The sequence below is a fragment of the Microvirga sp. P4_A5 genome (assembly GCF_056402495.1).
Genome location: NZ_JBFUHH010000029.1, coordinates 1 through 43,966, shown reverse-complemented (window position 1 = coordinate 43,966; position 43,966 = coordinate 1). Strand labels below are relative to the sequence as shown.

Here is a 43,966-nt window from a genome sequence, read left to right as displayed (position 1 = left end):
CGGTGATCCTGCTCTGCGTCCGGTGGTATCTCGCGTATGGTCTGAGCCTGCGCAACCTCGAAGAGATGATGGCCGAGCGAGGCATCTCGGTCGACCATGCGACGGTTCACAGATGGGTTACTCGCTATTCACCCGAACTGCTTGAGCGCTTCAACCGTCGCAAGCGCGCCGTCAGCATATCATCCTATATCGGATATCCCGTGGTCTGGGACCAAAGACCCTCTTTTATTCACTTAACGAATTTTGAGGGCGTCGCGCCACCGGAAGCCCAAAATGGCTGTGTCGTCACCACGTGTTCGTTTCGAGACAGCTCGCCACCAAGGATTTCCAATGTCAGACGATCACCAACGCCTCGCCAATTGGGCGGGCTGCGAAGAGCCGCGCCGAGTCATCCTTGATGGCGACTTCGCTCGCCTCGAACCCCTTGACCCTGTTCGTCACGGCGAAGATCTATATCGTGCCGGCTCAGGCCCCGGGGCGGACAGGCTATGGCGCTATCTCGGCGACCGGCCTTTCGCCGATCGCATCTCGCTCGAGCCGTGGTTGTCTCGTTCGGCGGCCTCGGAGGACCCGCTCTTCTTCACGGTCGTGGACAAGGCGTTCCATTGCGCCGGAGGTCGGCTGGCCCTGATGCGCATCGACCCGCCGCATGGCGTCATCGAAATCGGCAATATTCTCTTCGGACCAGACATCGCGGGAACGCGGGTGGCAACGGAGGCGATCTACCTGCTAGCGCGCCATATCTTCGACGACCTCGGCTACCGGCGGCTGGAGTGGAAGTGCAACGATCTCAACGAGCCGTCGAAGAGGGCTGCCCTACGCTATGGCTTTTCTCCCGAGGGTCTGTTTCGTCAGCACATGGTCGTCAAGGGCGAGAATCGCGATACCGCTTGGTTCGCCATGCTCGATCGTGACTGGCCCGGCCGCAAAAAAGCTTTCGAGGCATGGCTCTCGCCGGAAAACTTTGACGCTCACGGACGGCAGCGGGTGTCGCTGTCGGATCTGATGAGAGAGTGGCGCTGACCAACAGGCGGGCTGGCTCCGCGCGAGCGGGTGCGGGCCCGCCCTCGCGTCAGATGTCGTTCGCTATTTCCCTGTTACGCCGCTCGCGCTGCGGGTGCGAAATTCCAACGCAGCCTCCTCCAGGGTAACGAAGTGAGCGCCACGCTCGAGCAGCGAGCAGATCAGGCGCTCGAGGAGAATCATCCGGTGGCCGCGGCCCGAAACGAACGGATGGAATGTGTAGGTCAGCACGCCCCATTCTTCCGTGCGCTTCATGTAGTCAAAATCCTCAACCCAGTTTTCCAGAACCAGACCGGCATTCTGCAGGCCGGGCAGGACGAAGTCCTTGGTCCGCATGAATTCGAAATGGGGATAGTCGTCGAGCGACCAGCTCACCGGCATCTCGATCAGGTTCGTGGTCTCGCCGAAGACGATCGGCYCATGGTCCGAGACGATGTCGTTGTGGCGGGCGAAATAGGGATGATGATCGTGACCCATCATGCTGCTCTCGTACACGAAGCCATGCTTCAAAAGCAGATCGACGGTGACCGGGCTCAGGTCGAAGGATGGAGACCGGTAGCCGCGCGGGTTTCGCCCTGCAATCTCTGCTATCGCTTCATTGGCCCGCAGCAATCCCTCCTCCTCCTGCTCTGGAGACAGACTGGCGGGAGGCACGTGGGTCCAGCCATGATTGCCGACTTCATGGCCGGCATCGACGATGCGGCGGACATGGTCCGGGTAGGTTTTGACGATCGTTCCGGGAACGAACCACGATGCTTTGAGGCGATATTTTTTGAGCAGGGCCAGGATCCGCCCCACGGCAACGGCGCCAAACTCACCCCGTGAAATCGGCGTCGGGCTCTTGAGGTCGCGGGCAATCATGACAGACATGGCGTCGAAGTCGAAGGTCAGGCAGACGGCGTGCTGTTTCATGGGTGTCCTCGTTGTTCACGTAAGTTGTGAGAAGCGGCGTCTTGAATTACGAAACCGCGGCGCCTCAAGACAGGGTCGCCATCAGGCGGATCATCAAGGCGAGGCGCTCCGGGATCGACGAGACGAGAATGTGCTCATGCTCGGCGTGGGCGCCGTCTCCGGCGCATCCGAGGCCGTCAAGCGTGGGAATTCCGAGAGCGGCTGAGAAATTGCCGTCGCTGACTCCGCCCCGGTTCGTCTCCGGCAAATCGAAGCCGAGTTCCTGCGCCATAGCCTTTGCAGTTTGATAGAGGCGGGCGATGCCGGGCGTGCGCTCGAAGGGAGGGCGGTTCAGTTCGCCTTCAACTATCACCCGTACATCCAGCCCGAGAGGCTGCCGGCCGCTGATGAGCGGCATGACGCGCTCCGCCTCGGCAAGGCTCGGAATCCTCACGTCGATTTCCGCCTCGGCCTCTGCCGGCACCACGTTCGGTCGCGTTCCGCCGCGCATCACACCGACATTCACGGTCACGCCGCGCGCATAATCGGTCAGTCCCTCAAGTGCCACGATCTGCCGCGCCAGTTCGAGAACGGCGCTGCGGCCTTCCTGATGATTTCCGCCGGCGTGGGCGGGCCGTCCCTCGACGCGCAGGCGAAAGCGCCCCCACCCTTTGCGCGATGTCACGACGGCGCGGTCCGGCCCAATGCTGGGTTCCGGCACCAGAACGTAGCGGGCACGACGCGCTTCCGTCTCGATCAGAGCGCGGGACGTGGGACTGCCGATTTCCTCGTCGGAGGTGAAGAGCAAGGTCACGGGAAGCGTTGGCTTGCTGCCCGTTCGGGCGAGATGCCGAAGCGCCGCGAGCGCTAGATATCCGCCCGCTTTCATATCGTAGATCCCTGGCCCGTAAGCACGGTCGCCCTCGATACGGAAGGGTCGCCTGGCGAGCGTGCCGACGGGCCAGACCGTATCGAGATGCGCCATCACGAGCACGCCTGGGCCGTCGCTCCGCCCGGGAACTCGCGCCAGAAGATGGTCGCCGAGGCCGTCCCGCCCGGCGATGCGCTCTGCGACCATTCCGTCACCGGCGAGGACTTGGTGAATCTTGGCGACGAGGCGGGTCACGGCGGGGCCATCGTCGGTAGGGGTCTCGAACTGGACCCACTCGCTGATCTGGGCGAGGTGTGGGACGGTGTCGATCTCCGCCGGATCGACCAAACCGGGATGCGCCACTCCGGTCATGCCACCGGCTCGGCGCCGAGATAGGCCGCGATCACGCGCGGATCGTTGACAATCACGTCGGGCGCTCCTTCGGCGATCTTCATCCCGGCATCGATGACGAAGACCCGCTCGGATATGCTCATGACCGCGCGCATGTCATGCTCAACGAGCCAGACAGTCGTGCCCTGATCGCGAACGCGACGAAGACACTCGATCATCTCGGCCGTTTCCGTTCCGTTGAGCCCCGCGCAGGGCTCGTCTGCGAGCAGCAATTCGGGCCGCGTTGCAACCGCACGCGCGACCTCTAGTTTGCGCAAGCTGCCGACGGTGAGGCTCGAGGCCTTGCGCTGGGCGAGATGCGACAGGCCCATGAGATTCATGGCGTGTTCGGCCACCGCCTTGACGTCGCGCTGTCCCTCGCGCCCGAAGAGCGCGCCGACGCGGACATTCTCGGAGACCGTCATCTCCGGGAATGGCTTGGCGATCTGGAACGCCCGTCCGACCCCGATCCGGCTGATGCGCGTCGTCGCCAAGCCGTCAATGCGAGAACCATTGAACTCGATCGTTCCGCTGGTGAGAGGATAATAGCCGGTGATGAGATTGAACAATGTCGACTTGCCGGCGCCATTCGGACCGATGAGGCCGCAAATGCTGCCCCGCGGAATGTCGAAATCGATGTCCGAAAGGGCCCGCAATCCGCGGAATTGCTTCGAGATGCCGCGCCCGCGCAGAATGGTGTCGCTGCCCATCGCCATCACTCCGCTGGCTCGTTTGTGAGACGGCGGTCGCGTTCGTGCGCCGAACTCGTCGGCTCCTCCTCCGGTGGGTCCCGCTGCCACAATCGCGCGGCGAGACCAAGCAGCCCGGTCGGGGCCAAAAGAACGATCAGGACCACGAGGGCACCGGTCATGAGGAGATGCACACTCAGAAATGAGCCGAGCACCACGTTGGTCAGAAAAACCATGATGGCGGCGCCGATGACCGGACCCGCGATGGTGCCGATGCCGCCGATCATATTGTGGACGATCATGTTAAGGCTGAAATCGACCCGGAAGAGGGAGGGCGTGCTGAAATAGCCGAGACTGTAGGCGTAGACGGCGCCGAGCGTGCCGACCAGGAATGCGCTGAGGACGAAGGCCAGAATCTTGTAGCGGTCGGTCGGCACCCCGAGCATGCGCGCGGTATCCTCGTCTTCGCGGATGCTCATGAGCCCATAGCCGAAACGGCTCATCTTGGTGGCGGCGGAGATCACCAGGATCGCCGCCATCAGCGCGAGGAAGACGTAGTAGTAGAAGACCTCGGGAGCGATATCGAGGTCCGTTCCGGCCGGCAGGGTCAGCCCCAGTCCGCCGCCGATCCAGTCGATGCTGCTCGACAGCTCGCTGAAGACCTCGCCCACGCCCAGCATCGCGATGGCGAAGTAGATTCCGCGCAAACGCAGGAGCGGATACGCGAGGACCAGGGCAAGCAAAGCCGCAACCAGCCCACCTGCGCCGACTGTCACTAACATTGCCCAGCCAGTCCCGCCCCCGTCGAGCAGATGTGAGGACACGAGAGCGGCCGTGAAGCCGCCGATCCCGATAAAGGCCGTGTGGCCGAAGCTCCAGTACCCGGCGAATCCGCCCAACAGCCCCCAGCTGAGCGCGAGGCCCGCCGAGAAGAAAAAGACCTGGAAAACGCGAATATAGAACGGCGGTAGAATCGCCGGCAGCGCCGTGAAAGTGGCCACGACCGCAACGCCCAGGATCAGCACCAGCAGCGGCTTCAGAGACAGCGGCGTCATCTGGATTCCCCGAAGGCATTGCCCATCAATCCTTGCGGGCGCACCAGGAGCATCAGGACAAGAACTAGAAACATCGTGGCGTTGGTGAAGGAGGGGCCGATATATTGCGCCGTCATCGTATTGATCACCCCCAGCAGCAGACCGCCGAGGAGTGCACCGGCCGGGCTGCCGACACCGCCAAGCACGACCACCACAAAGGCGTTCAGCGTCCAGATCGCCTCCGTCGCCGGCGAGAAAGGCGCGACAATACCGATGACCGCTCCGGAGGCGCCGGCGAACGCCGCACCCAGGGCGAATGTCAGGCCATAAACGTGGTGAACGTTGATGCCGCTGAGGCCTGCGGCGAGCGGTTGCTGCGCTGTCGCGCGGATCATCCGCCCAAAGGACGTGCGGGACAGGAACAAGGTGAGCACGGTCAGCAGCACGAGGCTTGTCGCCAATCCCGCCAAACGAACGGCGTCGATCCGAAGATCACCAAGGCTGAAGCTGACGAAGCTGTAGGACGGGCTGATGGAGCGGATGTCGGAAGAGAAAATGAGCTGCAGGATATTGCGCATCACCAGCGCCACGCCAAACGTGACGAGCAGGGACGCAACCACCGTCGCGCGCTCCGTCGCCCATTGGATGATAGTGCGCTGATAGACGTATCCGGTCGCAAAAAGCACCACCATGATGATGGGAATGCCTACCAGAGGGTCTATGCCGAGGCCGGACCATAGCAGCAGCGCGATATAGGCGCCCGCGACGACGAATATGCCGTGAGTCAGATTGACGATGCCAAGCACGCCGAAGATCAGCGAAAAGCCGACCGCCGCCAGCGAAAACACGCCTCCGAGAATCAAACCGTCGATCAGGGTTTGTAATGCAACCACCCTATTTTCCTTCTCGTCTTCCGGCTGTTGTCGTGGTCTCACTTCGGATCGAACCGAATTGTCAGGTCTTTCGCGCCGATACGCAGCGCAAGCGGCCCTCGCCGCTAGCGCTGCTATGGCGATTTTCCGAGGCTGACTCGTTCAGGCGCGGTCTTTCCAGGACGGGACCGGGTAGACGGCCTTCGCCGCCGCTGCCTCTTCGGGAAAGACCACCTCAACCTTGCCGCTCTGGTTCTGGACGATCAGCGGCCCGAGGAGTTTCGGATCGCCGTCGCCATCTTGGGTGAAGCGGATATGGCCGTAGAAGCACTTGAAATCGAGTTTTGCCAGAGCATCCCGGACATTCTGGGGATCGACCGATCCCGCATTCTTCATGGCCTCCACATAGGCCAGAATACACGCCGCTCCGCTCGCCATATGATAGGTGAGTGGGCGATCGAAATTCTTGCGGTAATAATCCGCAAAGTCCTTGGCCGTACCAAAATAGGAGCCCTTGAAGGCGGCACCTTCGGACCAATAGGCTTGCGTGACGACACCGTTGGCGTAATTGCCAAGCGCTTGACGATAAGCCTCCGTCTGCGGTCCGAGTGTCTGGTAGAGCAGATTGACGTTCGTTCCGGTCGAGACCATCTGGCGCGCAATGAGAATCGCGGCATCGTCGTGAACGCAGCAGATGAGGACGTCGGGCGGATTCGCGCGGATGGACGAAAGAACGGTCGAGACATCGCTGACCTGGGCCGGAAGCTGGATCATGTCCGCCACCGTCATGCCATTGTCTTCGAGTGCCTTCTTGCCGCCTTCGGCCTGGAATTTAGAGAAGGCATCGTTGGTGTAAATGAACGCCACGCGCTTCACGGCCGGCGTCAGGCTCTTCAGGAAATCCGCCGACGTTTCGAACTGGAGCGATGCGCGCGGAAAGACACCGAAGACGTATTTTCTTTTCTGCGTGAAGACCAGATCGGACCCCGCCCCGGCCTGAACCATCGGCCGGCGAGCGCGTTCGGTGATCGCGCAGCTGGGAAGCACGATATTGCTGCCGAAGGAGCCGAGGAAGTAGTTGATCCCCTCGTCGACCTGACGCTGAATCAGCGTCGTTGCCCGCGACGGATCGCTCGCGTCGTCGAACATCTTCACATCGAGCTTGTAGGTCTCGTTGCCGATTTTGACGCCGCCCAGATCCTCATTGATCTTCTTGATCGCGGCGCGATAGCCAAACAGAACATTCTGCCCCGTCTCTGCACTGGCTCCGCTCATCGGGATCGAGCCGCCGAAGACCAGAGTTTTGGCGCCCGCCTGGGCGAGGGCACTTCCAGCCGGGAGATACCGCGCCGCTGCCACCGCGATCAGCCCTGATCCCGTAGTCCTTAAAACTTGCCTGCGCGTGACCGCCATCGATCTCACCCTTTCAACGGAAATTCCACATGAATGACTAAAGCCCCAGGAATGCTTGCTTGACGAACGGATTCACCAGCATTTCCTGGCCTGTTCCGGCCAGCACCACCCGCCCCTTCTCGAGAACGTAGGCGCGGTCCGCAATTCGCAGAGATTGTTGCGCGTTCTGCTCGACCAGAAGAATGCTGATGCCCTGCTGGTTCAGCCTCCGGATCAGCGCGAACATGTGCTGCACAAGGAGAGGGCTCAGACCCAGCGAGGGCTCGTCGAGGATCATCAGCCGGGGCGAGCTCATCATCCCGCGCGCAATCGCCACCATCTGCTGTTCGCCGCCGCTCAATGATCCGGCATTCTGGCGTCTCCGCTCGGCGAGACGCGGAAAGACCTCGAGAACGCGCTCGAAATTGGCCGCAAATTCAGCTCTCGCACGCCGCACATGGCCGCCGACCTGGAGGTTCTCCTCGACCGTCATGTGCTGAAAGACCAGACGGCCTTCCGGCACGAGCGTGACTCCCTCCTGAACCATGGCGTAGGAGGGAAACCCTGTCACATTCTCGGCGGCCCAGGACACCGTTCCGGCGGCAGGACGTAACGCGCCCGCAATCATCTTGACCGTCGTGCTCTTGCCCGCGCCGTTCGCGCCGAGCAAGGCGACGATCTCGCCCTCGCCGACTGCAATCGAAACGTCGTGCACCGCCTGGAGGCCGCGATACGCATACCGCAATCCATCGGCTCTGAGCAGCGCTGCAAGCGGCTCCGAAGTGCGCGTCTTGATCAGAAGGTCCCCGTCGTAGTCATCGCATTGCATACCGATACGCTCTAATTGATTTTGGGATTGCGCCATCACTAGGGGGCGATGTCAAGCGCAAACCTAGCCCGGCACCGACCGGGCTCAGAACGGCATCCAAGTGATTTCGCGACCATCAGGGGGTCATCGCCGACCTTCAAGGTGCGGCTGCGCGCTAACCACGAACCCAGAGCGCGTGCCATGGGCGCCTCGAGGGCGGTCCATGGCATCAAGTACCGAAATGACTTTGTGTCAGATTCCGCTGAGGCAGACGTACTTGATTTCGAAGAAGCCCTCGATGCTGTATTTCGAGCCCTCGCGGCCCAAGCCCGATTGCTTGACGCCGCCGAACGGCGCCGCCTCGTTGGCGAGAAGGCCGGTATTGACGCCGACCATCCCGCTTTCGAGCGCCTCGGCGGCGCGCCAGACCCGCGCCATGTCGCGCGCGTAGAAATATGAGGCGAGGCCGAATTCGGTGTCATTGGCCATGGCGATCACCTCGTTCTCGTCCGTGAACGAAATGATCGGCGCCAACGACGCGAAGGTCTCTTCCTTGGCGAGTTTCATCGCCTGGCTAATGCCCGTCATCACCGTTGGCTCGAAGAATGTGCCGCCCAGGGCCGAGCGGCTGCCGCCCATGACCAACGTCCCGCCCTTCGCCAGTGCATCCGCCACATGCTCCTCCACTTGGCGACCGCGCGGTCATCGATGAGGGGACCTTGCGTGATGCCGGTCTCGGTGCCGCGCCCAAGCTTCAGGCCTCGCACCTTGCCGTGAGCTTCTCGGTGAACGCGTCGACGACGGTGTCCTGCACATAGGTGCGGTTGGCGCAGACGCAGGTCTGGCCGGCATTGCGGAACTTCGAGATCATTCGGCTTGGCCTCGCCGGTGTCACCGAAAACGCCCCCTTCGGCACACCGGCGCTCTCGGCCAGAACGGCGAGGGCGAAGGCGGAGAGCGGCGTCTGCGCCGCCGGCTTCAACACGATCGTGCAGCCGGCGGCAAGAGCCGGGCCGGCCTTGCGGGTGATCATCTCGTTGGGAAAGTTCCCGGGCGTGATGGCGGCGCAGACCCCGACCGGCTGCTTGAGCACCAGGATGCGCTGGTCGCTTCGCGCCTGCGGAATGATGTCGCCATCGATGCGCTTGGCCTCTTCCGCGAACCACTCCAGATAGGCCGCGTTGGAGACGATCTCGCCCTTGGCCTCCCACAGCGGCATGCCCTGTTCGGTGGTGAGGATGAGCGCGAGATCGTCGGCATTCTCGAGGATCAGCTCGTGCCACCGCTTCAGGACCTGGCTGCGTTCCTTCGCCGTCCGGCGGGCCCATTCCTTCTGCACCTCATGGGCCCTGTCGATCGCGCGGCGCGCGATTTCGGGGCCAAGATCCGGCACCTCCATGATGACGGCGCCGTCGAAGGGATCGGTCACCGCGATCGTCTTGCCGTCAGAAGCCGCGATCCATTCCCCCGCCACATAGGCCTTGCCGAGCGGCAACGAGGGATCCTTCAGATCCAGCACACGACGGGCGACGGGTTTCTGATGAGCAGTCATCGGTTTTCTCCACGATTCAACTGGAAAGAGAAGCTCAACATGAGCCGTGCGGTCACGCCGCGAGAGCCTGCTCGAGTACCGTCAGTCCCGTCGATGAGTTCATCGGACGCCGTCAGCGGCACGAGAATGCGAATCGTATTGGCGTTGGTTCCGCACGAGAGCTGGATCAGACCGTTCTCGTGGGCACGCCGGGTGACGGCTTTCGTCGCCTGCGCATCGGGCTGCCGCGATGCACGGTCGGTGACGATGTCGAACGCAACCATGCCGCCGGGTCCACGAATTGCCGCAATCGGCAGGAGATCATTGCGCTGCTGGAGTGCCGCGAGCTTCGCCTTCAACCGTTCCCCGATGGCGTTCGAGCGCTCGACGAGCTTCTCTACCTCGAAGATGTCGAGGACGGCCAGCGCCGCCACGCAGGACAGGGGGTTGCCCGCATAGGTGCCGCCAAGGCCACCGGGCTCGGCCGCATCCATGATGGCAGCCCGCCCGATGAGACCGGAGAGCGGAAGGCCGCCCGCCAGGCTCTTGGCCACACAGATGAGGTCCGCCTCGATATCGTAACTCCATCGCGAACATCCGGCCGGTGCGGCCGAAACCCGTCTGCACTTCGTCCGCAATGAGAACGATGCCGTGCTCGTTGCAGATGCGGCGCAAGGCGCGCATGAGTTCAGGGGGCGCCTGATGGAAGCCGCCTTCTCCCTGCACGGGCTCGATGATGATTGCGGCGTCGCGCGAGGGGTCGATATCGGCCTTGAAGATGAAGTTGAGAAACTTGAGGGAATCCTCGACCGTCACGTCGAGTTGCGGCACCGGAAACGGAACGTGCTAGATATCCGGCATTACGGGGCCGAGACCCTTCTTGTACGGTACGACCTTTCCGGTCAGGCCCGATGCGAAAGCAGTGCGTCCATGAAATGCGCCGGTGAAGGCGCGGGCGACCTTGACGGCGTTATCCACGGCTTCTGCCCCGGTCGTGAAGAAAACCGACTTGGTCGCGCCGGTGATGGGGGCAAATGCATTGAGGCGCTCAGCCAATTCGATATAGGCTCGTACATCAGCACCTGAAAGCAGGTGTGGGTGAACTTCTCCATCTTCTCCCGAACGGCGGATATGATTTTCGGGTGACAATGACCGGTGTTGAGAACCGCAATGCCACCCGCGAAATCGACATAGCGATTTCCCTTCACGTCCCAGATTTCCGCGTTCAGGGCGCGTGCGGCGGAAATTGGCGTTGAATGGCCGACGCCGCGCACAACGGCGGCATTGCGGCGTGAAAGCAGTTCGTCGTTGGTCGTCATGATGGACTCGCCTGGCAATTGCCTCCCGTCAACCTAGGGGCTATCTGCTGGTACCGACAATCAGCTTATTGGCCGTCAAATGGTGCATTGAATGCATCATTGCCGCTCTCGCTCGACAGCACGCTTTTGAGCCAGCCGCGCAGGGCGTTAATCTCTGGATCACGCTGCCGCTTCGTCGGTACCACCAGATAATAGCCGCCGAGATGACCCCGACTGGAGCCGATTTCAACCAGCCGTCCCGCCGCCAGATCTTCGTCGATGAGAAAGCTGTTCGCCAAGGCAACCCCCTGCCCCAGTCGCGCAGCCTCAATGGCAAGATGGGCATGCCAGAGACGAGGACCGCGCAATTCCGGCAGGTTTGCCACACCCATCGAACCAGCGCTCCCAATTCTCTGTCGATTCCTCGTGGAGGAACGGCGCCTTCAGGAGGTCCCTCGGAAGCAGGAGCGGAGGCAGGCGCTCTCTGAAAGCTGGGCTCACTACGGGAAAAACTCGGGTCGGTACCAACAATTCGGCACTAAGATCCGCCGCAGGGGCAAAATCGTAGAAATAGACGATCTCCGCGCCTGCCTCGCCACTGGTGAAATTGGCATGCGCCAGGGCCGGCTGCAGCAGGATGTCCCAATTTTTCCAGCTGCGCATCGAGTTCGGGAAGACGCGAAAGCAGACGGCGATTCGCCAAACCAGGCGTGCACCAGATTTCGAGACTCTGACGTTGTGCCGGGCGCGCATCTCGCGTGGCTTGTCGCAGCAAATCGAAAGCCCGCGAGACCTTCGCCTGGAAGACCTCGCCGGCGGACGTCAGCACGAGACGACGGCCGCGGGCTCGACCAACGAGGTCCCAAGATCAAGCTGCAAGTTCTGCAGATGGCGCGAGATTACGGTCGGACTGATCGCCAACTCGTCGGCAGCCGCGCACACGCTGCCGGTGCGGGCCACCGCTTCGAATGCCCTGAGGGCGACGAGCGAGGGAAGGCGAATTGTCATGGCAAACGCACGCGACGTGGCGTGCCAAAGCCTCTCGTCGCGGGCCCGCCCCCTTCATTCATTCGGGCCCTGGGAGATCCGCCGGTCACGAGCTTAACGCGCGCGCGGCCTCAATCGCCAATGGGGCGAAGCGCTTCCTGAAATCTCCCGCAGACCAGTCGCTCATCGAACCGGCGATATGAACCGCTCCGATTGGCAAACCGACGTTATTGCGGATCGATGCTGCAAGGACGATCTCACCAAGCAACGCCTCTTCGGAAGCAAAAGCATAGCCGTCGCGGCGCGCTTCCTGAATCTTCTCCCAGACGGCGTCCCTGTCGACGATGGATTTGGGCGTGATCGGTCGCAGCTCGGAACGTGCGAGAATGTCCGTCACGAGATCATCGCTCAATTGCGCAAGACATGAACGCCCACCAGTGGAGATGAAGGTCGGAAGGCGCCGTCCCGCCAGTGTGGCATAGAACGTCTCTCGCTTGCTTTGCAGGCGGATGGCGTAAACGATCGAAAGATTGTCGTGCCGCGCATCGAAAAGACTGAGATCAACGCGCTCTCCGGTGATCTTGCGCAGATCGGTCAGCACGGGCGTTGCCCGCTCGATCAGCGGGTTAGATCGCTGATAGTCGAAGAACCGATCGAGAAAGACACGACCGAGCGTGAGGCCGCCGTGATCCGCCTGCTCCAGATATCCCCGGCTCAGGAGTGTCTGCGCGATCCGCTGGGCTGCGCTCTTGTTGATGCCAGCCGCGGTGGCGATTTCACCGAGTGACTTTGCTTTTGGTTCGGCCGCATACGCTTCGAGAACATCGAGCGCGCGAGCCACGGATTGCAGGAATAGCCGCTCGTCGACGACTGGGTAGCGCTTTTTTTTGTTCATTTCCCGGACCGATGAGAGGTTGAAGCGAGGATCACGTGGCTGTTCGCTGCTGTCTCGTTGCAAGATCAAGATATTGCGCAGTAATTGCGACGGTACCGTATCGCCTGTCAATATGGGTGGTGGCGATACACACATTCACATGAGGCGGACGTCTCCGCCTTCCACGTTTGCGTTGTCGATCTAGGCGGAGACCAACAGGTCGTTTGGTGCAGCGTCTGTGGGGCGATCGAGTATTGCCTTGAGGTTGAAGTCGAAGGCTTCAAAGTCGTCGAGAGTCGGCGATTGTGGCAGCGCGAGAACGCGCCTCGCCATCATGTTGTCGCTGGGCCGGTTGATGGATTCCACTCCCAGAAAGCGGCCATTTGCGAAACAGAAGACCGAAAAGCGGCCATCCTCCACCGATCCACGGACAACGCAATGATCGTGGCCGGTGATGATACCCGCGATCTGCAGCTTGATGTCGCCCTGATCGGACCAGAACCATGGTACGGCCCGATAGGGCCGCGCCTGGCCAAGAAGACGGGCCGCAACCGCCCGCCCCTGGTCGGCGGCGTTCTGGACCGATTCGAGACGGATCGAGGCGCCCGCAAACACGTTGGGGTGGACGGCACAATCTCCGACCGCCGAGATCCTCGGATCGCTGGTTAGCAGATGATCGTCGACGAGAATGCCACCATCCGTTGCGAGACCCACCTCCGCGGCGAGTTCGCAGTTCGCTACGGCGCCGATCCCCACCACCACGAGATCGGCCCTGAGAACACGGCCATTGCCGAGGCGCACGCCGGTGACGAACCGCTCTTGGCTTTCAATCACCTCAACCGAGGTCTCGAAGCTGAATTCGACGCCCCGACTTTCGTATCGTTGCTGTACAAAAGCCGCGGATTGCGCGGTGACGGCGCGCGCCATCATCCGCGATCCAGCCTCAACGACGTGGACGTTGCGCCCCAGCTTTCTTGCCACCGCGGCAAATTCAAGCCCGATGAACCCCGCGCCAATCACCACGATGTCGATGGCACGCGCGAGCTTTTCCTTGAGTCCGAGCGCATCCTCGATGGTGCGGAGATAGACCACCTGATCAAGATCTGCGCCTTCCACGTCAAGCCGTCGCGGGCGCGACCCGGTCGCGATCACCGCGTGCTCATATGGAATAGTCTGGCCCGCACCACAAACGATTGCACGTGAGGTGCGATCGATCGTCGTCACTTTGGCGTCGGGCATGAAGTCGATGGCAAGCTTTTCGAACAGGACTTGCGGCCGGAAATGCAGGCTTGCCTCGTCAGCCAGGCCATGGAGAAACGCCTTCGAGAGTGGTGGGCGCTGATAGGGGAGCCGGCCTTCGTTGCCGATAAGCGTTACCGGCCCGCGTAAGCCACCCTCCCGAAGCGAGATCGCGGTCTGAAAACCCGCCTGTCCCGCCCCCACGATCACGATCCCGGCAGACACGTGAGATCTTCCTTCTCGGTTCGTCCCAACTCGATGTTTAGATCTGGGATTCGGGAATCCTCACCCGAATGCCATCGAGGCGATCATTCACCTCGATCTGGCAACAGAGGCGGCTATTGCTGCGACGTTCACTCGCCGTCGCGTCGAGCATCTCGTTTTCCATCGAAGAGAGCGGTTCGAGCGTGCCCAGCCATTCCTCGTCCACATAAATATGGCAGGTGGCGCAGGCCATTGATCCACCGCACTCGGCGRGAATGCCAGGCACCTGATTGGCGAGCGCCGCGTGCATGATGCTGTCGCCGATCTTCGCCGTGACTTCGACAGCCTCAGAATCGGGCCGAATGAATACGATCTTTGTCATTGAATCCTCACGCTGCGACGACGCTCAGCGGCACCGTCTTCAGGCTTCGCAGGTTATTGTTGAGCTTGCGGGTCGGCTCGCCTTCCAGCCTGAGCTCGCGGATTTGCGTGGCGACCGCCTTGAGAGCCAACTCACCCTCGAGCCGCGCGATCATCTGTCCGATGCACATATGGATGCCATTGCCGAGAGCCAGATGTCCGAACGTCGAGCGGTTCAGATCGAACTCGTCCGGTCGTTCCCAGAAGTCCGGATCTCGATTGGCGGAGGCCAACAACATCAGGACCTTGCTGTCGTTCGGGATCATCGCCCCGTCAATCTCGATGTCCCGCATCGTCTGACGGCATACGGTCTGGATCGGCGTTTCAAGCCGCATCGCTTCTTCCAACGCGGCACGCGCACGGGACGTATCCTCCCGCAGGAGTGCGAATTGAGCCGGGTCACGCGCGAGATAATAGAGCGCCGCCGATATGCTGCTCGTGGTGGTGTCGAGGCCACCGCGCAGAAACGAACGAATGAGCAGCGGTGCTATCTCCGGTTCGATGTCGCCGGCATCTGCTGCGGCGAATATCTTCTCGCCAAACCCGCTCGGCATCATCGCCTCGCGCGTCATGCTGTCGTTGTACCAGTCGATGATCAGATCGGCGCGCCTCTGCGTCTCCTCATAGCGCGCATTGCGAGGACCCTGACCGTCAAAGTTCAACTCACCGAGGAGAAAGAGATTGGCTCGCCTTTCCGGCGACCACTTCAATCCGAGGGCGTCTGGGAAGGTTTTGGAAACATAAGTCTCCGCGAGATCATCGACGGCGTCGAACGTGCCGCGTTCGACCAGCTCGGCAACAAGCCGGTTCGCCTCGCGTTCGAACTCCTCTCGCCATGCACGAATGACGGTCGGTGAGAGAACGCGCTGCACAGCCGTGCGGACTTTCGTGTGCTGCGGCGGGTCGACTTCGACGATTGGGCTTCCAGGCCGCCAGGCATCAGGCTTGCGAATATCGGCCAGCCCCGATCCACCGGTGGATGAAAACGTCTCCCAATCCTTCAAGGCCGGTTGGATGTCACGATGGCGACCTATGACGTAGACGCCGTATCTCTTGAGGAAGCCGACCGGCCCGGCCTGTCGGACCTCTTCATGCATGGCGAAAGGTTCGTTGAGAACCTYGTCCGTGTAAGGATCGATCTCCAGAACAGGGATCGACCCGCCAAGGACCTGCGATGCTGATGCGCTCATGCCCTACCCTCTCTCTGACCAAATCGCCGCACCACGGCGGGGCGCGCGACCGGCGATAACAATCAATCCCGTTCGTATTCCGCCGCCCACGCCTGTGCGACTTCCGTCCCGGTTGCGAACCAGACGCCCGGGAAGGTGCGGATATAGGCGATGAGTTGGCGCAGAAGCGCAATGCGGCTCGGCCGGCCGACAATCTGAGGATGGAAGATGATGTCGAAGAGGCCACCCCAACGATAGATCTCGCGGAATTCTTCCTTGAAGACGTTGAACATGTGTTCGTTGGTGAAGATCGGACGCGGACTTTTTACCGAAAACAGCGCGTAGGGAGCATCGTCGAGGCTCCAATGCCACGGTAATTCGATCGGCCCCTTGGTTCCGTCATCGAGCACGTGGCGATAGGGATTGATGTCGTCCATGAGCGACGAGTTGTAGAGAAAGTCATGTTTCTGCAGCAGCTTGAAGAGGCCGGGGCTGACTTCACCAGCAGGCGAGCGATAGCCTTTGGGGACGACGCCGACGGTGCGCTTCAGGGCTTCGAGGCCCCTCTCCATCTCGTCGATTTCCGCTGCCGGATCATCGCTCACCCAACGATGGGAGTAGCTGTGATGAGCGATTTCATGGCCGCCCTTGAGGATCATCTCTAGTCGGCCAGTGTGGTTTTCGGCCGTCCAGCCCGGGACGAAGAACGTTCCCTTCAAATCAGCGTCCGCGAGTGTTTCGAGAATCTTTGGCACGCCGACCTTGGCGCCGTATTTTCCCTGGCTGAGAATTCCAGGCCGGTTGACGTTTTCCGGATCCCGCGAGGTCCAAAGTGTCTCCGCGTCGAAATCGAAGGTCAGCATGACGGCGCAACGGGCACCATTCGGCCATTTAACGCTCATATCGTGCATGGAACTTTCCTCCCTCTATTCGTCGTTCGGGGTGTAGCGGGCGGCGGTGTAGCCGCCATCCACCGGAATGACGACGCCCGAAACGAAGGCCGCATCCTCGGACGCCAGAAAGGCGATCACGGAGGCCTGCTCCGACGGCGTGCCGACCCGGCCGATCGGTGTCGGTTTCACCTGAAGCTTGATGTAATAAGGATCGCGCAGGCGCTCCGCGGTCATGGGCGTCTCGACCACGCCGGGCGCGATCGCATTAACCAGAATGCCTTCCGGCGTCAGTTCCGCAGCGAGCTGGCGGGTGAATTGCGCGACGCCCGCCTTTGCGACCGCGTAGGCGGTCGTGCCGGGATAGCCGATCAAGCCGAAGATCGACGACACATTGATGATCCGTCCACCGGGGCGCGGCAGATGCGGAGCGATGGCGCGGGTGACGCGAAGCATCGCATTGAGATTGGTGTCGATGATCGTGTCCATCAAAGCATCGTCGGTATCCTTCAGGGACTTGGACCCACCGATGCCCGCGTTGTTGACGAGGATGTCGATCCTGCCGAAGGCAGCCTGTGCGGCCTCTGCGATGCGAAGGCCTGCGTCGCGGGCGGTGATATCGATAATGAAGCCGGTGCCGCCGATAGTCGCTGCAGTCTCCATGACCTCGGGAATGATATCGACCAGCAGAACGCCGGCGCCCTCTTCGGCAAAGCGCTGCGACGTTGCGGCGCCAATGCCCCGTGCCGCGCCGGTAACGATGGCGACCTTGCCGGCGAAACGCTGCGGGTTACGCAAGACGTCCTCCGTCGATCGGAAGCGCCGTGCCGGTAGTAAAGCTCGCCTCGTCGCTCAGGAAATACAAAACAGCGTTGGCGACTTCGTCCGCGGTTCCGAAGCGATTCATCGGATGTCTCGCCCTCATGACCTTCCGCCGTTCTTCCTGCGCCGTCTCGTCGCCGGCCTGCAGGAAGCTGCTTTCTGTCATCGGGCCCTCAATGGTGCCCGGACAGACGCAATTGACGCGAATTTTCTCCTGGGCGTGATTGAGCGCCAGGCTGCGCGTCAGAAGGACAACCGCACCCTTGGATGCGGAATAGGCGGAGAGAAATGGCGATCCCAAGATGCCGGCCGTAGACGAGTACAGGACGACGGAACCACGACCCGCTTCGCGCATCTGCGGGATGAAGGCACGCGCGGCGAGCCACGGTCCCTTGACGTTCACCGCAAAGAGATGATCCCAAGTCGCCTCATCGAGTTCGATGGCTGGTTTTGCCGGCCCGAGGATGCCGGCTGCGGCGGCGAGGAGTTCGAYGGGGCCCAGCTCTTTGCGCGCGACATCCGCCGCCCGCTGCACATCAGCCGCCGACGAAGCGTCGCCAACGACGGTCACAGAGCCAGGACATTGCGCGGCCGTTTCCCGCACGCCGTTTTCGTCGCGATCGAACAGGAGGATGCGCGCTCCTTCCCTTGAGAGCTTGATGGCCGTCGCCCGGCCCAGCGCACCAGCGGCGCCGGTGACCGCGGCGACCCGTCCGTGAAAGCGATCACGCATGCTCTTTTCCCCCCAGATAGAATTCCTGCAACTCGTCCATCGCGACCCCATCGCCAACCTCGCGCTCGAACGCGATGCGCCCGCCGCGAATGAGGTAGATGTAATCGGCAATATCCAGCGCCATACCGACATTCTGCTCGACGAGGAGAAGCGTCAGGCCGAGATCCCGCAGGGCAAGAATGGCATCCGCGATCTCCTCGACGACCCGCGGCGCCAGTGCGGCGGAGGGTTCATCGAGCAGCAGCATGGTAGGTCGCGCCATCAGCGAACGCCCGATCGACAACATTTGCCGCTCGCCGCCCGACAGCATGCCGGCGGCGACATTCCGACGTTCACGGAGGCGCTTGAAGCGCTGGTAAACGCCCTCGAGGTCGTCGGCGATCTCGGAGCGATGCTGGCGTCGGTGAAAGGCGCCCATGAGCAGGTTTTCCTCGACGCTCATGCCGCCAAACACTTCCTTGCCCTGCGGGACGAGCGACAGACCGAGCGCCGCGCGATCTTCGGTGGGCACATCATTGATGATCTGGCCGGCGAGCGTCACCTGACCCTCCTGGGCTTTCACCAGRCCGACGATGGTCTTCAACACTGTGGACTTGCCGGTGCCGTTGCCGCCGAGAAGAGCCACCAACCCACCCTTGGGCACGTCAAGCGTGACACCATGGAGAATGCGCGTACGGCCGTAGCCCGCAACGATATTGTCAAGCTTTAGCACGGCGTTTCCATCCAGAACCGATATATGCTTCGACCACGACAGGGTCTTTCACCACCATATCGGGAATGCCCTTGGCGACCATGACACCTGAATCCAGCACCACGACGTGGTCGCAGAGGTCGCGAACCACGCGCATGTCGTGCTCAACGAGAAGAATGCTCATGCCGAACTCGTCGCGCATGCGGTGGATCAGCGTGATAAGGCGGTCGACATTGGGGGGCGACAAGCCGGCCGCCGGTTCATCGAGCACGAAAAGCTTCGGCTCGCTGACGAGGCCGCGGGCGAGTTCAACCATGCGCTGCTGCCCAATGGAGAGCGCCGAGACGGGATTCTCTGCGAACTTCTCGAGATCGAACCATGCCAGAAGTTCCCGCGCCCGCTTGCGAACGCTGTTCTCCTCCGCGACCGCCGATTTCCTGGCGATGATCGTGTCGAACATGCTGCTCTTCATGCGGATATGGTGAGCGAGAAGCAGGTTCTCCTCCACGCTCAGCGACAGGAACAGGCGCAGCATCTGGAAGCTGCGCGCCATGCCAAGACGCGCCCGCCGGTAGGACGGCAGGCCGGTGATATCCGCCCCGTCGAATATCAGCCGCCCCCCATTTACAGGCAACTCTCCCGTGATGAGATTGACCATCGTCGACTTGCCGGAACCGTTGGGTCCGATGAGACCGACGATCTCGCTTCTGCCAACCCTCAGGCTGACGTCATTGACCGCCACCACACCGCCGAAGCGCCTAGTAAGGTTCTTGGCCTCAAGAACGGGCGCAGATGTCATGAGTATCGCTCCCGCAGACGGCGAACCCGCCCGATGAGACCCTCGGGAAGCAATGTGACGGTGATCACGAGCAGCACGCCGAAGAGGAACATCTTGTACTCGGCGAAGCCGCCGAGAAATTCGGGCATGGATGTCAGCAGCACGGCGCCGACGATCGGGCCGATGAAGGTTCCCTTGCCACCGACGATCATCATTGCGACGACCGTTGCGGATATCCAGATCGTAAAGTCGTCGGGTGTCACGCCACGCATGGCGTGCGCCGTGATCACGCCCGCCGCACCCGCGAGTGCGGCCGAGCCGACGAAGGCCGTGAGCTTCCCGCGCGTGGTGTCGAGCCCGACGGCGCTCGCCAGCGTTTCGTCGTCACGAATTGCAATCCATTCGCGACCGATTCGCGATTGAAGAAGGCGCCAGACGGCAAACAGGAGAATGACCGCGATGACCAGAGTGAACCAGAAATAAGACCGCAGGCTCGTGATCTCGAACAGCGTCGTACCGAACAGGCTGACTGATCCAATCGATGGAACCGACAATCCGGTCTGCCCGCCGGTAAAGGATGTCCATTGCGAGAGCGTGAGATAGACGATCGTCTGGAACGCGATCGTCACGATAGCAAGGAAATGCCCCTTTAGCCGCAGAGCCGGGATGCCGAGGAGAAGGCCGAACAGACCTGCTACCACGATTCCGACTGGAAAATTGAACCAGAAGCTGGTTCCAAGATCGCGCGACAGGATCGCCGTCGTATACGCGCCGATCCCGTAGAAGGCGCCCTGCGCGAATGAGAACTGCCCGCAATAACCAGCGACGAGATTGAGGCCCGTCGCCAAGATCACATAGAGCAAGGCGTTCATAAGGACGTTGGTCTCATAACCGCCCACGACGAACGGAGCGGCTGCCACAAGTGCAACGATGAGAAGGATGGCAAGCTTTTTCATGACCGCTCGAAAGCCTTTCCGAACAAGCCTTGCGGACGGAATAGCAGGACCGCGATGACGATCACGAACCCGATGATGTCGCGCAATCCGTTAGCGAGGTAGGCTGACGTCATCGACTCAGTGATACCAAGGAGAAGACCCGCAGCCGCCGCGCCGAGGATGTTGCCCATGCCTCCGAGAATGACCACGGTGAAGGCCTTGAGCACGATCATGTTTCCGATGATGGGGTGCACCATGAACACCGACGACATCAGAAAGCCTGCAACACCCGCAAGTGCCGCCCCCACCATGAAGGTGACAACGGCAACCCGCTCCACGCGCACGCCGCACAGACGGGCCACCGTGGCATGTTGCGACATGCTGCGAAGGCTGCGCCCCGTCCAGGTGTAGCGCAGAATGAGGTAGAGCGCGCCGATGAGAACCACCATCGCCACCGGGATCAGCGCACGTTGCAGAGGCATGAAGACAGGCCCGAGTTCAATGGGAATTGTGGAGAACTCCGTCTTCAGCAATCGTGGTTGTGGCCCGAGGGTCAGAAGCGCCGCATTCTGCAACGCGACTGCAAGCCCGAAGGACGAGATGATTGAACTCGTCGCGTCCCGGTTCTTCATGGGCTTGTGGAGGATCGCCTCCGCACCGAAACCGAGGAGAGCCGAGAAGACCAGCACGACTGCGAGTGCGAGTGGGAGCGGCAGACCGAACAAGGTGACGGCCGTGACACCCGCATAGGCTCCGAGCATGTAGAATTCGCCATGGGCGAAATTCACCACGCCAAGAATGCCGAAAATCAGCGTCAGGCCGACCGCCACCAACACGTAGGAACTGCCAATGACGACGCCATTGGCGAGATACTGAAGAAAAAGGTCCACGGAAGGGTCCTGAAATCAAGATTCGACGAGTGTACGCTTGCCGTTTTTGACGATTGCGATGAACATCGGGAAGTTCACGCTGCCTTTGGCGTCGAAAGCGGCCGTAGCGCCTTTCGGACCTTGAACGATGGGAAAGTCCTTCATGCCCGATTTCAGCATTTGCTGAATCGCGGCGCTATCGGGCTTGCCGACGCGACGCATGGCCTCGATGGCAATGTTCGTCGAATCAAACCCGAGCGCGTTGAGCGTGCCCGCCTCGTGCTTGTAAACGGCCTTGAAGCGTTCGCCAAAGGCGCGGCCGAACTCGTTCGGCGTGGTGCTTTCATAAAGCGTCGCCACTGCGAAACCTTCCGATGCAGGGCCGGCCAGGGTGATGAAGTCATCGCTGAGCATCGAACCGGACCCGACGAACTGAGCGCGCAGACCGACTTCCGCCCCTTGACGAACGATGGTCGCACCGTCGCCGGCCCAGCCGCCGATATACACCACGTCGGGCTTCAACGTCCGCAGCTTGGTCAGCATGGACGAGAAATCCTGCTCGCCGGTATTGTAGCTTTCCTTCGCGACGATCTCGCTGCCTTCGGCCGTCACGACTTTGGTCACCTGATCTGCGAGAGTCACGCCGTAATTGGTGGCGTCGTGCAGGATCGCCACGCGCTTCGCCTTGAACTGCCTGACGATGGCGCGAGCGGTGTCCTCCCCTTGGCCATTGCTGTCGGGCCACGCTCGGAAAAACCAGGGGTCCCCAGGTGTGTTGGCGTCGGTCGCGCCGGCGCCAGTAGAGCCGCCTGAGAGCATCGGCACTTTATATTCGGCAGCGACTTTCGAGGCGGCGATGACGACAGCTGTGGGATAGGTCCCGATGATGAATGGCACCTTCTCACGCTCAACGAGCCGGCGAACCGCTGTGACGCCTTTGGTCGAGTTGCTCTCGTCGTCTTCCATCACGAGTTCGATCTTGCGACCAAAGACTCCGCCCTTCTCGTTGGCTTCTTTCACCGCAAACTCGAGACCCTTCACAACCTGGTGGCCTTCGATGGCACCCGGCCCGGACAGAGGCAGCATGCCGCCGATTCGGATCGGCGAAGTATCCTGAGCTCTGACGATCGACGGAGCGGCGACGCTTGCTCCGAGGATGGCCAGCATCTGACGACGAGAAAACGGTGCCATTGATCCTATTCCCTGGTTGGTCCGGTATTGGTTACCGATACGACAATATCGTATATCTGCGCTTTAGCAATTCTTCTGTCAAACCCGATTTGCGGATTGAGCGCATAAATAAGCGCGGTTCGCGGCAATCCCGCCGGGAAGGTTGGTCCGTGGGGAGCAATCCAGCCGCTTGCTTTGAAGCCGAAAATACGACAATCATATCTTCCCACAAGTCGAACGTATTGATGCTCGATACGACAAATTTTGGAGCCGTTTGCCGCATGGGCATTCCGATGATCTTTTCCACATGACCAGCGCAGAGGCGCCGACCGGTGGAGCCTGCGAACTGGTTTACCGGCGCACCTACGCGATCACCCCATCTGTCGCCATCGGTTAGGTCCCTCTCCTCAACCTTTAGCAACTCACACCGGACCTCACCTCTTTCGGCACGGTAGAATCTACAATCCACGAACTCGCATCTCTGCTCGGTCGTCACTGCTAGGAATCGGCATGTCACTTGAAAAGCCCACTGCTCCTCCCGTCGAAACGCTGACGGTTGCGGGTCTCTCCGATGCGGCTGAAATTCGCCTCGATCGCTGGGGCATCCCTCACCTCAGCGCCACCAGCCCGGGCGATCTGTTCTTCCTGCAGGGCTTCAACGCAGCGCGCGACCGGCTCTGGCAGATCGACCTTTGGCGCAAGCGCGGCCTCGGCCTCCTCGCGGCCGATTTCGGTCCGGGATATCTGGCGCAAGATTGTGCCTCGCGGGCGTTTCTTTTCCGCGGCGACATGGAAGCGGAATGGACGAGCTATGCGCCCGACACGAGGGAGATCTGCCGCGCCTTCGTGAGTGGCATCAATGCGTATGTCGACCTCACCGAACGCGAGCCATCACGTCTCCCGACGGAATTCGGCATGACAGGCACACGGCCCGCAAGGTGGCAGCCGGAGGATGTGGTTCGCGTTCGCAGCCACGCCCTGACGCGCAACGCATTATCGGAAGTGATGCGCGCCTGCATTCTGGCGCGACATGACCACGCGACGGACCTGTTGCGCAAGAACCTTGAGCCGGCAGTGGTCCCACGCAATGACGGAAAAATCGATCCGGCTTCCGTGCCGCTTGCGGTGCTCGACCTGTTCAGGCTCGCGACCGCCGGCGTCAGCTTTTCGGAGGACCGCCTCAACGCGACGCTCGCCGACGCCGATCGATGGACAAAGCTGAATGACCTCGCAGAGGTCGTCAGCGAATCGACCTGGACCGGATCGAACAACTGGGCGGTCGCCGCGGATCGCACCGAGACCGGACGTCCGGTGATTGCAGGCGACCCACACCGCAATCACGCCATGCCATCCCTGCGCTATCTCGTGCAGCTCTCGTGTCCGGAATTCGATGTGATCGGCGCCGGCGAGCCGGCGGTTCCCGGCATCTCAATGGGCCACAATGGCACGATCGCTTTTACACAGACGATCTTCGGTTCAGACCAGGAAGACATCTACGTCTACGAGACGGAGCCCGGCAATCCGGACCGCTACCGCTATGGCGGCGAGTGGGTGGCGATGGAAATCGCGCATGAGCGTTTCGCGGTCAAAGGCGAAGACGACCAAATTCGTCCCTTGCGCTTTACGCACCACGGCCCGGTGCTTTACGCCGCCCCTGAAGCCCGGACTGCCTTCGCGATTCGATCCGTTTGGTTCGAGCCCGGTGCCGGCGCCTATCTTGCTGGCTTGTCTTCCATGCGCGCGAAGAATCTCGAAGAATTCAAGTCGGCCATCCAACGGTTCGCCACGCCTTCGCTGAACCATGTCTACGCCGATGTCGCCGGCACCATTGCCTGGCTGCCCTTCGGCATGACCCCCATCCGGCGCAACTGGGACGGCCTCCTGCCGGTTCCCGGCGATGGACGCTTCGAATGGGACGGCTTCGTCGGGATCGACGACATGCCGAACTTGATCAATCCCGCGAGTGGCTACGTCGCCAGCGCGAACGAAGCCAACTTGCCTGCAGACTGGGACCACGAGAGAATGCGGATCGGCTATGAATGGCTCGAGAAAAGCCGGGCGCTGCGTCTCCACGAGGTCCTCGGATCGACAACGTCGCATTCGGTTGCAGCCTCTGTGGCGCTTCAGACCGATGTCATGTCGCTTCCGGGACGCCGGTTGCAGAACCTCCTTCGCGCGATCGAACCCGGTGAAGATCAGGATTTCAACCGCGCTCGCACCATGCTCCTCGACTGGGACAACGCGCTTCACGTGAATTCGGCGCCGGGCGCTCTCTCTGAATTTTGGTTCACGAGACATCTCAAGCCTGCCCTGTTCGAGCTTTTCATCCCCGATGCAAAAGTCCGAGCGTTGCTTGCCCCCGGCGATGTCGAGGGAATTCTTCTCTCACTCGAGAATCCGGATCACCACTTCGGCGCCGATATAGCGAAGGAGCGGGATCGTCTGCTCGCAGAGACGCTCGCGGCGGCCTACAGGGCTGTAGTCGAGCGCTTTGGCGCCGACTCGTCCCAATGGCAATGGGGCGACCTTCATCACGGCTACTTCGAGCATCTCCTCAGCGGAATCGCAGGCGAGGAGAGCCGCAAGACGCTCGATGTCGGGCCGCTGCCGAAGGGCGGGAGCGCCGCCACGATCATGCACGCAGCCTATCGCCCACAGGATTTCCGCGTCACCATGGGTGCCTCCGTCCGCTTCGTCCTCGATGTCGGCAACTGGGATGCGAGCGTCTGCATGAACGCACCCGGTCAATCCGGCGACAGTCGCTCGCCGCATTACCGCGATCTGTCGGCGCTCTGGGCAAAAGGCGATTACGTCCCGTTTTTGTACTCGAGAAGTGCAGTCGAAGCGGCAACCGCGCAGCGGATAAGGCTTCTTCCCGCCACCACCTCGGGCGCAATTGCGGCCACCGCTTAAACCATCATCACCAAACTCTGAAGCGCGGAGCGCTTCAGCTTTGCCCGGATAGACATCGTCATGGCCAAACTTTTTTCTCCGATCACCATCGGTCCTCATACCTACGCCAATCGTATCGCGATCGCCCCCATGGCGCAATACAGCGCCGATGACGGCAGCATGACCGACTGGCATCTCATCCATCTCGGTGCCCTTGCCACCTCGGGCGCCGGCCTGGTGATGATTGAAGCCACGTCGGTGGAGCCGATGGGACGCTGCTCTCTCGGCGATCCCGGCCTCTATAACGATGAGAACGAGGCCGCCCTCTGCCGGGTTATTGAGGCCATGCGCCGCTACACCCCTGTCAAAGTAGGTATCCAGCTCAGCCATGGCGGCCGCAAGGGCTCGACGGCTCTTCACTGGCTGGGCGGTCAGCCCCTCTCGACTGCTGACGGCGGCTGGGAGAACCTCGCGCCTTCGGCACTTCCATTCGGCTCCTGGCCGACACCAAAAGCAGCGGATGCGGAGGATCTCGAGCGGCTCGTTCCCGCCTTCGCCGATTCCGCCCGCCGGGCCGCGCGCGCGGGCGTCGACCTGATTGAGCTCCATGCGGCACACGGCTATCTGCTGCACCAGTTCCTGTCGCCGATCAGCAATGAGCGCACGGATGCGTTCGGCGGGTCGCTCGAGAACCGGATGCGCTTACCCTTGCGCGTGTTTGAGGCCGTGCGCGACGCGGCTCCTGGTGTAACCCTCGGGGTGCGCCTGACGGCATCGGATTGGATCGACGGCGGCATCACGCCCGACGAGGCGGTTGCTTTCGCGCAGAAACTCGAAGCCGCCGGCTGCCATTATGTGGATGTAACCAGCGGTGGCATCGACCCGCGCCAGAAAATCGCGGTGGCTCCCGGTTACCAGGTCTCCTTCGCTCAAACCGTGAAGGAGAAGACCAATCTTGTGGTCCGCGCAGTTGGCTTGATCGTCGCGCCGGAGCAAGCTGAAGAAATCGTCGCCTCCGGCAAGGCCGATCTCGTGGCGATTGCACGCGCCGCATTGGCCAATCCACGGTGGCCCTGGGAAGCCGCCCATGTGCTCGGTGCTCCGATCGAGATCCCGCCGCAATACCAGCGCGCGAGTTCAAGCGCGTGGCCCGGCTGGACCATTCTCGCGCCGAAGGAAGCTGCAGAGTGACACTGAAGAAGGGCGTCGGCTTCGGCGCCCTTTCGTTTAGTGAAATGTGGCGGATGATCGACACGCCGTTCGCAACCCGCGCGCCACCTTCGACGCGGCGCCATTGTCTTCCCAAAGGGAAACTCCGATTTCTGTGAGAGGCGATTGTACAAGGGGTATCTGCTGACGAGAAGCAGGGAAATCTCTGATAAATTGACCTTCATACTGTTTGCAGATTGCATCGTTGACACCATCGAGTTGCGTGTTTGAACGGGCGAACAGGGTTGCACTGATGCTGCAATCTGGCTGTTCTGCTTGGGCTTCAGGTAGTTAGGTCGCGAGCTCATAACCGCGAGCGGCCTAGCTGTAAGGTTCGGCGACATCGTTTCAATTTTTCCGATCTCAGATCTGTCCTTGAGATGCGGTGCTAATTCTATCGGCGCTGTCGGGCGGGGGAGCCATGGATCTGACGAAGGCCCGTCTTGGGTGGGTCGAGCTCTATGCCAAAACAGGGGTTGCTGGACTGGTTTGCCGTCGCTGCGGCATCTCGCGGCCCACGCTGCGCAAGTGGTGGCCGGTATCAGGCTCAGGTGATGTCACATTAACTCTGGCTCAGCGAAAGCAGGGTAAGAGCTGCGGGATGAAGCAGCCCGTCAGCTACAAGCGCCATCGTTCCCTGCCCAAATTATCAGCCAGGCGGTCTGGTTGTATTTCCGATTTCCGCTGGGCCTACGCTTGGTCGAAGAGATGCTGCTCGAGCGCAGGATCGTATGAACGATCCGCCGATGGGGAAAGAAATTCGGGCCAGATTTTGCCCGCCGGCTTCGTCGCAAACGACCAACCCCAAATGACATCTGGCATCTTGATGAGGTGGTCGGCAGAGTCGCCGGCAAAAAGCACTGGCTGTGGCGCGCCGTCGATCAGGACGGGTATGTCCTCGATGAAATCGTCCAGAGCTGCCGCGATACAAAGCCGCGAAGCGTCTGCTGACCGACTTCTGAAGGCCCAGGGCGGCGCACCCAGGCGCATGATCACGGACATACTGCAATCGTATGGAGCAGCCAGACGTCACATCATGCCGAATGTTGAGCATTGGAGCCATAAGGGATTAAACAACCGGGCAGAGAACTCGCATCTCCCGCTGCGAAAGCGCGAACGTGTGATGCAGACCTTCCGATGCCCAGGCGGTCTGCCGCGTTTCGTCTCAATCTTCTCCTCTTCGAAATCTCTTCGTGCCACCCCGCTAAAAGCACTATTCATTACAGATCCACGTTCACCGCCTACAAGCCATGGCAGAATGGAAAGGCGTGACAGGAGTACTTGCCTGAAATCGGCGAAGCGTCACCATTGCAGCGTCGTTGAGTTAAAGTGACATCACCCCTTTACCCGGTGCCGTCGATTCCCGCTCCGCAAATCAGTGCGCAGGCATGTCCGTAGGTGCTGGACGCCACTTTTCCGCTTCTCAAGGCCGCGATCGAGGCTGCGCCTGAGAGATCGGCGGCGATGCCGAACTCGAACCAGAGCCAGCGCGCCGCCTCCTGCATGTCCTCATCCGTGACGAGCACGATATCGTCGATCGTACGCCTCGCCGCCTCGAAGATCGCCTCGTCGGTGCGGCGACAGGCCATGGTCGGGACGCGCGTCTGGATGCTGTCGAGAGTGACCACGTGACCCGCGTCGAGACAGGCGCGCAATGTCGGCGATCCGACGGGCTCGATACCGATCACCTTCACATTCGGGCGAACTGCCTTCATGGCGGCGGACAGGCCCGTGATGAGGCCGCCGCCCCCAATCGCCACGAGAATTGCGTCCATATCCGGCAGATCGTCCAGGATCTCCAGCCCAAGCGTGCCCTGCCCGGCGACGACGACCGGATCGCTGAACGGGTGGATATAGGTCGCATCGGTGCGCGAGGCGAACGCGAGAGCGGCATCGTTCGCTTCATCCCAGACCGACCCCACGATCTCCACGGTAGCATTCCAACCCTTCAATTTGGCAGCCTTGTCCGGCGCCACGTTGGAGGGCAGAAAGATCTGCGCCGGAATGCCCGCCACATGGGCCGATCGGGCAACCGCGAGGCCGTGGTTCCCGCCGGAGGCGGTCACGAGTCCGCGCGCCACTTTCTCCGGCGGCAAGGTCTTGAGCCGGTTCATGGCGCCACGTGCCTTGAACGATCCGGCCACCTGGAGGTGCTCAAGTTTGAGCGTCACGCGACCGTCGAGCCCCCTTGCATCGCGCATCTGCGTCGCCGGCAGGATCGGGGTTCGGCGGACGAACGGAGCGATGCGCATTCGCGCGGCGAGAATATCATCAAGGGCGATCATGCCAGGACTCCCTGATAGGGCGCAGCCACGACGAGACAGCAGTTTCCCGGCCGCACCCTCCCCGGCTGCCTCCTGCCATACAAGATGCCATCCGCCGCGTAGTGAAGCATGTCGGGAGGACGGGTGGGATCCCACGTACAGTGAATCCGGCCCGCCGGCTGGCCGGTGCTGACGCTCACACCATTGGCGTGAAACGGTTCGAAAATCCCGTCGGCGGAGGCAAAGACATAGGCGGAGGTTCCCGGCAGTTCGAGAACCTGGCTGTCCCTGCGGCGGGTCGCATCCTTGTGAGGCGGGAGTACGCCCAGATGACCGAGCACGTTGCGAACGCCGCGCCGACAGACCTCAAGCGCCTCGAGCGATACGGTGCCACCACCGCCCATCTCGGTTCCCACCGTCACCAGACCGGAACGGCAGGCAGCGGCGGTGGCCGTGCGCGGCTCGCCGAGATTGCTGATCACCACGGTCATCGGCGCGTCGAACGCCTGCACCGCTGCCACGTTTCGTCGATGGAGTTCCGGATCGTCGGTCGGTTCGATGATCGCGCTTGGAATAATGTCGAGCGACGATCCTCCCGAATGAAGATCGATGAACGCATCGCCGATCGGGTAGATGTTGTCGCTGATGTAGGCGGAGATCTGCTGCGTGATGGTGCCGCGCGGATCGCCCGGGAAGGTGCGGTTGAAATTGAGGCCATCGACAGGCGACGTTCGCGTGCCTGCGACGACCGCGTGGACGTTGTTGGCGGGCATGAGGATGAGTCGGCCCTGCACCTCTGCGGGATCGAGATCCCTGATCATGTCGCAGATCGTGATCGGCCCTTCGTATTCGTCGCCATGATTGCCGCCCTCCAGTATCACCGTGGGCCCATGGCCGTTCTTGATCACCGCGATGGGCACTCGCGTGACGCCCCAGGCATCGTCATGGGGCGAGTGCGGGATCATGATGAAGCCGACCTGCTTGCCGGCGCGGTCAGGGTCTACGGTCAGAAAAGCGCTTGAGGGTCTCGGCGAAATTGCGGCGCACATGACGTTCTGGGGTCGCGCAGATAAGGCCTCCTTCGGGAGGCCCCCGTCTACTGGGCTGAGAGGTGATCCGCCGGGCAGCAGAGCCCGGCGGCCGGATAATTGGTTCAGAGCGTCGGCAGCGGATCCATCGGCATGTCGAGATGCTTGCGATGAAGTCGGTCGAGCTCACCGTTCATCGTGTTGAACAGAATGAATCCGTCGAGCCAGCGCACGAGGTTGTGCTGGTCCATCGGCACGCCCATGTGAGCGGGGCTGCGCCGGATGGTGAACTTTCGCTCGAAAGCCTTGTTCGGATTTTGCTTGGCGAGCGCCTGGGCAACGATGCTGTTGGTGGCGATAAGATCGGCCTGGCCCGAAATATAGGCAGCGGCAGCCGTGGCATCGTCTTCTGTTCGCATAAGGTTGGCCTTGGGATTGGCCGCGCTGATGGCGAGTTCCTGCGTCGTTCCCTTCGCGGCCGCAATCTTGAGCGAGCCGAGTTGCTCTGGGCTTGAAACCGGCGCGTCCTTGGCGCCATAGACTGCCAGGAACGTATTGGCGTACGGCGCCGTGAACTGGATCTGCTTCGCGCGTTCGGGGGTCAACCCCATGACCGATATGACAATGTCCACCTTGTCGGTGAGCAGGAACGGAATGCGGTTTGCGCCCGTGATCTGCTGCATCTCGAGTTTGACTCCGAGGCCCTTTGCAACCATCTCGGCCATCTCGATGTCGAAACCGACGGGATTGCGGTTGGCGTCCTGCGAGCCAAAGGGTGGTGCATCCAGCGGCACGCCGATCCGGACCACGCCCTTCGAGATAATGTCCTGAAGCTTGTCCGCCCTGGCTTCAGTGGCACCGAAAAACCCAATCGTGATGGCGGCAAGCGCCGCAAGGATCGAGCGCATATGATGTTCCTCCTGGTTGCTCTCAGTGCAGCACTGCGCTGAGGAAGGTTTCGAGCTCCGGGGTTTGTGGGCTTGCGAGCGTGGCCGCGGCCGCGCCTTCCTCCCAGATCCGGCCCTGGTGCATGAACACCACCCTCGAGCCGAAACGACGTGCGAAGCCGATCTCATGCGTCACAAGGATCATGGTCATGCCCTTGTTCGCCATGGCTTCGAGGACCTTGATGACCTCGCCCGTGAGCTCCGGGTCCAATGCGGAAGTGACCTCGTCAAAGAGCATCACCTGCGGGTCCATCGCAAGCGATCGCGCGATCGCGACGCGCTGCTGCTGACCGCCCGACAGTTCGTCGGGAAACGCATCGATCTTATCCTCCAGCCCAACGCGTCTAAGCACGTCGAGTGCGACTTCGCGGGCCTCTGCGGGATCTTTGCCTTTTACGACGCGCGGCGCCAGCGTGATGTTGCCGGCGACGGAGAGGTGCGGAAAGAGGTTGAAGCTCTGAAAGACGATTCCGACCTGCTGGCGCAGATTGCGCAGGTTGGTCGCCGGATCGTTCACACGCACCCCATCCACGGTGATGTCACCGCCTTGAATTCGCTCAAGCCCGTTGATGCATCGGAGCATGGTGCTTTTGCCCGAACCTGAACGCCCGATCACGGCGATGATTTCGCCCTTCTTCACCGAGAGCGACACATCATCGAGAACGGTCAGGGCGCCGTAGCGCTTCGTCACATGGTCCAGTTCAACGAGCGCCATGCAGCTTCCGCTCAAGTGAGCGGCTCCATTGGGTAAGAGGAAAGCACATCAGGAAGTAGAGGGCCGCGACCGTCAGATAGACCGCGAAGGGGCGGAAGGTGGCGGCCGATGTCAGCTGGCCCTCTCGGGTAAGTTCAACAAGACCGATCGTTGCGGCGAGCGACGTGTTCTTGATGAGCTGGACGAGAAAACCTACCGTAGGCGGGATGGCGACGCGCACCGACTGCGGGATGATGACGTACCGGAGCTGTTCGAAGAAGGAGAGCCCGAGCGATGCGCCGGCTTCCCATTGGGTCTTTGCGATGGAGACCAGCGCTCCCCGCCAGATCTCGCCGAGAAACGCGCCGCCATAGATCGAAAAAGCGAACGCCGCCGCGACCCAGGGGTTGACCAGGAACCCGAGAATGGAAAGGCCGAAGTAGAGCCCGAACAGCCACACCAACAGGGGCGTTCCCTGCACAACCTGGATATAGATGGCTGCGAACCAGCGAAGGGGCCAGAACGGAACCACGCGGAACACCGCGATCGCTATGCCGACCAGGGATGCGCCGAGAAAAGCGACAACCGTCAGCACGATCGTCCAGCGGGCAGCCGCCAAAAGATAGAATACGTCGATCATGCCAAATGAGCGGATCATCGCCGTGCAAAAGCTCGCTGATAAAGCAGGGCAAAGAACCCACGAAACAGGAACGCCAGGGCGAGGTAGAGAACCCCGATGAGGGTATAGACCTCGAAATCGCGGAACGTGCGCGACTGCACGATCGACGCCGCATGAAAGAGGTCGGGAACAGAGATCTGGGATACGATGCTGGTCGCCAGCATGAGGAGCACAAACTGGCTTGCGAGCGCCGGCACCATCGCCTTCAGCGCCGGAAACAGCACGACGTAACGAAAGACCTGGACGTTGGAGAGACCAAGGGATGAACCCGCCTCGATCTGCACGCGGGGGACGGCTTCCAGCCCGGCGCGCACGATCTCGGTTGTATAGGCCCCGAGATTGATGATGAGCGCGATGATCGCCGCCGTCATGCCGTCAAGTCTGACGCCAAGACTGGGTAGTCCAAAGAAGATGAGGAAGAGTTGCACGAGCAAGGGAGTGTTGCGGATGACCTCGACATAGATCACCACAATGCGCCGCAGAACGGGTGGACCATAGACGCGCGCCGCGGCGAAACTGATGCCGATCAACAGCCCGCCGAGCATGGCTGCGAACGAGAGTATCAGAGTGACGAGGATACCGTCGAGAAAAGCCTCCCAGGCCGCGAACACGTCGCGGAACTGGAGGCCGTATTTCACTGGGCGGCCCCGGCGCGGGAGGGGCCGAATGTCGCGAAGGATTTTATGTCGTCATTCGGAAGAGCGAGCATGTAGCAACCTCGATCGCGAAGAAGAGGCTAGCGGGGGTTCTTATTTGATGTCAAGCTTCATAGATGAAACGAAACCTCATGACAGATCGCGATGACGATGCAAGTTCGGGTCGAGCGACCTATTCCGCTCCGGCTCTCGAAAAGGGGCTCGATATTCTCGAGCTTCTGGCGGAAGCCGGAGAACCGCTTTCGACGCGCGCTATCGCCGATCAGCTCGGGCGGTCGAAAAGCGAGATTTTCCGAATGGTCTTCGTGCTCCAGCAACGCGGGTATCTGGTGCGAGAGCCCGGCACTGATCATTTGCTACTGTCCCGTCATCTCTTCGATCTCGGCATCCGCACGCCACGCGGGCGRCAATTGACCTCGATTGTTGTTCCCCACATGGAACTGTTCAGCGACAGCACAGGACAGGGTGCTCATCTCGTGGTGATCAGCCGGGCCGAGACGGTGGTGGTCGCCACGACCACCGGCCACCTCGATGCGAGCGTCACGATCAGGCTCGGTTATGGCCGCCCCGCGCTCGAAGCCAATTCCGGATTGTTGATCCTGGCGTTCCAGCCGGAGCACCGGCTGCGTGCATTGATGCGAGAGGCGCCGGCGGGCGTTCAGAGGGTGCTCGACACACCGGAGACCCGCCAGAAGCTGGCGGAGCTTCGCGAAAGGGGCTATCAGATCGCCCATAGCCGCGACATTGTCGGCGTTACCGACCTTGCGTTTCCCATTGTGGGCCACGCCGGGTACGCGCTGGCATGCGTACTCGCCCCTTGCCTGCAGCGCCACGATACGCGGATCGACGAAACGGCGGTCCTCGCAGCGCTTCAGAAATGCTGCGAGGATGCAGGGGCGCAGATCTCCACCGAGTAAGCTGGCTGCTCAGGTCAGCCGACCGCGCGCCGCGACGGGCAGCTCGCCCACGATCTTGTCGCCACGCACCGTGACGAGACGGTCGACCATGTTCACCACCACGCAGACATGGTTTGGCACGATGCGCACCACGTCGCCGACCTTAGGCCTGGCATTGCAGGCCGACAGATCAAGAAAGCCGTGTTCCTCCGCGAAGCTGGCTATCCTTGCCTGTGGATGCTCGATGACGAGACCATGACCATCGAGCCCACCGGTATCGCTGGTCAACGCCTTCGACCCTGAATCGAGAATGCCGCGGTCCGGTTCGGCCCGACTGACTACGGTAGCATAGATGGTCAGGGCGCAGTCGGCGAGGCTCGCCATGCCGGCTGCGAGCATCATGCGGTCGTTGAAGATATACGTTCCGGCGCGATGTTCGGTAGCGCCCCGGTGCTCGTCCAGACCGTGCCGATCGCCGCATTCGAATGCTTATCGCAACCTCCAAATCCAGAGTGTTGCGACGACGTTTGAATCCGCCCAATACGCCGCAAAGGTCTATCGCGACCATCTCGCCACCCACGTCAGTAGGGTTCAATGGGCCGACGCGGCAATCCCTACGACAACGCCAAGGCGGTGAGCTTCATGAAGACTCTAAAAGTGGAGGCAGTCTATCCGATGGGCTTCGAGACGTTCAGCGATGTAGCCGAAGGCCTTCCCCGCTTCATCGAAGAAATCGGCTCCACTCGGCCCTCTGTTATCTCAGCCCGCAGCAGTTCGAGGATCAACACACCCGGCAGACGGTCAAATCGGCAGCCTGATGAATGTCCACCCTAAGGGGCCCACTCCATGAGTCTTGCCGTTGATGTCAGCTCAATACCCGTAAGCCGACCAATGCTGAACGACAGAGAGTGTCGATTGAGGCGCGGTGGCCAACACCATCCAGATGGTCTGGTTCACACGATCCCCCAGGCGCGATAGCGGCGACGCCCGGTGAGTTCGCGTGGGAGTGCGCCGCCCAATTGCATCAGCATCAGGTCGACCGCCTTGGGCGTTATCTTGAGGAGTTTGGCACCAAGCGCCACGGTCACCAGGGGACGAGAAAGAAACAGCTCGACCAGTTCCGGCAGCTTCGAGTTGCTGCGGCAGTTACGGGTGACCCCGGTCCATGGTTTCGCGCGCCAGGATCAGACGCTCGAGATCCTTTTGTCCCTGGGCGACCGCCTCCTCGACCACGGCGCAAAAGCCGGCGACGATCTCGGGGGCCCCTTCCCTTCCCTGCGGCCGGAACTTGGCGGTCCTGAACCCCGAGGCCAGCGGCAACAGATGTCCAGTCAGGCCGCGGGCCCCCAGAATGCACCCGGCCATGATAAAGCCGAGCCAGGGCTGGCGCGGATAGAGGTTGAGATCTAGCCAGGCCTTCCAGGCGATCGCCGCGGCGGCAACCGCCGGCCAAGGCGCGGTCCGCTTTACGAGGTCGAGCCAGAGGTCCTCGTTCTGCCCCTCGTCGATCTCGGGATCATAGACCAGATGTGACCGGCTGCTCCGGATCGGGGTCTCGCCGGCCAACACCTTGCTGGTTCGCGCAAGCAGGGCATCAATATCGGCGAATTGCGCCTTCCATGGATCGGCGTCATTGGCGAAGGCAGGATAACCCTCATCGCGATCACCCTCCCCGTCAGCAGGGGTAAAACCAGCGCGCACTTCCCTCCCGTCCCCGGTTGTCGGCATGATGCCACGCAAGGCCGCGAGGCCATCTATTGAAATCGGCCACGGTGCCTTGCGTGCAAGAACCGTACGTCTGGCGCGCAGCGCAGTTGCAGCGCGGGTCAATTCATGGGTGGGGCTTCTCACGTCCATGCCGGCATCGTGCAGGACGACATCGCCGATATCGACGAGATGACCATCAAGGATCAGCGCTCGCACTGCTTCGGTCATGTCACAGCGTGATTGCCATCCTGTCGCCAGGCCGGAGGCGTCGAGTCGCGCATCGAGCTTCATCACCGCGATGCTAACCTGCTCAAGTCGTCCCGCGATCCTTTCCGAAGGAAGGGAGGGCAACTCCACTGCCGGCGGAGATTGTTCGTCGGTGAACGTCAGCATGACACGAAGCGCTATGATGTCAGGAGAGAATTGAGTGGCGTGCAGATGGGTGCGGAGTCTGAAATGGTTGGACGACCAGCAGGCCCAGCGCCACCGCAATCAAACTTATCCACCGCATAGCTACAATCCCCCACCCCGCTCAGGCGCCGCTAACAAGGACGCCAAATCGGCTGCCAAGAGGCAGCTCGAGCGGACGGTGCCTCCAAGCCGCACAATCGACCACGCTTGCCATTACAGCGTCAACTGGAACGAGCTATAAGCTGTTGATAACAAACAAAAGGGCTCCGGTTTAACGAAGTCAAGAGCGTTGTTATTACGGACAGCTACATCTCTCTGAGAGACTCTCAAAACAGACGCTTTTTCTTTAGTTCTGCTGCCGACCCCTAGATGCCATCCACTTGGCATAGCAAGGCATGATTTGGCCCATCTGGTCGCCCCCATGAAGGGAAACGTTCGTCAGCACGGCCTCAGGCGCGATAGATTCAGGATATGTTATATCCATAAATCGCCTCGAACTACGTCTAGAGACGGTCGTCTTGTGATGTCAACAGAGTCTGTACAAACGCCCTAAAATCTGCTCCAAAGGGGTCGTTGCGCGGCTACAGTCTTTCCCTGTTTGGACATTAAGATGCCCTCCCCCGCCCGAAAACGGCGCCTGATTGGCTACGCCCGGGTATCGACCGACGATCAGATGACAGATGCCCAGACGATTGATCTCAAGGCCGTGGGCTGTTCAGTCATCTATCAGGAGCACGGATCGGGCGCCTCCAGAGCAAGGCCAGTGTTAGCTCGCCTCCTTCGGGAGATCGGGCCGGGCGACGTTCTCGTCGTCGTTCGCCTCGATCGACTAGCCAGGTCAGTGAGCCATCTCCTTGAAGTGATCGAGGGGCTCGAGAAAAAAGGAGCCCATTTTCGATCGATTCGGGACCCGATCGATACCTCCACCCCTCAGGGCATGTTCTCGCTGCAGGTATTGGGCGCGGTCGCACAGCTTGAGCGATCTCTCATCTCAGAGCGAACGAAAGCTGGTCTCAGGGCCGCAAAGGCCCGCGGCAAGATCCTGGGAAGCCAGGCAATGAAAGAGCGCCGGCCCGAATCGATCCGCAAGCTTTCTCAGACGCGTCGGAGAGCCTATCTGGACGAGATCATCTCCACGGCCGACCGGTGGATGCCAACCGTGAGGCGCATGCGCCCAGCCCACGGGTGGGAAGACGTAGCCCGGATGCTGAATAGCAGCGGGCAGGAATGGACAGTCGAGCGGCTCCGTCGGGCAGTGGGAAAGATGGTCACCGAGCGCATGGCCGACCCCGACTTGCTCAAGCGCTCTCCTCCCCGCTCCCGCGACGAACGCCTTATGATCCTTATCGCTGGTATCGCGATGGCGGATCCGAATCTGTCCCTCAGGGGTATTGCTGGTCAACTCGAACGGATGCGGGAACGGACGCCACGCGGTGGCACCCAGTGGTCAGCCTCGTCCGTGAAGCAACAACTCGAGAGGGCCGAGAAGTTTGGGCTAGCACAGCCGAAAGCGGTTCAACTCCGTCTTGATGCCGGTCCACAGTCCGTCCCGTGACTGGGGCACTCTCTCCGGGCTCTCACACTCTGTGATCTGTTCTTCCAACCAATCGCACTCTGAACAAGCAGAAACCGGGAGGAAAGCCTAAGTTTACGAGAATGGCGGCGGTTCGGGGGGATGATCAGACTCTTTCATTTGACCGCCGGGTACAGCCGCCCGTCCAATAAGTTGTCGCAGATTCCATATAGGTGGGGTCATGCCCGCACGCCGCCGCAGTTGCGACGAGCTGCTGGTGTGTCAGCGTGTGGCTCTGGGATCCAACAAAAAATTAAGTCCGTTGCCGCTCATGAAATGACTACTGCTGGCCGTTTGCAAAGAGCGACGGAAGTGCCCTCCCCTCCCCGCGCTAGGCGTCCTATCGGCCATGCCCTTGTTTCAACCGGCGTCAGATCCTCAATGCGCAAGCAACGAGCTACGGTGGCAGGTTGCGTCGAGCTCCATCAGGGAGTCGGGTGTCTGACCCCTCTCAGGGCCGACCCATCCTAACGCGTCTACTCAACCAGCTCACGCCGGGCGACATCTTCGTGGTCGGCTGCCACGAATCGCTCTCCGAGGTCATTGAGACGATTGAGGCCAAGACGGTCCGCTTCCATCGCTTCACGATCATGTCGATACTTCAACGCCGCAGTGCATGCTTTCCCTACCGATGCTTGGCGCTGCCCCCCAGAACGGGAGAGATCGGACCCGGGGGACCGAATCCCAAACCAAGGATTTTGATGCGCTTGCGGTCACGGGGACCGCTGCGCGGCGGCTGTGTGTTGTCAGCTGACAACGCTCTGGCAAAATCTGTTAACAGATTGTTAGGACTAAAACTCTTGTACCTCCCGCCGAATCGTGGCCATAACTGAAGACGGCAGCTGAGCGTTAAACGCACAGAATCCGTTTTAAGGATCCAACATGGCGCAGCATGCGGAGACGCAACCCACTGGCGAGACTACTTCCAAACGGATAGCACGACATGCCGGCGTGTTGTCGGCGCAATTGCGTCAACTTGGAACCGCTCTCTTTCCGCCCGCGGCAAGCAAGGGACTTCGATCTTTCACGTCTGGAGAAGCGGCGAGAATTTTGGGTGTCTCTGACGGGTATTTGCGGCAACTTTCTCTCGACGGGGAGGGCCCAATGCCGACCATCGGCACGGGCGGACGCCGCTCGTACAGGCTAACCCAGATCAACGAAATGCGAAACTACCTCGCGGGTGTTCGGCCTCGCGAGATGCTAACATTCAAGCAAGGACGGCAACATCACGACAAACTACAGGTGATTGCTGTCACGAATTTCAAAGGCGGGTCCGCAAAGACTACGACATCACTCTACTTGGCTCAGTATCTTGCACTTCAGGGCCTCCGCGTTCTGGCAATCGACCTCGACCCGCAGGCATCGCTCTCGGCGATGTTCGGCTATCAACCAGAGTTCGACATCGCCGAGAACGAGACATTGTACGGCGCCATACGATACGACGAACATCGCCGGCCGATGTGCGAGGTCGTTCGCAAGACGTATTTCGACGGTATCGATCTTGTGGCCGGCAACCTTGAGCTCATGGAGTTTGAGCACCACACCCCGCGGGCAATGATTGAGCGGAATACCCGCGGGYACGATCTTTTCTTCCGGAGAGTAGCCTCGGCAATCGATCAAGTTGGCAACGACTACGACGTTGTTGTGATCGATTGCCCACCGCAGCTCGGTTATCTCACACTCGGCGCCCTGAATGCCGCGACCGCCATGCTGATTACCGTCCATCCGCAGATGGTCGATGTTGCTTCGATGAACCAGTTCCTCCTGATGACCTCCGAGCTGATCACGGTGGTTGAGGAGGCGGGCGGCCGGTTGGATCACGACTTCATCCGGTACGTCGTCACGCGGCATGACCCGAATGACGTACCTGAGACCCAGATCGTCGCACTCCTGCGAAACCTGTTTGGCCCCGATGTGCTCAAGTCGACTGCATGGAAGTCCACGGCAGTTGCCAACGCTGGCCTCACTAAACAATCGCTTTACGAACTCGACCGCAGCTCGGTCGGGCGCGCAGCTTACGATCGAGCGCTGGAGTCTGTGGACGCCGTTAATGCCGAGATTCTTCACCTGATCAAAGAGGTATGGGGGCGATGAGCAAGCGGATGGACGCTATTCGATCGTTGCTGACGGCGCCCCAAGGGGAGTCACCAGAGTTGTTGTCAGCTGACAACAGACCTGCGCCCTTGCCTCGTGTGTCCTCAGGGTCCGTCCGGTCGATGAAAGAGTCATTCTCTGCGGCCGAGCGAGAAAATGAGGATCTTAGAGCAAAGCTTGCGTCAAGCCTGACGATACACGAGATTGACCCGAGCCTTATCGATCCGTCCCCGATTGGGGATCGATTCCAAGATCAGGATGAACAAGGCTTCGAGCTCCTAAAGGTTTCGATCAAACAGCGCGGGCAGGAGGTTCCTGTTTTAGTGCGGCCGCATCCAACTGTTCCAGGACGCTACCAAAGCGCCTACGGGCATCGGCGCATTCGTGTTTCACGAGAGATTGGGGTGCCGGTCCGTGCTGTTGTCCGAAACTTGACCGACGAGGATTTAGTCGTTGCGCAGGGCGTTGAAAACTCGGCGCGCCAGGACCTCAGTTTCATTGAACGAGCTATTTTTGCGGCTCGCCTCGAGAGCGCCGGGTATGAACGTTCAGTTGTTCAGGACGCACTGTCCATTGACCGAGCTGAAGCGTCGAAGCTTGTATCTGTGGCCAAGGCGCTGCCACCCGACMTGATTGAGGCGATCGGCCGGGCCCCAAAAGTCGGTCGTCCGCGCTGGCAGGCGCTAGCGGATGCTTTGCGGGCAGCGTCGGCGATTAAAGCTGCAAGGGCGGCGATAAAGTCAGCGGAGTTTCAACGACGCGACACGGACGGGCGGTTTCTGGCAGTGCTGTCTGCAGCAACTGCGAAGCCGCAGGATTCTTCGAAGGAAGATCCGCGGAGTGTCACGATAGCTTCAGGCCGGAAGGTCGCCCAGGTCACTCAGGTCGGCCGGGAGCTGAAGATCATGATCGACAAGGATTTCGAGGCGGCGTTCGCAGATTTTCTTGCCGAGCAACTTCCAATCCTGGCTGAGCAGTTCGCGAAGGGCAGGGGCGAGGGGTCGACGTAATGTAACCGAGGCAAAGCAAAAAGCCCCGAAGCTGGACACTTCGAGGCCTTTGGAACCTTACCAAGGACGGCAAGGGCAACTCACTTCCCCCTTATGCCATCCTGATGATTCGAGTGTCAAGACACCGATTCGGTGAGCGGTCCTGCTTTGCCCTCTGAAAGGGAGGGTACTGTGCAATTGGCATCATCGGGAGGCCGGCGGCTGAGACATGCTGCTTTGGCCGGGCGGAAACTCGCGCTCGAAAATGGGCGTACGGTGACGCGTAAAGAATTATCGGCGGCGGGCCGGGAGGCGGAAAAGGCGCTCGAACTGCGTCCGACCCTGCGCCTCGTGCTGTCGGAGCTGGTCGCCTGCTGGGGCGAGCAGGCATGGGAGCGGCTGCTCGTGTGGCCGTCGAACGATTACCTCGAGAGCCGGACCGGCTTGACCGAGCGGGCGATCCGCTTCGCCATCCGGGCCCTCACCGATCTCCAGCTGATCGTCCCGAAGGATTCCCCCAACGGCAAGCGCTATGCGATCAAAGACCTGTCCGGCGAGATCGTCGACGCCTTCGGCTTCGATCTGACGCCGCTCTATACCCGCCGTGGCGAATGGGCTGCGCTCGTAGTCGAGCAAAAGCAACTGCGCCTGATGCAGAAGCGGGCCTTCGACGAGGTCACGGTCTGCCGCAGAGCCACAGAGGAGGCGCTGGACGCCCTTGCGCAGCAGTTTCCGGCGGTTGACCCCGGCAAGCTCGAAGAGAGCCTTCAGGCCCTGCAGGCGAGGACCCCGAAACGCTCAGGCGCAGCATTACCCCCCGGCCTTCTGGAGGAGTGGCAGAACCTGAGAACACTGGCAGAAGAAACCTTTTATGAAGCGGGCAATGGCGGAATCCGATTCCGGCACTCTAAAGCACACAATAAATCTCCTAGTGAGACTTGTAACAACGGCTTTCCGAAGAAAGCTGGGGCCGTTCTTCGAACCGAACAGCCGATGGAGCACCTATCACCGGCGGTGATAGTTGAGGCCTGCCCAACCCTGGCGGACTTTGGCGAACCAATCCGCGATGTGCCCGATCTGGTGCGGGCAGGGCGGTTCCTTCGCGCGTCGCTTGGCGCCCATGAAAGCGCCTGGAACGAGGCGGTGGCAGAAATCGGCGCCGTGAGGGCCGCCATTGCGGTCATCTACGTGCTCCAAATCTACGACGACGATGTCTCAAGCGGTGCCAACCGGATCAAGAACCCGGGAGGCTACTTCCGCGCGCTTATTCGCATGGTCAAATCCGGAAAAATCGACCTCGAAGTCGAGCTGCTCGCCATGCGACGGCGACGGATGAGTTGAGGTGGACCGGAAAATCTGCTCTGCGTGAGCCTGAAACAGGGAAGGGACTTGAACCATGAACAAACCTGATCTCGTCGAGAAGATCGCCGCGGATTACAAACTGACCAGGGTGCTTGCCCGGGACGTCGTCGACAGCATCTTCGAGACCATGGCGACGACGATCCAATCCGGCGAAGAGGTTTCAATCTTCGGTTTCGGCAAGTTTAAGCTGGTGGAGCGGGCCGCCCGCAAGGGCCGGAATCCTCGGACCGGGGAGGCGTTGAAAATCGCCGCCACGAAACGGGTGAAATTCGAGCAGGGCTCAGCCTTGAAGGAACTCGTCAACATCAAACGGCGCGGACGAAAGAAGGGTTGAGCAGGCGCCGGCCTGATCGATGCGATGCAGGAGCAGCGCATTTTTCGCGAGCAGCCAGAGCGTCGGTTTAGCGACTTTGCATCACCAAAGTGAATCTCTTGAGGCAAACCGATTCAAGGGTTTCATTGGACGGAGGAGGGGCGTCCGCGTGAAACTGGGTCATGTCCGAGGAAATGATCCAGTACCTGGTTCTTGATCGTCACGACCCGAGTTGCAACATGGCACGCTTCTATGTGCTGGCGATCGAACCAAACCTCTTCGGCAGCACGACGCTCATCCGCGAGTGGGGACGCATCGGCCGGAGAGGTCAGCGACGGGTCGAGATCCATGACAATTGGACGAAGGCCGCGGAATCCCTGGAAGGTTGGCTTCGACGCAAACGGAAACGAGGTTATTTGTTGCGAGACTGAGAAAGCCGGCAAGTTTTTAGCGCTCCAATGATCGCCATACGGTATCATCAGGACCGTAGTTAGAGATTGCTTCGCTTCTTCAAGATTGCTTTAGTCGTCGGATGTGCAATCGCTTATGATTCGCGAGGACAGCATGATCGTCGGGGGCGGGGCATGGAATCTGGACGAGAATTCCCTGCCGCCATCATATGACCTTCCTGAACTCCCGTGGGAGTCGATCGCCGGTCGGCTCGAACAGGTCGCCATCGCCCTCATGAAGCTGGACGCGCGTCTCGACGCGTCCGGCCTATCGGGAGGCTGGCAATCGCGCTGCGACATGACCGAGGCGGTGCGGGCGCTAATCCTCGACGGTCATCTCGTTGATATCGGCGATGTCGTTTTGCACGATGCCGGCATGGATGTCAGAAGCCCGACCCACGAACTGACGCGGGCCGCGACGGCCTTGCGGGCCCGGCGCACGGTGATGGCGCGCAAGACCCCGTGGCCGCTCTCGATCGACGGACTTGCCGCCTTGCGCGGCATCGTGCCCGCAAATGGGGAGGGGAGGGCGCAAACCCAGTCCAGGTCCGGGCAAGGCGACAGCAAAGATTATGATGATGCTGATGTGTTTCCGGCGTTCGCCACCGATGCCGATCCATGGAAGGCACAGTTTGCCGATATCGACGCCTTGCTCGTCCGTACCAGCAAGGTGCTGGCCGGCGAGACGCCGATCCGCAGCACTCGCTCGCATCTGGTGTACGATCCCGAGACCGATGAGGGTGCGAACGAGGACCGCTGGCTCGAAGTTGTGAAGCTGACGGCGCATTGGCCGACGGTCGCCGCGGCCGCGATCGCCTGGAAGGCCTGGCTCGATCTCAATCTCTATCCGCGCCAACCCTGGCTCGGCTTCATCATGGCGGGGTGCATCCTGCGCGCCCGCGGCTTGACCCGCCACCTGCTGCCGCTGGCGTCAGGATTCCGGGCCTCTAAATTCCGGCCGCAAGGCAGGGAAACAGCTGCCGAGACGGTCGCGGGCTTCTGCACGATTGTGGAGGAAGCGGTCGCCCAGGGTCAAAACGATCTCGAGCGACTGCTCCTGGCGCGCGAGACCATGGACCGGGTCACCCGGACCTGCCGCAGCAATTCGAAGCTGCCTGACCTTGTGAATTTGTTTCTGTCGCGACCGCTGGTGACAGTCGCACTCGGCGCCAAGCTGTTGCACGTGACGCCCTAGGCAATCGACCTGATGCTCGACCTGATGC

General features: G+C 61.1%; 41 protein-coding genes and 6 pseudogenes. 15 read left to right on the top strand and 32 right to left on the bottom strand.

What is annotated here, in order from left to right; genetic code table 11:
• Window positions 1-2: 2 nt before the first annotated feature.
• Both AC1DVM_RS10415 and AC1DVM_RS10410 read left to right on the top strand, forming a co-directional pair.
• Window positions 3-173 (top strand): annotated as a pseudogene (locus AC1DVM_RS10415) (IS6 family transposase); the annotation flags it as partial.
• 217 nt (window positions 174-390) lie between these two features.
• Window positions 391-1,023: a GNAT family N-acetyltransferase gene (locus AC1DVM_RS10410; RefSeq protein WP_477254276.1), complete on the top strand. Its 633-nt coding sequence runs from the start codon at window positions 391-393 to the stop codon at window positions 1,021-1,023.
• Window positions 1,024-1,086: 63 nt separating this feature from the next.
• Here the strand turns inward: AC1DVM_RS10410 and AC1DVM_RS10405 are convergent, their stop codons facing one another.
• From AC1DVM_RS10405 to AC1DVM_RS10295, 23 genes and pseudogenes are all read right to left on the bottom strand, one after another.
• Window positions 1,087-1,935, bottom strand: coding sequence for a polysaccharide deacetylase family protein (locus AC1DVM_RS10405; protein ID WP_477254274.1), 849 nt, complete (start codon window positions 1,933-1,935; stop codon window positions 1,087-1,089).
• Between the two features lie 64 nt (window positions 1,936-1,999).
• Window positions 2,000-3,157: a M20 family metallopeptidase gene (locus AC1DVM_RS10400; RefSeq protein WP_477254273.1), complete on the bottom strand. Its 1,158-nt coding sequence runs from the start codon at window positions 3,155-3,157 to the stop codon at window positions 2,000-2,002.
• Window positions 3,154-3,885 carry an ABC transporter ATP-binding protein gene (locus tag AC1DVM_RS10395; protein ID WP_477254269.1) on the bottom strand — a complete coding sequence of 244 codons (732 nt, stop codon included), beginning with the start codon at window positions 3,883-3,885 and terminating at the stop codon, window positions 3,154-3,156. The genes AC1DVM_RS10400 and AC1DVM_RS10395 overlap by 4 nt, the downstream gene beginning before the upstream one ends.
• Before the next feature lie 5 nt (window positions 3,886-3,890).
• Window positions 3,891-4,919, bottom strand: coding sequence for a branched-chain amino acid ABC transporter permease (locus AC1DVM_RS10390; RefSeq protein ID WP_477254268.1), 1,029 nt, complete (start codon window positions 4,917-4,919; stop codon window positions 3,891-3,893).
• Window positions 4,916-5,791: a branched-chain amino acid ABC transporter permease gene (locus AC1DVM_RS10385; RefSeq protein ID WP_477254267.1), complete on the bottom strand. Its 876-nt coding sequence runs from the start codon at window positions 5,789-5,791 to the stop codon at window positions 4,916-4,918. Before AC1DVM_RS10385 ends, AC1DVM_RS10390 begins: the two co-directional genes overlap by 4 nt.
• 141 nt (window positions 5,792-5,932) lie before the next feature.
• Entirely contained in the window at window positions 5,933-7,183 is a 1,251-nt protein-coding gene (locus AC1DVM_RS10380) for an amino acid ABC transporter substrate-binding protein (RefSeq protein WP_477254265.1), read from the bottom strand.
• Between the two features lie 37 nt (window positions 7,184-7,220).
• Window positions 7,221-7,991: an ABC transporter ATP-binding protein gene (locus AC1DVM_RS10375; RefSeq protein ID WP_477254263.1), complete on the bottom strand. Its 771-nt coding sequence runs from the start codon at window positions 7,989-7,991 to the stop codon at window positions 7,221-7,223.
• 231 nt (window positions 7,992-8,222) lie between these two features.
• Window positions 8,223-9,522: pseudogene (locus tag AC1DVM_RS10370) on the bottom strand (NAD-dependent succinate-semialdehyde dehydrogenase).
• Between the two features lie 52 nt (window positions 9,523-9,574).
• Window positions 9,575-10,820: pseudogene (gene gabT / locus AC1DVM_RS10365) on the bottom strand (4-aminobutyrate--2-oxoglutarate transaminase).
• 65 nt (window positions 10,821-10,885) lie between these two features.
• Window positions 10,886-11,191, bottom strand: a complete 306-nt coding sequence (locus AC1DVM_RS10360; RefSeq protein ID WP_477254262.1) for a LysR substrate-binding domain-containing protein — start codon at window positions 11,189-11,191, stop codon at window positions 10,886-10,888.
• 430 nt (window positions 11,192-11,621) lie between these two features.
• A complete protein-coding gene (locus AC1DVM_RS10355; protein WP_477254261.1) occupies window positions 11,622-11,807 on the bottom strand; it encodes a helix-turn-helix domain-containing protein in 186 nt (61 codons plus the stop codon).
• 85 nt (window positions 11,808-11,892) lie between these two features.
• Window positions 11,893-12,792, bottom strand: coding sequence for an IclR family transcriptional regulator (locus tag AC1DVM_RS10350; RefSeq protein ID WP_477254259.1), 900 nt, complete (start codon window positions 12,790-12,792; stop codon window positions 11,893-11,895).
• Window positions 12,793-12,861: 69 nt separating this feature from the next.
• Window positions 12,862-14,124: an NAD(P)/FAD-dependent oxidoreductase gene (locus AC1DVM_RS10345; protein WP_477254257.1), complete on the bottom strand. Its 1,263-nt coding sequence runs from the start codon at window positions 14,122-14,124 to the stop codon at window positions 12,862-12,864.
• 37 nt (window positions 14,125-14,161) lie between these two features.
• Window positions 14,162-14,485: a 2Fe-2S iron-sulfur cluster-binding protein gene (locus AC1DVM_RS10340; RefSeq protein WP_477254255.1), complete on the bottom strand. Its 324-nt coding sequence runs from the start codon at window positions 14,483-14,485 to the stop codon at window positions 14,162-14,164.
• A 7-nt stretch (window positions 14,486-14,492) separates the two neighbouring features.
• A complete protein-coding gene (locus tag AC1DVM_RS10335; protein ID WP_477254253.1) occupies window positions 14,493-15,713 on the bottom strand; it encodes a cytochrome P450 in 1,221 nt (406 codons plus the stop codon).
• Between the two features lie 62 nt (window positions 15,714-15,775).
• A complete protein-coding gene (locus AC1DVM_RS10330; RefSeq protein WP_477254251.1) occupies window positions 15,776-16,603 on the bottom strand; it encodes a polysaccharide deacetylase family protein in 828 nt (275 codons plus the stop codon).
• Between the two features lie 15 nt (window positions 16,604-16,618).
• On the bottom strand, window positions 16,619-17,380 hold the full coding sequence (locus tag AC1DVM_RS10325) for an SDR family NAD(P)-dependent oxidoreductase (RefSeq protein ID WP_477254250.1): 762 nt from the start codon (window positions 17,378-17,380) through the stop codon (window positions 16,619-16,621).
• A complete protein-coding gene (locus AC1DVM_RS10320) occupies window positions 17,373-18,137 on the bottom strand; it encodes an SDR family NAD(P)-dependent oxidoreductase (RefSeq protein ID WP_477254248.1) in 765 nt (254 codons plus the stop codon). The genes AC1DVM_RS10325 and AC1DVM_RS10320 overlap by 8 nt, the downstream gene beginning before the upstream one ends.
• Entirely contained in the window at window positions 18,130-18,849 is a 720-nt protein-coding gene (locus tag AC1DVM_RS10315) for an ABC transporter ATP-binding protein (protein ID WP_477254247.1), read from the bottom strand. The genes AC1DVM_RS10320 and AC1DVM_RS10315 overlap by 8 nt, the downstream gene beginning before the upstream one ends.
• Window positions 18,836-19,627, bottom strand: coding sequence for an ABC transporter ATP-binding protein (locus AC1DVM_RS10310; protein WP_477254246.1), 792 nt, complete (start codon window positions 19,625-19,627; stop codon window positions 18,836-18,838). Before AC1DVM_RS10310 ends, AC1DVM_RS10315 begins: the two co-directional genes overlap by 14 nt.
• Window positions 19,624-20,562, bottom strand: coding sequence for a branched-chain amino acid ABC transporter permease (locus AC1DVM_RS10305; RefSeq protein WP_477254244.1), 939 nt, complete (start codon window positions 20,560-20,562; stop codon window positions 19,624-19,626). Before AC1DVM_RS10305 ends, AC1DVM_RS10310 begins: the two co-directional genes overlap by 4 nt.
• Window positions 20,559-21,431, bottom strand: a complete 873-nt coding sequence (locus AC1DVM_RS10300; RefSeq protein WP_477254242.1) for a branched-chain amino acid ABC transporter permease — start codon at window positions 21,429-21,431, stop codon at window positions 20,559-20,561. Before AC1DVM_RS10300 ends, AC1DVM_RS10305 begins: the two co-directional genes overlap by 4 nt.
• Before the next feature lie 15 nt (window positions 21,432-21,446).
• The gene (locus AC1DVM_RS10295; RefSeq protein ID WP_477254240.1) at window positions 21,447-22,601 is read right to left on the bottom strand and encodes an ABC transporter substrate-binding protein; all 1,155 of its coding nucleotides are present in this window, start codon (window positions 22,599-22,601) and stop codon (window positions 21,447-21,449) included.
• 489 nt (window positions 22,602-23,090) lie between these two features.
• On the opposite strand from AC1DVM_RS10295, the gene AC1DVM_RS10290 reads away from it, so the two are divergent.
• From AC1DVM_RS10290 to AC1DVM_RS10275, 4 genes and pseudogenes are all read left to right on the top strand, one after another.
• Complete coding sequence (locus tag AC1DVM_RS10290) at window positions 23,091-25,493, top strand: penicillin acylase family protein (RefSeq protein ID WP_477254238.1); 2,403 nt, start codon at window positions 23,091-23,093, stop codon at window positions 25,491-25,493.
• Window positions 25,494-25,553: 60 nt separating this feature from the next.
• Window positions 25,554-26,663 (top strand): NADH:flavin oxidoreductase/NADH oxidase, encoded by a 1,110-nt coding sequence (locus AC1DVM_RS10285; RefSeq protein ID WP_477254236.1) that lies wholly within the window; start codon window positions 25,554-25,556, stop codon window positions 26,661-26,663.
• 439 nt (window positions 26,664-27,102) lie between these two features.
• Window positions 27,103-27,216: pseudogene (locus AC1DVM_RS10280) on the top strand (IS481 family transposase); the annotation flags it as partial.
• Window positions 27,217-27,275: 59 nt separating this feature from the next.
• A pseudogene (locus tag AC1DVM_RS10275) lies at window positions 27,276-27,970 on the top strand (IS6 family transposase).
• A gap of 54 nt (window positions 27,971-28,024) precedes the next feature.
• On the opposite strand, the gene AC1DVM_RS10270 reads toward AC1DVM_RS10275, so the two are convergent.
• From AC1DVM_RS10270 to AC1DVM_RS10245, 6 genes are all read right to left on the bottom strand, one after another.
• On the bottom strand, window positions 28,025-28,966 hold the full coding sequence (locus tag AC1DVM_RS10270; RefSeq protein WP_477254234.1) for a threonine ammonia-lyase: 942 nt from the start codon (window positions 28,964-28,966) through the stop codon (window positions 28,025-28,027).
• Complete coding sequence (locus AC1DVM_RS10265; protein WP_477254232.1) at window positions 28,963-29,994, bottom strand: succinylglutamate desuccinylase/aspartoacylase family protein; 1,032 nt, start codon at window positions 29,992-29,994, stop codon at window positions 28,963-28,965. Before AC1DVM_RS10265 ends, AC1DVM_RS10270 begins: the two co-directional genes overlap by 4 nt.
• Window positions 29,995-30,098: 104 nt before the next feature.
• Window positions 30,099-30,881, bottom strand: a complete 783-nt coding sequence (locus AC1DVM_RS10260; RefSeq protein ID WP_477254230.1) for a transporter substrate-binding domain-containing protein — start codon at window positions 30,879-30,881, stop codon at window positions 30,099-30,101.
• Window positions 30,882-30,903: 22 nt separating this feature from the next.
• The gene (locus AC1DVM_RS10255) at window positions 30,904-31,635 is read right to left on the bottom strand and encodes an amino acid ABC transporter ATP-binding protein (RefSeq protein WP_477254228.1); all 732 of its coding nucleotides are present in this window, start codon (window positions 31,633-31,635) and stop codon (window positions 30,904-30,906) included.
• A complete protein-coding gene (locus AC1DVM_RS10250) occupies window positions 31,622-32,272 on the bottom strand; it encodes an amino acid ABC transporter permease (protein WP_477254226.1) in 651 nt (216 codons plus the stop codon). Before AC1DVM_RS10250 ends, AC1DVM_RS10255 begins: the two co-directional genes overlap by 14 nt.
• Entirely contained in the window at window positions 32,269-32,931 is a 663-nt protein-coding gene (locus AC1DVM_RS10245; protein WP_477254225.1) for an amino acid ABC transporter permease, read from the bottom strand. Before AC1DVM_RS10245 ends, AC1DVM_RS10250 begins: the two co-directional genes overlap by 4 nt.
• Before the next feature lie 149 nt (window positions 32,932-33,080).
• Here AC1DVM_RS10245 and AC1DVM_RS10240 point away from each other — a divergent pair, with 149 nt between their 5' ends.
• Entirely contained in the window at window positions 33,081-33,866 is a 786-nt protein-coding gene (locus AC1DVM_RS10240; RefSeq protein ID WP_477254223.1) for an IclR family transcriptional regulator, read from the top strand.
• A gap of 9 nt (window positions 33,867-33,875) precedes the next feature.
• On the opposite strand, the pseudogene AC1DVM_RS10235 reads toward AC1DVM_RS10240, so the two are convergent.
• Window positions 33,876-34,295 (bottom strand): annotated as a pseudogene (locus AC1DVM_RS10235) (type III PLP-dependent enzyme domain-containing protein); the annotation flags it as partial.
• 144 nt (window positions 34,296-34,439) lie between these two features.
• On the opposite strand from AC1DVM_RS10235, the gene AC1DVM_RS10230 reads away from it, so the two are divergent.
• Window positions 34,440-34,679, top strand: coding sequence for a hypothetical protein (locus AC1DVM_RS10230; protein ID WP_477254222.1), 240 nt, complete (start codon window positions 34,440-34,442; stop codon window positions 34,677-34,679).
• A gap of 119 nt (window positions 34,680-34,798) precedes the next feature.
• Here the strand turns inward: AC1DVM_RS10230 and AC1DVM_RS10225 are convergent, their stop codons facing one another.
• Window positions 34,799-34,927, bottom strand: a complete 129-nt coding sequence (locus tag AC1DVM_RS10225) for a helix-turn-helix domain-containing protein (protein WP_477254220.1) — start codon at window positions 34,925-34,927, stop codon at window positions 34,799-34,801.
• A 64-nt stretch (window positions 34,928-34,991) separates the two neighbouring features.
• A complete protein-coding gene (locus AC1DVM_RS10220) occupies window positions 34,992-35,945 on the bottom strand; it encodes a DUF1612 domain-containing protein (protein WP_477254219.1) in 954 nt (317 codons plus the stop codon).
• Between the two features lie 628 nt (window positions 35,946-36,573).
• On the opposite strand from AC1DVM_RS10220, the gene AC1DVM_RS10215 reads away from it, so the two are divergent.
• The 7 genes from AC1DVM_RS10215 to AC1DVM_RS10185 all read left to right on the top strand — a co-directional run bounded on the left by AC1DVM_RS10215 (window position 36,574) and on the right by AC1DVM_RS10185 (window position 43,938).
• Window positions 36,574-37,518 carry a recombinase family protein gene (locus tag AC1DVM_RS10215; protein ID WP_477254216.1) on the top strand — a complete coding sequence of 315 codons (945 nt, stop codon included), beginning with the start codon at window positions 36,574-36,576 and terminating at the stop codon, window positions 37,516-37,518.
• 900 nt (window positions 37,519-38,418) lie between these two features.
• Complete coding sequence (gene repA / locus AC1DVM_RS10210) at window positions 38,419-39,630, top strand: plasmid partitioning protein RepA (RefSeq protein WP_477254214.1); 1,212 nt, start codon at window positions 38,419-38,421, stop codon at window positions 39,628-39,630.
• The gene (gene repB, locus AC1DVM_RS10205; protein ID WP_477254212.1) at window positions 39,618-40,640 is read left to right on the top strand and encodes a plasmid partitioning protein RepB; all 1,023 of its coding nucleotides are present in this window, start codon (window positions 39,618-39,620) and stop codon (window positions 40,638-40,640) included. The genes repA and repB overlap by 13 nt, the downstream gene beginning before the upstream one ends.
• A 132-nt stretch (window positions 40,641-40,772) precedes the next feature.
• Entirely contained in the window at window positions 40,773-41,960 is a 1,188-nt protein-coding gene (gene repC / locus AC1DVM_RS10200) for a plasmid replication protein RepC (protein WP_477254210.1), read from the top strand.
• A gap of 55 nt (window positions 41,961-42,015) precedes the next feature.
• Window positions 42,016-42,315, top strand: coding sequence for an HU family DNA-binding protein (locus AC1DVM_RS10195; RefSeq protein ID WP_477254208.1), 300 nt, complete (start codon window positions 42,016-42,018; stop codon window positions 42,313-42,315).
• A gap of 161 nt (window positions 42,316-42,476) precedes the next feature.
• Window positions 42,477-42,725 carry a WGR domain-containing protein gene (locus tag AC1DVM_RS10190; RefSeq protein WP_477254207.1) on the top strand — a complete coding sequence of 83 codons (249 nt, stop codon included), beginning with the start codon at window positions 42,477-42,479 and terminating at the stop codon, window positions 42,723-42,725.
• 133 nt (window positions 42,726-42,858) lie between these two features.
• Complete coding sequence (locus tag AC1DVM_RS10185) at window positions 42,859-43,938, top strand: RHE_PE00001 family protein (RefSeq protein WP_477254205.1); 1,080 nt, start codon at window positions 42,859-42,861, stop codon at window positions 43,936-43,938.
• Window positions 43,939-43,966: the final 28 nt, after the last annotated feature.

Coding starts and splice junctions, on each gene's coding strand:
- AC1DVM_RS10250 (WP_477254226.1), bottom strand. CDS start 32,272: ATGATCCGCTCATTTGGCATGATCGACGTATTCTATCTTTTGGCGGCT.
- AC1DVM_RS10260 (WP_477254230.1), bottom strand. CDS start 30,881: ATGCGCTCGATCCTTGCGGCGCTTGCCGCCATCACGATTGGGTTTTTC.
- AC1DVM_RS10380 (WP_477254265.1), bottom strand. CDS start 7,183: ATGGCGGTCACGCGCAGGCAAGTTTTAAGGACTACGGGATCAGGGCTG.
- AC1DVM_RS10375 (WP_477254263.1), bottom strand. CDS start 7,991: ATGCAATGCGATGACTACGACGGGGACCTTCTGATCAAGACGCGCACT.
- AC1DVM_RS10305 (WP_477254244.1), bottom strand. CDS start 20,562: ATGAAAAAGCTTGCCATCCTTCTCATCGTTGCACTTGTGGCAGCCGCT.
- AC1DVM_RS10190 (WP_477254207.1), top strand. CDS start 42,477: ATGTCCGAGGAAATGATCCAGTACCTGGTTCTTGATCGTCACGACCCG.
- AC1DVM_RS10220 (WP_477254219.1), bottom strand. CDS start 35,945: ATGCTGACGTTCACCGACGAACAATCTCCGCCGGCAGTGGAGTTGCCC.
- AC1DVM_RS10310 (WP_477254246.1), bottom strand. CDS start 19,627: ATGACATCTGCGCCCGTTCTTGAGGCCAAGAACCTTACTAGGCGCTTC.
- AC1DVM_RS10285 (WP_477254236.1), top strand. CDS start 25,554: ATGGCCAAACTTTTTTCTCCGATCACCATCGGTCCTCATACCTACGCC.
- AC1DVM_RS10230 (WP_477254222.1), top strand. CDS start 34,440: ATGGGCCGACGCGGCAATCCCTACGACAACGCCAAGGCGGTGAGCTTC.
- AC1DVM_RS10195 (WP_477254208.1), top strand. CDS start 42,016: ATGAACAAACCTGATCTCGTCGAGAAGATCGCCGCGGATTACAAACTG.
- AC1DVM_RS10215 (WP_477254216.1), top strand. CDS start 36,574: ATGCCCTCCCCCGCCCGAAAACGGCGCCTGATTGGCTACGCCCGGGTA.
- AC1DVM_RS10395 (WP_477254269.1), bottom strand. CDS start 3,885: ATGGGCAGCGACACCATTCTGCGCGGGCGCGGCATCTCGAAGCAATTC.
- AC1DVM_RS10355 (WP_477254261.1), bottom strand. CDS start 11,807: ATGACAATTCGCCTTCCCTCGCTCGTCGCCCTCAGGGCATTCGAAGCG.
- AC1DVM_RS10330 (WP_477254251.1), bottom strand. CDS start 16,603: ATGCACGATATGAGCGTTAAATGGCCGAATGGTGCCCGTTGCGCCGTC.
- AC1DVM_RS10290 (WP_477254238.1), top strand. CDS start 23,091: ATGTCACTTGAAAAGCCCACTGCTCCTCCCGTCGAAACGCTGACGGTT.
- AC1DVM_RS10185 (WP_477254205.1), top strand. CDS start 42,859: ATGATCGTCGGGGGCGGGGCATGGAATCTGGACGAGAATTCCCTGCCG.
- AC1DVM_RS10295 (WP_477254240.1), bottom strand. CDS start 22,601: ATGGCACCGTTTTCTCGTCGTCAGATGCTGGCCATCCTCGGAGCAAGC.
- AC1DVM_RS10400 (WP_477254273.1), bottom strand. CDS start 3,157: ATGACCGGAGTGGCGCATCCCGGTTTGGTCGATCCGGCGGAGATCGAC.
- AC1DVM_RS10255 (WP_477254228.1), bottom strand. CDS start 31,635: ATGGCGCTCGTTGAACTGGACCATGTGACGAAGCGCTACGGCGCCCTG.
- AC1DVM_RS10390 (WP_477254268.1), bottom strand. CDS start 4,919: ATGACGCCGCTGTCTCTGAAGCCGCTGCTGGTGCTGATCCTGGGCGTT.
- AC1DVM_RS10265 (WP_477254232.1), bottom strand. CDS start 29,994: ATGTGCGCCGCAATTTCGCCGAGACCCTCAAGCGCTTTTCTGACCGTA.
- AC1DVM_RS10360 (WP_477254262.1), bottom strand. CDS start 11,191: ATGGGTGTGGCAAACCTGCCGGAATTGCGCGGTCCTCGTCTCTGGCAT.
- AC1DVM_RS10270 (WP_477254234.1), bottom strand. CDS start 28,966: ATGATCGCCCTTGATGATATTCTCGCCGCGCGAATGCGCATCGCTCCG.